This window comes from Pseudomonas sp. MWU16-30323 (assembly GCF_020515595.1).
GTDB classification, from domain to species: domain Bacteria; phylum Pseudomonadota; class Gammaproteobacteria; order Pseudomonadales; family Pseudomonadaceae; genus Aquipseudomonas; species Aquipseudomonas yamanorum.
This window is the reverse complement of record NZ_JAIWYM010000006.1, coordinates 1-53,582: the sequence shown is the minus strand read 5'-3', so window position 1 is coordinate 53,582 and position 53,582 is coordinate 1. Positions and strand designations below refer to the sequence as shown.

At 59.9% G+C, this 53,582-nt stretch carries 60 protein-coding genes and 4 pseudogenes (1 of these 64 running past the window's edge); 31 read left to right on the top strand and 33 right to left on the bottom strand.

Annotated features, from left to right (window positions below; all coding sequences use genetic code 11):
• Window positions 1-1,085: the 3' portion of a L,D-transpeptidase family protein gene (locus LIY45_RS09605; protein WP_226476142.1), read on the top strand. It extends 478 nt beyond the left edge of the window; the window shows 1,085 of its 1,563 coding nt (coding positions 479-1,563); its start codon lies beyond the left edge, outside the window; it ends in the stop codon at window positions 1,083-1,085.
• On the opposite strand, the gene chrA is transcribed toward LIY45_RS09605, so the two are convergent.
• From chrA to LIY45_RS09580, 5 genes are all read right to left on the bottom strand, one after another.
• Window positions 1,075-2,265, bottom strand: coding sequence for a chromate efflux transporter (gene chrA, locus LIY45_RS09600; protein WP_226476141.1), 1,191 nt, complete (start codon window positions 2,263-2,265; stop codon window positions 1,075-1,077). The genes LIY45_RS09605 and chrA overlap by 11 nt on opposite strands.
• Before the next feature lie 54 nt (window positions 2,266-2,319).
• Window positions 2,320-3,240, bottom strand: a complete 921-nt coding sequence (dmeF, locus tag LIY45_RS09595) for a CDF family Co(II)/Ni(II) efflux transporter DmeF (protein ID WP_226476140.1) — start codon at window positions 3,238-3,240, stop codon at window positions 2,320-2,322.
• A gap of 13 nt (window positions 3,241-3,253) precedes the next feature.
• Window positions 3,254-3,529 carry a metal/formaldehyde-sensitive transcriptional repressor gene (locus LIY45_RS09590; RefSeq protein ID WP_017475112.1) on the bottom strand — a complete coding sequence of 92 codons (276 nt, stop codon included), beginning with the start codon at window positions 3,527-3,529 and terminating at the stop codon, window positions 3,254-3,256.
• 75 nt (window positions 3,530-3,604) lie between these two features.
• On the bottom strand, window positions 3,605-4,111 hold the full coding sequence (locus LIY45_RS09585; protein WP_226476139.1) for an AAA family ATPase: 507 nt from the start codon (window positions 4,109-4,111) through the stop codon (window positions 3,605-3,607).
• Between the two features lie 45 nt (window positions 4,112-4,156).
• Complete coding sequence (locus tag LIY45_RS09580) at window positions 4,157-5,215, bottom strand: alginate lyase family protein (RefSeq protein WP_226476138.1); 1,059 nt, start codon at window positions 5,213-5,215, stop codon at window positions 4,157-4,159.
• 130 nt (window positions 5,216-5,345) lie between these two features.
• Between LIY45_RS09580 and dapF the strand changes: the two genes are divergently transcribed.
• Window positions 5,346-6,179: a diaminopimelate epimerase gene (dapF, locus tag LIY45_RS09575; RefSeq protein ID WP_226476137.1), complete on the top strand. Its 834-nt coding sequence runs from the start codon at window positions 5,346-5,348 to the stop codon at window positions 6,177-6,179.
• Here dapF and LIY45_RS09570 read toward each other — a convergent pair.
• Both LIY45_RS09570 and LIY45_RS09565 read right to left on the bottom strand, forming a co-directional pair.
• Window positions 6,148-7,323: a PAS domain-containing sensor histidine kinase gene (locus LIY45_RS09570; RefSeq protein WP_226476136.1), complete on the bottom strand. Its 1,176-nt coding sequence runs from the start codon at window positions 7,321-7,323 to the stop codon at window positions 6,148-6,150. The genes dapF and LIY45_RS09570 overlap by 32 nt on opposite strands.
• Complete coding sequence (locus tag LIY45_RS09565; protein WP_226476135.1) at window positions 7,310-8,128, bottom strand: alpha/beta hydrolase; 819 nt, start codon at window positions 8,126-8,128, stop codon at window positions 7,310-7,312. Before LIY45_RS09565 ends, LIY45_RS09570 begins: the two co-directional genes overlap by 14 nt.
• A gap of 127 nt (window positions 8,129-8,255) precedes the next feature.
• Here LIY45_RS09565 and LIY45_RS09560 point away from each other — a divergent pair, with 127 nt between their 5' ends.
• Entirely contained in the window at window positions 8,256-9,461 is a 1,206-nt protein-coding gene (locus LIY45_RS09560; protein ID WP_226476134.1) for a YgcG family protein, read from the top strand.
• A gap of 14 nt (window positions 9,462-9,475) precedes the next feature.
• On the opposite strand, the gene LIY45_RS09555 is transcribed toward LIY45_RS09560, so the two are convergent.
• Window positions 9,476-9,736, bottom strand: coding sequence for a hypothetical protein (locus LIY45_RS09555; protein ID WP_226476133.1), 261 nt, complete (start codon window positions 9,734-9,736; stop codon window positions 9,476-9,478).
• 163 nt (window positions 9,737-9,899) lie between these two features.
• On the opposite strand from LIY45_RS09555, the gene LIY45_RS09550 reads away from it, so the two are divergent.
• Window positions 9,900-10,427, top strand: a complete 528-nt coding sequence (locus LIY45_RS09550) for a GNAT family N-acetyltransferase (protein ID WP_226476132.1) — start codon at window positions 9,900-9,902, stop codon at window positions 10,425-10,427.
• A 261-nt stretch (window positions 10,428-10,688) separates the two neighbouring features.
• On the opposite strand, the gene LIY45_RS09545 is transcribed toward LIY45_RS09550, so the two are convergent.
• The 3 genes from LIY45_RS09545 to LIY45_RS09535 all read right to left on the bottom strand — a co-directional run bounded on the left by LIY45_RS09545 (window position 10,689) and on the right by LIY45_RS09535 (window position 12,200).
• Entirely contained in the window at window positions 10,689-10,958 is a 270-nt protein-coding gene (locus tag LIY45_RS09545; protein WP_226476131.1) for a hypothetical protein, read from the bottom strand.
• A gap of 240 nt (window positions 10,959-11,198) precedes the next feature.
• Window positions 11,199-11,690, bottom strand: a complete 492-nt coding sequence (locus LIY45_RS09540; protein WP_226476130.1) for a GNAT family N-acetyltransferase — start codon at window positions 11,688-11,690, stop codon at window positions 11,199-11,201.
• A gap of 216 nt (window positions 11,691-11,906) precedes the next feature.
• A complete protein-coding gene (locus tag LIY45_RS09535; RefSeq protein ID WP_226476129.1) occupies window positions 11,907-12,200 on the bottom strand; it encodes a fructose-bisphosphate aldolase in 294 nt (97 codons plus the stop codon).
• A 417-nt stretch (window positions 12,201-12,617) separates the two neighbouring features.
• Here LIY45_RS09535 and LIY45_RS30790 point away from each other — a divergent pair.
• The 8 genes and pseudogenes from LIY45_RS30790 to LIY45_RS09515 all read left to right on the top strand — a co-directional run.
• Window positions 12,618-13,598: pseudogene (locus LIY45_RS30790) on the top strand (PAAR domain-containing protein); the annotation flags it as partial.
• Between the two features lie 58 nt (window positions 13,599-13,656).
• Window positions 13,657-13,797, top strand: a pseudogene (locus tag LIY45_RS30715) (hypothetical protein); the annotation flags it as partial.
• A 5-nt stretch (window positions 13,798-13,802) separates the two neighbouring features.
• Window positions 13,803-13,919 carry a hypothetical protein gene (locus LIY45_RS30710; RefSeq protein ID WP_260525284.1) on the top strand — a complete coding sequence of 39 codons (117 nt, stop codon included), beginning with the start codon at window positions 13,803-13,805 and terminating at the stop codon, window positions 13,917-13,919.
• Window positions 13,870-14,034, top strand: a complete 165-nt coding sequence (locus LIY45_RS30785; RefSeq protein WP_346269014.1) for an RHS repeat domain-containing protein — start codon at window positions 13,870-13,872, stop codon at window positions 14,032-14,034. Before LIY45_RS30710 ends, LIY45_RS30785 begins: the two co-directional genes overlap by 50 nt.
• Window positions 14,035-14,121: 87 nt before the next feature.
• Window positions 14,122-16,170: an RHS repeat-associated core domain-containing protein gene (locus LIY45_RS30700; protein WP_346269011.1), complete on the top strand. Its 2,049-nt coding sequence runs from the start codon at window positions 14,122-14,124 to the stop codon at window positions 16,168-16,170.
• A 13-nt stretch (window positions 16,171-16,183) separates the two neighbouring features.
• On the top strand, window positions 16,184-16,846 hold the full coding sequence (locus LIY45_RS09525; RefSeq protein WP_226476128.1) for a hypothetical protein: 663 nt from the start codon (window positions 16,184-16,186) through the stop codon (window positions 16,844-16,846).
• Between the two features lie 124 nt (window positions 16,847-16,970).
• Window positions 16,971-17,576, top strand: a complete 606-nt coding sequence (locus LIY45_RS09520; RefSeq protein WP_226476127.1) for a hypothetical protein — start codon at window positions 16,971-16,973, stop codon at window positions 17,574-17,576.
• 202 nt (window positions 17,577-17,778) lie between these two features.
• Window positions 17,779-18,204, top strand: coding sequence for an SMI1/KNR4 family protein (locus LIY45_RS09515; RefSeq protein ID WP_226476126.1), 426 nt, complete (start codon window positions 17,779-17,781; stop codon window positions 18,202-18,204).
• Between the two features lie 461 nt (window positions 18,205-18,665).
• Here LIY45_RS09515 and LIY45_RS09510 read toward each other — a convergent pair whose 3' ends face one another.
• Window positions 18,666-20,081 (bottom strand): cytosine permease, encoded by a 1,416-nt coding sequence (locus tag LIY45_RS09510; RefSeq protein WP_226476125.1) that lies wholly within the window; start codon window positions 20,079-20,081, stop codon window positions 18,666-18,668.
• Between the two features lie 251 nt (window positions 20,082-20,332).
• Here LIY45_RS09510 and LIY45_RS09505 point away from each other — a divergent pair, with 251 nt between their 5' ends.
• Window positions 20,333-21,247: a LysR substrate-binding domain-containing protein gene (locus LIY45_RS09505; protein ID WP_226476124.1), complete on the top strand. Its 915-nt coding sequence runs from the start codon at window positions 20,333-20,335 to the stop codon at window positions 21,245-21,247.
• 5 nt (window positions 21,248-21,252) lie between these two features.
• Here LIY45_RS09505 and LIY45_RS09500 read toward each other — a convergent pair whose 3' ends face one another.
• The 5 genes from LIY45_RS09500 to LIY45_RS09480 form a co-directional block, all read right to left on the bottom strand.
• Window positions 21,253-21,669 carry a hypothetical protein gene (locus LIY45_RS09500; RefSeq protein WP_226476123.1) on the bottom strand — a complete coding sequence of 139 codons (417 nt, stop codon included), beginning with the start codon at window positions 21,667-21,669 and terminating at the stop codon, window positions 21,253-21,255.
• Between the two features lie 142 nt (window positions 21,670-21,811).
• On the bottom strand, window positions 21,812-22,957 hold the full coding sequence (gene argE, locus LIY45_RS09495) for an acetylornithine deacetylase (protein WP_226476122.1): 1,146 nt from the start codon (window positions 22,955-22,957) through the stop codon (window positions 21,812-21,814).
• Entirely contained in the window at window positions 22,954-23,631 is a 678-nt protein-coding gene (locus LIY45_RS09490; protein WP_093197759.1) for a DUF1028 domain-containing protein, read from the bottom strand. Before LIY45_RS09490 ends, argE begins: the two co-directional genes overlap by 4 nt.
• A gap of 10 nt (window positions 23,632-23,641) precedes the next feature.
• On the bottom strand, window positions 23,642-24,052 hold the full coding sequence (locus LIY45_RS09485) for a RidA family protein (RefSeq protein ID WP_026077677.1): 411 nt from the start codon (window positions 24,050-24,052) through the stop codon (window positions 23,642-23,644).
• Window positions 24,053-24,075: 23 nt separating this feature from the next.
• Window positions 24,076-25,365 (bottom strand): NAD(P)/FAD-dependent oxidoreductase, encoded by a 1,290-nt coding sequence (locus tag LIY45_RS09480; RefSeq protein ID WP_226476121.1) that lies wholly within the window; start codon window positions 25,363-25,365, stop codon window positions 24,076-24,078.
• Between the two features lie 237 nt (window positions 25,366-25,602).
• Here LIY45_RS09480 and LIY45_RS09475 point away from each other — a divergent pair, with 237 nt between their 5' ends.
• The 6 genes from LIY45_RS09475 to LIY45_RS09450 all read left to right on the top strand — a co-directional run bounded on the left by LIY45_RS09475 (window position 25,603) and on the right by LIY45_RS09450 (window position 31,877).
• On the top strand, window positions 25,603-26,400 hold the full coding sequence (locus LIY45_RS09475) for a helix-turn-helix transcriptional regulator (RefSeq protein ID WP_226476284.1): 798 nt from the start codon (window positions 25,603-25,605) through the stop codon (window positions 26,398-26,400).
• A 46-nt stretch (window positions 26,401-26,446) separates the two neighbouring features.
• Window positions 26,447-27,829 (top strand): aspartate aminotransferase family protein, encoded by a 1,383-nt coding sequence (locus LIY45_RS09470; RefSeq protein WP_226476120.1) that lies wholly within the window; start codon window positions 26,447-26,449, stop codon window positions 27,827-27,829.
• A 119-nt stretch (window positions 27,830-27,948) separates the two neighbouring features.
• Window positions 27,949-29,328, top strand: a complete 1,380-nt coding sequence (locus LIY45_RS09465) for an APC family permease (RefSeq protein ID WP_226476119.1) — start codon at window positions 27,949-27,951, stop codon at window positions 29,326-29,328.
• A gap of 39 nt (window positions 29,329-29,367) precedes the next feature.
• The gene (locus tag LIY45_RS09460; RefSeq protein ID WP_226476118.1) at window positions 29,368-30,858 is read left to right on the top strand and encodes an aldehyde dehydrogenase; all 1,491 of its coding nucleotides are present in this window, start codon (window positions 29,368-29,370) and stop codon (window positions 30,856-30,858) included.
• A gap of 27 nt (window positions 30,859-30,885) precedes the next feature.
• Window positions 30,886-31,383 (top strand): GNAT family N-acetyltransferase, encoded by a 498-nt coding sequence (locus LIY45_RS09455; RefSeq protein ID WP_226476117.1) that lies wholly within the window; start codon window positions 30,886-30,888, stop codon window positions 31,381-31,383.
• Between the two features lie 17 nt (window positions 31,384-31,400).
• Window positions 31,401-31,877, top strand: coding sequence for a GNAT family N-acetyltransferase (locus LIY45_RS09450; RefSeq protein WP_226476116.1), 477 nt, complete (start codon window positions 31,401-31,403; stop codon window positions 31,875-31,877).
• Between the two features lie 363 nt (window positions 31,878-32,240).
• On the opposite strand, the gene LIY45_RS09445 is transcribed toward LIY45_RS09450, so the two are convergent.
• A complete protein-coding gene (locus LIY45_RS09445) occupies window positions 32,241-33,155 on the bottom strand; it encodes a LysR family transcriptional regulator (protein WP_226476115.1) in 915 nt (304 codons plus the stop codon).
• 118 nt (window positions 33,156-33,273) lie between these two features.
• Between LIY45_RS09445 and LIY45_RS09440 the strand changes: the two genes are divergently transcribed.
• The gene (locus LIY45_RS09440) at window positions 33,274-34,506 is read left to right on the top strand and encodes a cation:dicarboxylase symporter family transporter (protein WP_226476114.1); all 1,233 of its coding nucleotides are present in this window, start codon (window positions 33,274-33,276) and stop codon (window positions 34,504-34,506) included.
• A gap of 137 nt (window positions 34,507-34,643) precedes the next feature.
• Here LIY45_RS09440 and LIY45_RS09435 read toward each other — a convergent pair whose 3' ends face one another.
• The 4 genes from LIY45_RS09435 to LIY45_RS09420 all read right to left on the bottom strand — a co-directional run bounded on the left by LIY45_RS09435 (window position 34,644) and on the right by LIY45_RS09420 (window position 38,819).
• On the bottom strand, window positions 34,644-36,254 hold the full coding sequence (locus tag LIY45_RS09435) for an argininosuccinate lyase (RefSeq protein WP_226476113.1): 1,611 nt from the start codon (window positions 36,252-36,254) through the stop codon (window positions 34,644-34,646).
• Between the two features lie 20 nt (window positions 36,255-36,274).
• On the bottom strand, window positions 36,275-37,522 hold the full coding sequence (locus tag LIY45_RS09430) for an OprD family porin (RefSeq protein ID WP_226476112.1): 1,248 nt from the start codon (window positions 37,520-37,522) through the stop codon (window positions 36,275-36,277).
• Between the two features lie 215 nt (window positions 37,523-37,737).
• Complete coding sequence (locus tag LIY45_RS09425) at window positions 37,738-38,214, bottom strand: copper chaperone PCu(A)C (RefSeq protein ID WP_226476111.1); 477 nt, start codon at window positions 38,212-38,214, stop codon at window positions 37,738-37,740.
• Window positions 38,214-38,819, bottom strand: coding sequence for an SCO family protein (locus tag LIY45_RS09420; protein WP_017475143.1), 606 nt, complete (start codon window positions 38,817-38,819; stop codon window positions 38,214-38,216). The genes LIY45_RS09425 and LIY45_RS09420 overlap by 1 nt, the downstream gene beginning before the upstream one ends.
• Window positions 38,820-38,971: 152 nt before the next feature.
• Between LIY45_RS09420 and LIY45_RS09415 the strand changes: the two genes are divergently transcribed.
• Window positions 38,972-39,355: a DUF2946 domain-containing protein gene (locus LIY45_RS09415; RefSeq protein ID WP_017475144.1), complete on the top strand. Its 384-nt coding sequence runs from the start codon at window positions 38,972-38,974 to the stop codon at window positions 39,353-39,355.
• A gap of 62 nt (window positions 39,356-39,417) precedes the next feature.
• Window positions 39,418-39,972 (top strand): putative natural product biosynthesis protein, encoded by a 555-nt coding sequence (locus LIY45_RS09410; RefSeq protein WP_226476110.1) that lies wholly within the window; start codon window positions 39,418-39,420, stop codon window positions 39,970-39,972.
• Window positions 39,973-40,293: 321 nt separating this feature from the next.
• On the opposite strand, the gene LIY45_RS09405 is transcribed toward LIY45_RS09410, so the two are convergent.
• Window positions 40,294-40,950 carry a metalloregulator ArsR/SmtB family transcription factor gene (locus LIY45_RS09405; protein ID WP_226476109.1) on the bottom strand — a complete coding sequence of 219 codons (657 nt, stop codon included), beginning with the start codon at window positions 40,948-40,950 and terminating at the stop codon, window positions 40,294-40,296.
• 180 nt (window positions 40,951-41,130) lie between these two features.
• On the opposite strand from LIY45_RS09405, the gene LIY45_RS09400 reads away from it, so the two are divergent.
• Window positions 41,131-42,189: a PDDEXK nuclease domain-containing protein gene (locus LIY45_RS09400; protein WP_226476108.1), complete on the top strand. Its 1,059-nt coding sequence runs from the start codon at window positions 41,131-41,133 to the stop codon at window positions 42,187-42,189.
• A 78-nt stretch (window positions 42,190-42,267) separates the two neighbouring features.
• Complete coding sequence (locus tag LIY45_RS09395; RefSeq protein ID WP_226476107.1) at window positions 42,268-43,467, top strand: lysozyme inhibitor LprI family protein; 1,200 nt, start codon at window positions 42,268-42,270, stop codon at window positions 43,465-43,467.
• A 4-nt stretch (window positions 43,468-43,471) separates the two neighbouring features.
• Here LIY45_RS09395 and LIY45_RS09390 read toward each other — a convergent pair whose 3' ends face one another.
• The 3 genes from LIY45_RS09390 to LIY45_RS09380 form a co-directional block, all read right to left on the bottom strand.
• Entirely contained in the window at window positions 43,472-43,792 is a 321-nt protein-coding gene (locus LIY45_RS09390; RefSeq protein ID WP_226476106.1) for a hypothetical protein, read from the bottom strand.
• Window positions 43,793-43,858: 66 nt separating this feature from the next.
• Window positions 43,859-44,035, bottom strand: a complete 177-nt coding sequence (locus LIY45_RS09385; RefSeq protein WP_226476105.1) for a general stress protein — start codon at window positions 44,033-44,035, stop codon at window positions 43,859-43,861.
• A gap of 107 nt (window positions 44,036-44,142) precedes the next feature.
• Entirely contained in the window at window positions 44,143-44,700 is a 558-nt protein-coding gene (locus LIY45_RS09380; protein ID WP_017475152.1) for an ATP-dependent Clp protease proteolytic subunit, read from the bottom strand.
• A gap of 155 nt (window positions 44,701-44,855) precedes the next feature.
• Between LIY45_RS09380 and LIY45_RS09375 the strand changes: the two genes are divergently transcribed.
• On the top strand, window positions 44,856-45,077 hold the full coding sequence (locus tag LIY45_RS09375) for a PLD nuclease N-terminal domain-containing protein (protein WP_017475153.1): 222 nt from the start codon (window positions 44,856-44,858) through the stop codon (window positions 45,075-45,077).
• Window positions 45,078-45,131: 54 nt separating this feature from the next.
• Here LIY45_RS09375 and LIY45_RS09370 read toward each other — a convergent pair whose 3' ends face one another.
• Window positions 45,132-45,692, bottom strand: a complete 561-nt coding sequence (locus tag LIY45_RS09370; protein WP_226476104.1) for a type 1 glutamine amidotransferase domain-containing protein — start codon at window positions 45,690-45,692, stop codon at window positions 45,132-45,134.
• 29 nt (window positions 45,693-45,721) lie between these two features.
• Window positions 45,722-45,868 carry a DUF4142 domain-containing protein gene (locus tag LIY45_RS09365; RefSeq protein ID WP_346269013.1) on the bottom strand — a complete coding sequence of 49 codons (147 nt, stop codon included), beginning with the start codon at window positions 45,866-45,868 and terminating at the stop codon, window positions 45,722-45,724.
• 179 nt (window positions 45,869-46,047) lie between these two features.
• On the opposite strand from LIY45_RS09365, the gene LIY45_RS09360 reads away from it, so the two are divergent.
• Together LIY45_RS09360 and LIY45_RS09355 are read left to right on the top strand one after the other, a co-directional pair.
• Entirely contained in the window at window positions 46,048-46,479 is a 432-nt protein-coding gene (locus tag LIY45_RS09360) for a DNA methylase (protein WP_226476103.1), read from the top strand.
• The gene (locus tag LIY45_RS09355; protein WP_226476102.1) at window positions 46,479-47,216 is read left to right on the top strand and encodes a DUF72 domain-containing protein; all 738 of its coding nucleotides are present in this window, start codon (window positions 46,479-46,481) and stop codon (window positions 47,214-47,216) included. The genes LIY45_RS09360 and LIY45_RS09355 overlap by 1 nt, the downstream gene beginning before the upstream one ends.
• Here the strand turns inward: LIY45_RS09355 and LIY45_RS09350 are convergent.
• Entirely contained in the window at window positions 47,170-48,225 is a 1,056-nt protein-coding gene (locus LIY45_RS09350; RefSeq protein ID WP_226476101.1) for an NAD(P)-dependent oxidoreductase, read from the bottom strand. The genes LIY45_RS09355 and LIY45_RS09350 overlap by 47 nt on opposite strands.
• A 53-nt stretch (window positions 48,226-48,278) precedes the next feature.
• Window positions 48,279-49,067: a DeoR/GlpR family DNA-binding transcription regulator gene (locus LIY45_RS09345; protein WP_093197648.1), complete on the bottom strand. Its 789-nt coding sequence runs from the start codon at window positions 49,065-49,067 to the stop codon at window positions 48,279-48,281.
• A gap of 104 nt (window positions 49,068-49,171) precedes the next feature.
• On the opposite strand from LIY45_RS09345, the gene LIY45_RS09340 reads away from it, so the two are divergent.
• Window positions 49,172-49,309: a hypothetical protein gene (locus tag LIY45_RS09340; protein WP_226476100.1), complete on the top strand. Its 138-nt coding sequence runs from the start codon at window positions 49,172-49,174 to the stop codon at window positions 49,307-49,309.
• Window positions 49,310-49,479: 170 nt separating this feature from the next.
• Here the strand turns inward: LIY45_RS09340 and LIY45_RS09335 are convergent, their stop codons facing one another.
• The gene (locus tag LIY45_RS09335) at window positions 49,480-50,421 is read right to left on the bottom strand and encodes an alpha/beta fold hydrolase (RefSeq protein WP_226476099.1); all 942 of its coding nucleotides are present in this window, start codon (window positions 50,419-50,421) and stop codon (window positions 49,480-49,482) included.
• Between the two features lie 98 nt (window positions 50,422-50,519).
• Window positions 50,520-50,765, bottom strand: a pseudogene (locus LIY45_RS09330) (LysR substrate-binding domain-containing protein); the annotation flags it as partial.
• On the opposite strand from LIY45_RS09330, the pseudogene LIY45_RS09325 reads away from it, so the two are divergent.
• Window positions 50,762-50,902 (top strand): annotated as a pseudogene (locus LIY45_RS09325) (short-chain dehydrogenase); the annotation flags it as partial. The pseudogenes LIY45_RS09330 and LIY45_RS09325 overlap by 4 nt on opposite strands.
• A gap of 3 nt (window positions 50,903-50,905) precedes the next feature.
• On the opposite strand, the gene LIY45_RS09320 reads toward LIY45_RS09325, so the two are convergent.
• Window positions 50,906-51,661 (bottom strand): DeoR/GlpR family DNA-binding transcription regulator, encoded by a 756-nt coding sequence (locus LIY45_RS09320; protein WP_226476098.1) that lies wholly within the window; start codon window positions 51,659-51,661, stop codon window positions 50,906-50,908.
• Window positions 51,662-51,742: 81 nt separating this feature from the next.
• Between LIY45_RS09320 and nudK the strand changes: the two genes are divergently transcribed.
• Both nudK and LIY45_RS09310 read left to right on the top strand, forming a co-directional pair.
• Window positions 51,743-52,330 (top strand): GDP-mannose pyrophosphatase NudK, encoded by a 588-nt coding sequence (gene nudK / locus LIY45_RS09315; RefSeq protein WP_226476097.1) that lies wholly within the window; start codon window positions 51,743-51,745, stop codon window positions 52,328-52,330.
• Window positions 52,330-53,532, top strand: coding sequence for an alpha/beta fold hydrolase (locus LIY45_RS09310; protein WP_226476096.1), 1,203 nt, complete (start codon window positions 52,330-52,332; stop codon window positions 53,530-53,532). The genes nudK and LIY45_RS09310 overlap by 1 nt, the downstream gene beginning before the upstream one ends.
• Window positions 53,533-53,582 lie beyond the last annotated feature (50 nt).

Below are 53,582 nucleotides of genomic sequence, written 5' to 3'. Positions count from 1 at the left end.
GTATGCAGGACGTCGCCCAGGCTTTCGACCAGGCCCGCCCGAGCGCGCCGCTATACCTTGGCCTGCGCAGCGCCTATGCCGCCTTGCGCCAGCAACCGTTGCAGCATTGGGAAGCCGTGGCCAGCGGCCCGTTGTTGCGCCCCGGGATGGACGATTCGCGGGTGCCGCAACTGGCACGGCGCATGGTCAATGGCGGCTACCTGAGCGGCACCTCCGCCGGGACACAGTACCGTGGCGAACTGGTCAACGCGGTGAAGACCTTCCAGCAAAGCCATTCCCTGCAAGCCGACGGTGTGATCGGCCCGGGCACCGTCACCGAGCTGAACATCAGCCCGGCGATTCGCCGCGAACAACTGCGCATCAACCTGGAGCGGTTTCGCTGGTTGTCCCGAGACCTGGAGCCTGACGGCGTGTTGGTGAACGTGGCAGCGGCGCAACTGAGTTTCTACCAAGGCGGTGTGGCGGTGTGGCAAACCCGCCTGCAAGTCGGCCGCCCCGACCGCCAGACACCGCTGCTGAAATCGCGCATCACCCGGCTGACCCTGAACCCCACCTGGACCATCCCGCCCACCATCATGCGCGAGGACAAGCTGCCGGCGATCCGCCTGAACCCCGAATACCTGCGCCAACAGAACCTGCAAGTGCTCGACAGCCAGGGCAACCCGCTGGCGCCGGAACAGGTCGACTGGTCGCACCCGGGCAACATCCTGCTGCGCCAGGGGGCAGGCCCGCGCAACCCGCTGGGCCGGATCGTGCTGCGCTTTCCCAACCCGTACTCGGTGTACCTGCACGACACGCCGAGCCAGCCGCTGTTTTCCAAGGGACCGCGGGCTTTCAGTTCGGGGTGTGTGAGGGTTGAGCAGCCGTTGCAATTGCGGGACTTGCTGGTTAGCCCGGCGGAGAAGATCCGCACCGAAGAGCTGCTGGCGACGGAAACCACCCACGAGTTCCGGCTCGCCACGCCGGTACCGGTGCTGCTGGGGTACTGGACGGTGCAGGTCGATGGCAAGGGCGCGTTGCTGTACGCGCCGGATATTTACGGGCGGGATCCGGTGTTGATGAAGGCGATGGGCGTCACGCTATAAACCAGCCAGCAAGGGCGCCCACAGCGACCACCAGCCACGGCGGCAGCTTCCAGAACATCAGCGCCACAAGAGCAACAAGCGCCAGGGCGAAATCCGCCGGCCGAAAAATCGCGTTGGTCCACACCGGCTGGTAGAGCGCCGCCAACAACAGGCCGACCACGGCGGCGTTCACCCCGGCCAGGGCGCCTTGGGCACGCACGCTGCGGCGCATGCTGTCCCAGAACGGCAAGGCCCCCATGATCAACAGAAACGAGGGCGCGAAGATCGCCAGCAAGGCAATCACGCCGGTGGTCCAGCCCTGGCCCATCGACGCGCCGAGGAACGCCGCGAAGGTAAACAACGGGCCCGGAACGGCCTGGGTGGCGCCGTAGCCGGCCAGAAAAACCTCATGGCTGACCCAGCCGCTGGGCACCACCTGCGCTTGCAGCAGCGGCAGCACCACATGCCCGCCGCCGAAGACCAGTGAGCCCACCCGATAGAACGCATCCACCAGCGCCAGGGTCGGGTTCGGCAGCCAGTGGGCGGCCAGCGGCAGGCCAAGCAGGAGCAACACAAACAGCGAGAGCCAGAGCATACCGGCGCGGCGGCTGACGGTTATTGGGAGTGCTTCATGCTCGACGCCGGCCTTGGGCTTGAACAACCGCAATCCGGTAAGCGCTGCGATGGCAATCACCCCAACCTGTCCCCAGGCGAACGGTACGAGCAGGGCGACGCAGGCGGCAATCATCATGATTGTCGCGCGTGGCATATCGTTGCACAGGTGCCGCGCCATGCCCCAAACGGCTTGGGCAACCACCGCCACCGCGACGACCTTAAGCCCATGCAAGGCCCCCGAGGAAAGCACGGCGGCATATTCCGAGAGGCCCACTGCAAACAGGATCAGGGCGGTGGCCGAAGGCAGGGTAAACCCCGCCCAGGCGGCCAGCGCTCCGGCATATCCCGCCCGGGACAGGCCCAGCGCAATGCCGACCTGGCTGCTGGCCGGCCCAGGCAGGAACTGACAGAGCGCGACCAACTCGGCGTAGCTGCGCTCGCTCAGCCAGCGGCGTCGCGCCACAAACTCATCGCGAAAGTAGCCCAGATGCGCGACGGGCCCGCCGAAAGAAATCAGCCCAAGGCGCAGGAAAATCAGGAACACCGAGCCTGCGCTATCGGCGTGACGGGCATCCGTGTTGGCCATGCAGTTGCCTTGTTCGTTGGAAAGGACGGGGCATCCTAATCAATCACCGTGACTTCAAGAAGACAGCGTGCGGTATTCCACGGTCAGGTGGGACACTTCATGCACCGGCGCCAGGCGCTCGCGGATGATGTCGGCGTTTACCTCGGCATTGCCCAGCACACTCACAATCGCGGCGCGTGCTTCTGGCCCGACCTGCCATACGTGCAGGTCGGTAATGCTGACGTCGCCGGTGGCACCGAGGATCTCGCGGATTTCCTCGGCCACGTGCTCATCGGTGCGGTCCAGCAGCACGCCTGAAGTGTCGCGCATCAAGGTCCAGGCCCAGCGTGCGATCACCAGTGCACCGACAATCCCCATCAGCGGGTCAAGCCACACCCAACCCAGGTAACGCCCGGCCAGCAGCGCGGCGATGGCCAGGATGGAGGTCAGCGCGTCGGCCAGCACATGAACGTAAGCCGAGCGCAGGTTGTTGTCGTGACCATGGCTGTGGCCGTGATCATGCCCGTGGTCATGATGATGACTATGACCGTGGCTGCCGGAGAGGAGCAGGGCGCTGACGACATTGACCGCCAGGCCTGCGATGGCGATCAGCGTCGCGCTGCCGAAGTCAACCTGGGTCGGCTCCAGCAGGCGGATCAGCGACTCGACGCCAATGCCGATCGCCACCAGGCCCAACACCAGTGCCGAAGCAAACCCGCCCAGGTCGCCGACTTTGCCGGTGCCAAAGCTGTAGCGAGTGCTGGCGGCATGGCGCCGAGCATAGGCGTAGGCCGCTGCCGCGATGCCGAGCGCGCCGGCATGGGTAGCCATGTGGAAACCGTCGGCAAGCAGGGCCATGGAGCCGGTGATGTAGCCGGCGGTAATTTCCCCGACCATCATGACAACGGTCAGTGCGACGACCCATAAGGTGCGCTTGGCGTTCTCATCGTGTGAGGCGCCGAGAAACACATGCGGGTGGGTGTGGGTGGCGCTCATGTCAACGAACTCTTCATTTGCTGTAGCGGCGGATGGCTTCGAGTAATTCGTCGACGCCCTTGGCGCGTTCTTCTGCGCTCAAATCGGGATGAGCCACATGTTCACGGGCGTGGTCTTCGATGATTTCATCCATCAACCCATTGATTGCGCCTCGTGTGGCGGCCACCAGGTGCAGGGTTTTGGCGCAGTCGTCGTCAGACTCCAGCGCCCGTTCCACGGCCTGGATCTGCCCGGCGATGCGTTTGACACGCTTGAGCAGGTCATCCTTGCCTGATTTGATGTGAGCCATACCATACCCCCCCTCCCTATATTTGAAATGGATAGTTACAGGTTCGGAGGGCGCGCGCAAGGGCGGGAGAAAGGGTCAGCGCAGCTCGGCAAGTCGGCGAGTAATCAGCGCCAGGGCTCTATTGGGAGGCAGTTGTGCGGTGTCGACTGTAAAGGGCGCGTCGTGCCACGGCTCATATTCATGGGCCAGGACAGACGGCCAGGTGGGCGGTGTGAGCCCCGGAATGTCGCTGGTGCGTGATTCCACCCGGCGTTGGTGTTCCTGCGAGTCGGAGCAAATCACCTGGATATTCACCAGCGGCGTATCGGCGCTTAGCGCGGTGTCGCTCCACGCCTGACGACTTTCAGCCACCGGGTTAACGCAATCTACGACAACCGTATGGCCCAGCAGAAGGTTGCTCAACGCCAGCGCATTGGCCACCTGGTAACCGCTGCTGCCCACGCCCTGTGCCAGAACCCCCGCACCCCGGATGGCCTGCTCGATGGCATCGATGCGCAGGTAAACGGCGCTGGCCTGCACAGCAAGGGCCTTGGCAATCGTGGTCTTCCCGCTGCCGGGCAGGCCGCTGAACACAATAAGCATCGTCGATCCTTCGAGTGGGTGAGTCGGCTCTGTCTACCGGGCGACTCACTTCAAATAACAGGCGCTGATCCAGTCCGAAGGCTTGGGCGCGAGCTGTTCGGCCACCGGCAGATACCGCGCGTCCAACTGCGCGGCCAGCCAGTACAGGGTATTGCTGCTCTTGGGGTTCCACTCGCCGCTGTAGCCCGGTTCGCCGATGCGGGCGCGGTCCCTGTCGAACTGCACATGGGTGTTCACGAATTCTTCATGGCTGCGCTGGCCTTTGGCATACGGCGCGAGCCAGTCCAGTGCTTCGCTCAGCGAGCCGCCGTGGGGCGCGGTGAAGTCCAGCCAGTTGCCGCCAATGCCATAGGGCTTGGCCGCCAGCGCCGCCTGGACCAGCGGCTCCAGGTCGTAGACCACGTAGTGCAGGGCGTCACGGTCCTGGAAGTCGGTCACCGAGCCGTCAGGCAGCACGTTGTCGGTGATCTGTTGCTGGAACAGTTTGAAGGCCTCTTGCAGCATCTCGCGGTCGCCCAATGCTGCCGCGGCTACCGTGACCAGCTTAACGCGGTGGCTCTGCCAGTTATTGGTGTTGGTGGCCTTCTTGGCGCCATGGAACTGCTTGATGCGTTCGATATAGCCGTTGCCCAGGTTGATCAGCAGCGCGCGAGTGGCGTCGCGGGTCTGGGGGCGAAGGTCGCTGGCGGTGAGGGCGTAGGCGCTCATCAGCATGTCGAGGTTGGTTTCGTCGATCGGGTTGAAATCCGGCTGATAGGTGCTGGCCCACGCGCTCAGGTAGTCATCCACCTGCTTGAGATAGCGCGTGTCGCGGCTCAGGCGCCAGGCCAGGGCAGCCTGGCGCATCACAGGCCAATCCTTCTCGGCGGCGATGCTTTGCTCGCGGATGCCCTGGTTCGGCAGCGTGCCCTCGGTGTGCAGATGGGGCAGGGCGTCGGGCTGGTCACCGAGGTGGCGCTGGGCGGCGGCCAGGAGCGATTTGGAGGTCGGGTTCGAGGTGGCGGGCTGGCAGGCACTCAGGACCTGGGGCGCGGCAAGGGCGGCTTGGGCGAACGAGGCGAGCAGCGCGGCCAGGGCCACGGTTTTCAGAGGGCGTTGGAGCATGCAGTTTCTCGGTGTTGGATTGACCAGATCGGGGCACAGCCACGCTACCATGCCCGTGATGGGGATTTGATGAAATACCCGCCAGCCCTCTATCCTAGCCTGCCAAGCCCGGTCGAGAACAGGACGCCCCATGACCTTGCACTTCGTGAAGATGCACGCCCACGGTGATGACTTCATCGTGATCGACCGGCGCGGCCAGGATGACCCGATCACCGCGCACATCGCCCGCCGCCTGGGGGACCGTCATCGCGGCATCGGCTTCAATCAATTGGCCGTGGTGCTCGATTGCGCTGACGCCGCCGCCCGCATCACATTCTGGAACCCCAACGGCACCCTGCTCGATACCTGCGGCAGCGCTACCCGTGGGGTTGCGGACATCCTGATGCGCGAAGCCGGCACCGCCACCCTCGTGCTGCGAACCCACCGGGGGCTGCTGACCTGCGCGCGCGAATCGGGGCAGCGGGTGTCGGTGGACATGGGGCGGCCGTCATTGGGCTGGGAAGACATCCCGCTGGCGCAAGCGATGGGCACCGAACGCTTGCCGCTGGAGGGCGACCCGGCGGCGTGCAGCATGGGCAACCCGCATTGCACGTTCTTTGTCGACGACCTTGCGGCGGTCGATATCGCGACGCTTGGGCCGTCGCTGGAAAACCACCCGTTGTTTCCCAACAAGACCAACGTGCATTTCGTGCAAGTGCTGGACCGCAGCCATATCCGCCTGCGGATCTGGGAGCGGGGCGGCGGCATTCCGCAGGGCTCGGGCTCGTGCTGTTGTGGTGCGGTGGTCAACGGGATTCGTCGTGGGCTATTGGATGACACCGTCGACGTGCAATGCGATGGCGGTACGGTGACGGTGCATTGGGATGGGCACGGCGGCGTGGTGTTGACGGGGGCTGTCCAAACCGTTGTTCACGGCACGGTGGCTGCCGCGCTCATGGGTGGCGCAATGGAAAGTGCACACTGAAGGTGGTGCCCCGGTCCGGGCTTGAGCTCACCGAAACACCTCCATCATGGGCCTTGGCGATTTCCCGCACGATAAACAGCCCCAGGCCAACGCTACGCACCTCACTGTCCTGCTCCGTGCCTCGGGTCATGGGTTCAAACAATCCGGCCATCAACGCTTCGGGAATGGCCGCGCCCTGGTTATGTACCGAGAGCCGGCTCTCTTGCGCGTCCTGGTGCGAGGTGATGGTAATCGGCTGTTGCAGGTCGCCGTATGCCACGCTGTTGGCCACCAGGTTGCCGATGATTTGTTGGATGCGGTCGGCATCCAGGAACGTGCGGGCGCTGCCCGTGGCGTGATGTTCGAGGGTCGCCTTGGGGAACGCCACCCGCAACTCGTCGAGACTGTCACGGGTGACGGTGTGCAGGTCGAGTGCTGTGGGGTTGATGCCGATGCCCTGGCCGACTCGGGCTTGGGTGAAGTCCAGCAAGTCGGCGATCATCCGCTGCGCCCGCTCGGTGGACTGGCCGATATGCCCCAGCAGTTGGCGCTCCTTGGGGCTGCGCTCGCCACGGGCGAGGAACTCCGAGGCCATCTTGATCGCGGTAAGCGGGTTCTTCAGGTCATGGCTGACAATCGCGACCATCTGTTCGGCAAACAGCGCCCGGCGCTGGGCGATTTCATAGGCGCTGCTCAGTTCGGCCTGGGCCTGCTGCAGCGCGACTTCAGTGGCGGTCTTTTCCTGCAGCAAGGCTTCAGCCAGTTTGCGGGCATTGAGCAATTCACGCTCGTACTTGTCGCGGTCGGTGGTGCCGAAGAGGGCCAGTTCGTTATAGGCAATGCCGGCATGTTCGTACCTGACGCCGTTGAGCAATACCGTGACGGTGCGCCGGTCACGGTGCAGCAGGTCGAGTTTTACTTCAGCGATGGAGCCCTGCATTTTCATCAGGGGCCCCAGGTGCGTCTGATGGAAGATCCGCCCGCCCATCGTCAGCAAGTCCTGAAATCGCCGTTCTTTCAACTCATCGACGCTGAAGCCGGTCCAGTCGCTGAAGCACTGGTTGGCCTGCACGATGGTGCCGTCTTCCCGGGTCACCACCAAGGCGCAGGGCGCGCCGTCGAACAAACGTTGAGCATCCGGCAACGACAGGTTATCGGCTGGCATCGGCACCTACCCATGGCAACAGGAAACTGTCCATGGCCACTGAGCAGGCCCCGGGTGCACTCATGTGCGGGCAATGCCCCACGTTATCGACCAGGCAATAGATGCTGGCGGGCAACGCCGCATGCAGGTATTCACCCACGCAGACCGGTGCGATCAAGTCGTCGGTGGATTGCAGAATCAGGGTCGGGGTCATCAGGCCCGCGATGTCCTGGCGGTTGTCCGACAGGAAGGTCACCCGTGCGAAGCGCTTGGCGATGTCGGGCTCGGTGCGGCAGAAGCTGTTGGTCAGTTCTTCGCCGAGGGCCGGTTGCCCGGGCGCGCCCATGATCACCGGGGCCATGGTGCTGGACCAGCCGAGGTAATTGCTGTCGAGGGTATCGAGCAACGAATGGATATCCTCAAGGGTGAACCCGCCCGTATAGGCACCGGAATCGATGTAGCAGGGCGACGGACCGATCATCACATGGGCGGCTACTCGCCCTGGGGACTGCCGATCGGCCAGTGCACCGATCATGGCACTGACGGAGTGCCCCACCAGCACCACCGGGCCCACGGCGTATTCATCAATGACCTCGCCCAGATCGTGGGCGTAGCCGGTCAGCGAGCTGTATTTTTCGCTGTCGTACGCGCTCAGGTCAGACTGGCCAGCCCCCACCAGGTCATACAGCACCACACGGAAGCGCCCGGTGAAGTGAGGAAACAGATAATTCCACATGGTTTGATCACACCCGAAACCATGGGAGAAAACCAGGGTCGAGGGACCGCTGCCAAACACCCTGACGTTGTTGCGCTGCTGAAGGTCCATGGCGTTCTCGTGTAGGGCGTGTGTGGGGGTGGCGTAAGTCTAGATAGTCGGTGGCGTCGGGTCACCTGTTTATAGCGTCGATAGGGTAAAGTCGGCCGATTCAGGATGAAACTTCAGGTAACAAAACATGATGGTGTTCCTACGGCAATGTGTCTTGGGCTTGCTGCTGTTCGTTTCCGGTACGCAGGTGTGGGCCGATACCGTTCCCCCGGCGCCGGTCACGGTTGCGCTGGATCAGCGCGTGATCGACCTGACCCACACCCTCGACGTCGCTACTCAGTCCCGCATGACCGCGCAACTCGCCGGCCTGGAACAACGCAAGGGCGCCCAGGTGGCGGTGATGCTGCTGCCGAGCACCCAGGGCGTTGGCATCGAGGACTTCGCCAACCAACTGTTCCGTGCCTGGAAACTGGGGCGCAAGGACGTCAACGACGGCATCCTGCTGCTGGTGGCGAAAGACGATCGCAAGGTGCGGATCGAGGTCGGTTACGGCCTGGAAGGCGTGGTCACCGACCTGCTGGCCCACCGCATCATCGAAGAACACATCACCCCGGCCTTTCGCCAGGGCGATTACGCCGGCGGCGTGCAACAGGCGGTGGACGACCTGACGCTATTGGTGGACGGCGGCAACTTGCCCGAGGTGGCCAAGGCCGGGTTTCCGCCTGAAGCGTATGCGGTGCTCCTGGCGTTCATGTTTGGCGGGGTGGTCGGGGTATTGATGGGCGCCGAAAAACTCCCTTGGCGCCGAGCCCTGATGGCGGTAGTCGTTGTCACTGTGGCGCTGGTGGCGGTTGCAGGCGGCAAGGACTGGCCGGTCTATTTGCTGTTGCTGCCCCTGTGCATGTTGATTGGCGGCGCCACGTTTGGCGCGTTGTGGCAGGCGAGGGCGGTGTTTTATGCCGTGCTGGGGTTGTTGATCTATATCGCCGGGGTGCTGCTGACCGATCACTTTGTTGGCGACCTGTCGCTGATCCACTGGCTGGCTTATCCCATGGCCGGGCTGCTGATCCTGGGCCTGTACTTCGGCCTGTTCCTGGTGATGAAAAGCCTGTGGAAAGAGAGCCAGGGCGGCTTTATCGCGCGGCTGGTGGCGGTGCTGGTGGTGTATGGGGTCGCTGGGGCATTGATTGATAAGGGCGCCACGGGATGGCTGCTGGCGTTTCCATTCGCTTCGTTCGCGGCGCTGTTCATCTTTGCCCACGGTATCAGTGGCGGGTCGGGGTCGGGTTCGAGCGGGGGATCGAGTTCCTCCAGCTCGAGTTCCAGTTCCAGCAGCAGCTCTTCGGGGGGTGGCGGTTCAAGCGGTGGGGGTGGGGCGTCGGGGAGTTGGTAAGACTCCCCGGGAAGCTAGGCGGGCTTGTAGGCAATCCAGCCCTTGAAGCTGAAGCCCGCGTAGAACAGTTCCACACCTTCAAAGCCTGCCTCCCGTAGCAGCGCTTCATCGTCCTGGGGCGACAGCACCGGCAAGTGGCTGCTGATCGCGGCAATCGCCCGCTGGGCATCTTCAGCCGGCACGCCGGAATCCACCGCATAGGCCGCATAACGCTTCAGCCAGCGCGCTTTTTCCTCTGGCGACGACTGCGGGAAGCTGTGATGCGCCGCAATCAAAGGCGCGCCTGGCAACAGCGTCGGGGTTTGAAAACCAGGTCATGGTGGCTCCTGTCGGCGGGGGAAGCGATCACCCTACTGGGGCGAATTCGGGCTGGCAATTGCAGAGATGTGCAGTTGTGTTAAAACGTTGCCTTTGCTGATTTTTGAGAGTGCCCCTCGAATGCTCCCCGACATACTTATCCGTGATGCACTCCCTGAAGACGCGTTATGCATTGGCGTGCTGGGCATGCAGGTTTTTCTCGATACGTACGCCACTGAAGGCATTCGCGATTCAATCGCCACCGAGGCGCTGCAAGCGTTTTCGCCCCAGACGATCACCGCGCTGATCGCCCAGCCGGGCACGGCGATTATCGTCGCCGAATCCAATGGGCATCTGGTGGGGTTTGCCCAGGTGGCGATGGGCACGGGCCATGCGCTGATCTCGACACCGAACGCCGCCGAGCTGCAGCGGCTTTACATCCAGGAGCGGTTTACCGGGCTGGGCCTGGGTTATCGCTTGCTGCAAGCGGCAGAGCAGCGCGTGGGGCAGGGTGGTGCTTCGTTGTTGTGGGCGACCGTGTGGGTCGGCAATGAGCGGGCGCTAGGGTTTTATCCGCGCCGTGGCTATGAGTTGCTGGGGGCGCCGACTTATACGTTCCAGAATGAGTGCCATGAAAATCGGCTGTTTGGTAAAAGGCTTGGGGTTTAGCCGTCAGAGCGTTTTGCTCAGGCCTGAGCCACGCAATGCGTCGGGCAGGTGAAACAGCTCGAGGAAGCAGGGCGAACTGTATGTTTTTTCCGCGAAGGAGGAGGTTTTTTCCTGTGGAAAGTTGAGCGCAGCCAATGATGTTGGCTGTGCTCAACATAGACGAGATAAGTGCTCAGAGGTTTGAACCGTAAGTTAGTGTTGTAAAGTACGGTACAGGAAGGAGGTGTACTTTATTGAGGCAAGAGCGGGTTGTTGTCTGATTTACCATTTTAACCATCCGTCGTTAGCTTCCAACCGGGTTTTGAAATCCTTAAGATCATGATAAATTGTGTCTCCATAAATATAAACATGAGTATCATTTTCTGCCCCTATCGACTGCCAACGTTGAGTTCTGGCATCGAAGACCTCAGCGTCATCCCCGGCTTCAGGGTCAAGCGGGTTGGGGCGGGGAGGTTTGTCTGTATTGGGTTTAGGTATTTCAAGCGTCTGGTAATACTGAGCAGAATGGCCAGGACCGATTATAGAAGACATAACTTAAACCTCGAATATGAATAAGGCGACAGTCCGTATTTAATGGCTGTCGTGGAATAAGCTACTAGAGTGTTTAGTTGGTTTCAAATGATCGAGGGTTTTTTGAAGTGATTGATTAAAACAGAATGTTAATTGCCTCGGTTGAGTGGCCAAGAGACCTCTAGTCGCTATAAGACTATTCTGAATGGTCGTGTTGTTTTCATATTCAGTTTTGGCTGGCGCTGGGCGCTGTTGGTGAAATCAGAGATCCATCACCATCTCATGCCACGCCATCCCGCCATGGTCCGACGCCGACGGCTGTACATAGCGATAGCCCATACGTTTATACAGCTCCACATGGCGGTCTTTGCACATCAGGTGAAGGGTCTTCTTGCCCATTGCCTGCATGCGCTGCACGAACTCCGTCATCAAGCGCGTGGAGTAGCGCTTGCCTTGCTGAGCGGGATCCACCACCACCGACATGATCACCACATTCGGCGCGTCGGCTGAATGCCCGACCAACTCCTTGAACGCCTCATCCGACATCACCACTTCATCAGCGCAACCGCAGTTGATGAAACCGACCACAACGCCATCCGCCTCCAGAATCAGAAAGCCTTGGGGGTACAGCGCGATGCGCGTGGCGATCTTTTCCAGGGTGGCGGCTTCGTCGCCTTCGTAGGCCGAGATTTCGATCTCGTAGCAACGGTTGGCGTCGGCGGGGTTGGCGTTACGGAAGGTGAGGGCGGGCATTGGGTTACCGGAGAAATTGAACGACGGCCCCCATGATAAAGAAAGAACACCCCGACAGCACCGCCGAACACAAAACCCACCCACACCCCGATCCCCTGTGGGAGCCGTCGAGCCTTAGCGAGGCCGCGATGGCGGCCTCCCTGACACCACCAATATTCGCCACGCCGGATAACTGGAAAACCCGCCAAAGCGGGTTTTCTCAAGGGTGGAAATAAATCAGCTGGCGACAGGCGTATGCATCCCACGCCGCTCAATCACCCCAAACACATCCGACACATCCTGGACCAGGATTCGCGCGGTTTCGGCGACGGTGTTGATGTCTTGTTCACCGTAATCAGACACGTTGGAGCAGGCCATCAGGTGCAGGTAGTTGAGGGCTGCGTTGAGGCGTTCACTGATGCAGGCGTGGAGATCACAGAGAGGTGCGTCGCTGTCGATGAGCAGGACAGGGGATTCGGTGGCGGTTTGGGACATGGGGGTGAAGCGGTGGGGCGTGTGTTGAGTAGTCATGGTGTAAATCCTCAAAAAGAAGAAATACCACCTTCCTGCTGCGAAACAGATTGGGTGGCAGCTGTGCGCGGGTTCGCAGACCGGACGATTTACACCAAAACCCGGCAGACCCGAAGGTCTCCCACGCACAACCGCCATAAAACAATCAGCAGCCGCGGGGCGGCTGGGTCATGTCTGACGGTGTCGGTGTGAATCGTTTTAGGGCTGCGAAACCCTGTCGCTGACCAATGTCGGCGACGGGGCGAACTATAAGCGGCAGTTTTGTTAACTGCAACCAAGCAGCTGTCGAGACAGTTTTGAGTATCCCCGATCATTTCACCTTGGGAACGCTCCTACGAACGCCTCGGAAAGTCTCACCTGAGCAAGGTCATAACAGCGTGATTTGATCCCCGTCTTTTCAGACAGGGATCGTTGCGCATGACGGACGCGCTTTGGGCTGCCCGCGAGGGTGATGCACTGCTGCACAGCTCAATGCTGGCGGATGTGTTGGGCGGCGTGCTGGAGATTGCGGCTAACGTGGCCGTGACTGCGCTGGCAACCGCTGCGGTCGTTGCGGCCACGGGCATTACCGTGGCGACCGGCGGCCTCGGCTGTGTTGTCCTAGGCGCTGTTGTTGGTCTCGTGGTCGGCCTCGGGATGAACAAGACCGGCGCCGATAAAAGTCTCTCACGGTTGTGTGAGTCTTTCGCCAATGCGCTGTTCCCGCCTGTCATCGACGCCTTCATCAGCAGTGGTTCGCCGAACGTATTTATCAATGGTAAACCCGCTGCTCGGGCTGCCGGGAAAATAGGTTCCGTCGTGGCGCAGCCCAGTGACTTCCCGACCTATCTGGATATCGCCGAAGGCTTCTTCTCTCAGCTATGGCGCCCTACGGTGGCCACCTCGGAGGCGGGTGCCGTGCCTTGTCCGGCAGACAAAATCGACTGCCATAAACACCCTTCGATGCCGGAACAGTACTTGGCCGAGGGTTCCAGCAGCGTCTTCATCAATGGGCAGCCCGCCGTTCGCAGCGGCGACCGTAGTACCTGCGAGGCCAAGGTGGGGGCGGTGACAGGGCTGATTTCGCCGAATGTTTTTATCGGTGGTGCGCCGGTGGTGGTGCGTGAAATTCGCAGCGGTCAGACACCCGGTGCAGGGCTCGCGGTTACAACGCTGATGACATTGCGCGGCGGTGGCTCCAGGTTCTTCAGCCATTTGCCATGCATGGCCGTGGGCGGGTGGGTGTCGTGGGGCACCAGCCAAGTGACCAATGCGCTGTCCTCGGCGATTGTCGCTTCGCCCAACCCCGTGCACAGCGCGACGGGCGCGAAGATTCTCGACGGTGAAGATGACCTGGATTTCTCGTTGCCGGGCTTGTTACCCATCGAATGGCAACGCTATTACAGCAGCCGTGATGAGCGTCGCGACGGACTGTTTGGCGCCAGTTGGAGTGTGACCTACGAGGTTTTCGTCGAGATTGGCAACCACCCGGACGGCGGCGACCTCAGAGGATCCACTGGGCCGCATCGACTCCACGCTGTGGCTGGAGCACTGGTCGCTGCCTCTCGTAGAAACCGATGCCGCCGGGCAAGCCTGGCAGTACCAGTACGACCAACGCGGCAATTGCCTAAGAGCAATCGATCCGCTCGGCCAGGCCACCGCTTATCGCTACGACGCCTTCGGCCAGGCCGTGGAAATCACCGATGCCAGCGGCAAGCGCAAAGTCCTGCGCTGGAATGAATTCGGCCAGTTGACCCATCACGCCGATTGCTCGGGCTATCCCACGTATTTTGAGTATGACCCGCGTGGCCATTTGCGCACTGTCATCGACGCCGAGGGTGAGCGCGTCCGCTAATCGTACGACCCCCAAGGGCGGCTGCTGAAAGTCGAGTTTCCCGAGGACCGAACGGAGTGCTATCAGCGAGATTCCAGCGGACAGTTGGTGGCTTACACCGATGCAGCGGGTAGTACCACCCGCTATCAGTACGGGCGCCGTGGCCAGGTACTCCAGCGCACAGATGCCCACGGTCGGAAAATTGAATTTCGTTACGACGCCTATGGCCGCCTGCGCACCCTGACCAATGAAAACGGCGAGCACTACCGTTTTGCCTGGGATGACGGCGACCGCCTGAGTGAACAGCACGACCTGGACGGCAGCGCCCGGCGATACGCCTATGACGCACTGGACAATGTGACAGTGGTCGAACACGTCCCGTCGCCTGGCAGCGATGAGTCGACAGCCATCATCCATCGATTGGAGCGCGATGCTGTTGGCCGTCTGAAGGTAAAAACTACGGATGATGGCGTTACCGAATACACCTGCAACCTGCTCGACCGACTGACCGCTATCACCCTCACCGACAACGAAGGTCAAAGTCAGACATTGAGCTTTGCCTACGACCCACTCGGCCAGCTACTCACTGAACAAAGTACGGCCGGCCGCCTGAATCATCACTACGACGAACTCGGTCACCTGACTCAGTCCGAACTGCCCGATGGTCGCTGGCTCAACCGCCTGTATTACGGCAGCGGGCATGTGCACCAGATCAATCTTGATGGCGTGGTGATCAGTGATTTTGAACGCGACCGCCTGCACCGCGAAGTGTTGCGTACCCAAGGCCAAATCAGCACCCGAACCGGTTACGACCGTGGCGGGCGCGTGCGCTCACGGTTGCGCCGCCCCAAAAGCCAGCCCGTGCAACTGCCGGCCGCACAGCAAAAGCATTTTGATTATGACCTCGTCGACAACCTGGTCGAACGGGCCGAAACCGATACGCCTGCCCGGCGCGAACAACGCCAACGGCTGCACTACGACGCTACTGGTCGGATCATCGCCAGCCAGGACAGCGTTCAGGGGCTACAAGAGACCTTCGCCTACGACGCCGCCGCCAACCTGCTTGACGGCCCACACGCCGCAGGTGGTTGGGTGCGGCACAACAGGTTATTGACCTATCAGGACAAACGTTATCGCTACGATGGCTTTGGACGACTGATCGAAAAGCGCAGTGCCTTGCGTGGGTTGCAACGCTTTGCCTACGACGCAGAGCACCGGTTGATTGAAGTGCACAGCCAACAGGGCGAGCGGGAAACGGTCGTAAAAATGACCTATGACCCGTTGGGGCGACGAATTGCGAAAACCGAACATGATGGCAAAGGATATTTGCTGGGAGAAACCCGCTTCGTCTGGGATGGCCTGCGCTTGCTGCAGGAGCATAAGCATAGCCAGACCAGCCTTTATATCTATGACGGTGACGGCTATGAGCCGCTGGCCCGCGTGGATGGCACGGGGGAATACCAGCAAGTTCGCTACTATCACAACGACCTTAACGGGTTGCCTGAGCAACTGACCGAAGCGGATGGCCAGACGGTATGGCAGGCGCGCTATCAGGTATGGGGGAACACGGTTGAGGAGGTGCGTGAGCCTTACTACCTTGAAGAGCAGAACCTGCGGTTTCAGGGGCAGTACCTGGACCGGGAGACCGGGCTGCACTACAACACGTTTCGGTTTTATGATCCGGATGTGGGGCGGTTTACGACGCCGGATCCGATTGGGTTGGTGGGGGGCTGCAACCTGTACCAATATGCTCCGAATACTGCCGGGTGGATTGATCCGCTTGGCTTGCTAAAAGAAGGCGAGATAGCAGGGTACGGCGCCAAGACCCACAAGACTGATGGTCTAGAGGCGCACGAGATCATTCGTAATAAGTTTCTGGAAGAAAAAGGAATTGCAAAGGGTAGACGCTATAAGGGCAATCCATCGATTGCCTTATCATCTGAACATCATGACATGGTGCATGCCGAGGAAAATCGTTTGCGTCGTGCTCGTGGGCTGGGACCCAATCAGATGCTCAAGCGCGGAAAGCTGGAAATCCGTCTTATGTCGCAAGCTATACACAATTCACTTGTCAGGGCCGGCATTATCACCCAACAACAAGCGCGAATGGCGAGGCGTTTTTCGACGTCATTCGCTAAAAGAAAAGGTTGTTTCTAAAGGGTAAAGGGCTATGGGCATCAATCAGATTGTTTTGTCAGAACAAGATCATGGTCTAGGACAGATAGGTGGGGGCGCTAGACTCACTGGCCTTGATCTTTGGCCGATAGACTCAGGAACCGGTCACCTTATGCTGCCTGTGATCATGATGACCTCGGAGTTTCTTAACGTTCCATTCATACCGTCGGGAATGGCTATCACGGTGTTTATCTCCGCAGAGCGTAATGATGAGACCTATAAACGCTCATCCATACGGAAATTGGCCGTTCATCAGCAAAGCGATATGGAAAAGTTACGATTTGGGCATAGCAAGGTTCTGCTCCACACTTTGGCCCCGATGGAACTCACTCCACCCGATTTGTTTGATCCGATTCCGAGAACATATTTCACCCTGCAACCACTCACCGACGACCAAATGAAAGAAGAGCTGGATGACCCAGAGAGCGGCGTCAGCATTAGCAAGGTATTAGGTCGTCCCTGTTGGTTGCAAGATCCACTGTATGAAAGTCCGCGCTATTATTTTTTGGCTCAGTTAACGGACGCCGCCATCGCACAGATAAGCGCTCATCATGAAGGGTTGTTCGGCGGGGGTATCGGATATGTTTTTGCCGATAATCGAGCAAAAAAAATGACGGAAGGTGATGAAGTTGGATATTTCGTGCTCCAATTTACCTGACAGTGAAAATCTTTCGGTCTCATACTTATAGTTTAAGGACAACCAAGTGTTCCTCTACGCGGCAAAGGAGCCCGTCACACTGCCGTTTTAAATTTATTGATTTATAAAGTTTATGGGGGCGGATGTGAGAAAAGAACTGGAAAAAGAATTGTTGACTGGGCTCAAGGCGATAACGTCTTCTTTCGTTGGACTAAAGGCAAGTAAAAATAAGATAGTGTTACTTGATGGTTTTAAAAAATTGGGTGAGATCTATATTCACTACCTGACAAGGGCTGATGGGTATTATGCAGGGGTTGAAATTTCAGAATGTGATGCAATGGAGTTCTGCTTGCTTCAATCGCCACCCTATAATAGCCGTCTCCTGAATTCTTCGTTTTTATCCAAAACATCACTGTCGGAACGCGGTAAAGAGTTTGGGGATGAGTTCGGCGGAATCATCAGAATGCCAGCGCCTTCAGAGATGAATCTGACCGCTCGAAAGATAGAGCATCGTTTGACGAGGTTTTATCTTTCACGTGCGGAGAATTGCCTAACAGGTTCATTGTTGCTTATCAATGATGTTTTGCTCTCGCCAGATGACTACGCATTCCCATTTTTAACAGTCCTTTTCGCCGCGAAGAAAAATGGGTTGACTCTTAAAGATGAGCGATTCCAAAGAGTGCTCAATGCTAAAAAAATATTCGGGAATAAATATTTCGATTTGGCTTTGACTGAAAAAATACTAAGTTAAACAAAAGGCGCCGTTTATAGTCTGAACGGATTTGTATGGTACCACTCAACTTTCAAATAAGGTAAATGAGACCAGTTCTAAATTTCCAGGATGGTGCGCACCTAGGAAGGAAAATTGTGAGTTCCTAAACTTAAAATTGGACGCTGCTCATGAGCGGAGGTTGGTGATGAGGGAAAACAGATTCTCAAATAGCGAACCAACCATGACGCTCGCAGACTTGGAAGCATTGGAATCTGCTATCGGAGCGAGGCTTCCGCGCTCTTTCCGAGAACATTACACCAAGTACAACGGGGGCGTCCCTGAGCGGGCATATTGGGTGAGTGACGATCGGGATGAACCGTTGGAGGTAGCAGCCTTCAAATCAATCTCGGATGCTCCATCTAACCTGTTGCTCACCTATCAAACCATGGTGAAGAAGCAAGTTATTCCTTGTCATCTGCTTCCATTTGCGAACGATTGGGGAGGGAGTTTTTTTTGCCTTAACGTTGATTCTGGCTCCGTTAGCTACTTTACGACGGATAGCTTTCGCAGTGAGTTAAGCATGCAAGAAAATCAAGCTGAAGCGGAAAAAATCATCTGCACAAATTTCGTTCGATTTGTTCAGGGCCTTGTGGGCGAAGCGGATTGAATGTTGGGAAAAGATCGTGGATCGGTTCATCAGGTGCTCAAACGTGAGTCAGATCTAGAATATGAAACCTCGTTAGTTATGCGTGTTGTAAGGAGGTCGGCTAATTTTTGTGTGAATCCTGAGTGCCGAGCAATAACTAGTGGTCCGGCTGCTGAACCATAAGCAGGAATGGGTCACTCCGAAAGCAAATGGCAAGTTTAGAACGACGGCAATGGCTGGCTCCACCACCATCCAGTCGTAGGTGGAAACCTACAGCTGGTGGGTTACGAGGATCACAGAAATCGTCATGGCGATTACCACCCTAAAGGCCACAACGGAAAGCGAATTGGCGGTAGAAAAACGTGGGGCGGCGGTTCGCCTTGTAGATAGCTCACAATTCGAAGGGCAGGCTCGCAATCCAGAAAACCCGCTATCGCGGGTTTTCTAAAAAATCAAAAATTAATCAGCAAACCCTGGGTCCCTCAAACCCCACCCACCAACTTCCCCCCCTCCAACCGGCGCTTATACGCACTGTCCCGACTCGCCAACCAGAAATACAGCGGCGATGTCACCACCAACCCCACCAACCAGGACAAATCCGCCCCGTTGATGTGTGCCGAAATCGGCCCGACATACAGCGGCGTATTCATAAACGGAATCTGCACCACAATCCCCACCGCATAGGCCACCAGCGCCTGAGGGTTGTACCGCTCGTAAATCCCGCCATCTACGCGAAAGATCGAACCGATGTCGTACTTGCCCTTATGGATGGCATAGAAGTCGATCAGGTTGATCGCCGTCCACGGCACCAGTACCACCAGCAGCACCAGCACCATGTCCACGAAGTGCCCGATAAAGTCCTTCGACGCAAACACCGCCGCAATCGAACACGCCGCCAGCACCAGCACCGAGATCACGGCGCGCGCCTTGGCGGTGGGGATCCAGCGGTAGGCAAAGGTCTGTACCAGGGTGATCAACGACAGCACCGCGCCGTAGAGGTTAAGCGCGTTGTGGCTGATCACGCTGAGCAGGAACAGCAACAGCATCAGCGGGCCAATGGAGCCGGTCGCCAGTTTGACCGCGTCCATGGTGTCCATGCCCACCGGCGTGGCCAGTACCGCAACCGCACCGAAGATGAACGACAGGCTGGAACCGAGCACGGTGCCCAAATAGGTGGTCCAGAAGGTCGACGCCACCGGCACATCCGCCGGCAGGTAGCGGGAGTAGTCAGACACATACGGTGCAAACGCGATCTGCCACAGCGCAGCCAGCGAGACGGTGGCCAGCCAGCCGGAGATGTTGAAGTTGCCGCGCGTCAGGAAGTCGGCCGTCTGCACATGGGTGAAGATGTAGCCGAAACCCAGCACGATGCCCGCGCCCAGCACCCAGGTGCCGATGCGGTTGAGCACGTGGATGAAGCGGTAGCCGATGATGCCGATGATCCCCGAGCCGATGGCGCCGATGACGATGCCCACTGGCACCGGGATCCCATCGACCACGCCGTGCAGGGATTTGCCCGCCAGTACGATGTTGGAAGCGAAGAAGCCGATGTACATCACGCCGGCGATCACCACCACCAGCAGCGCCCCGAGGGAGCCGAACTGGGCGCGGCTCTGGATCATTTGCGGGATGCCCATCTGCGGGCCCTGGGCCGAGTGCAATGCCATCAGCACGCCGCCGACGAGGTGGCCGACGAGGATGGCGATGATGCCCCACACCAGGTTAAGGCCGAACAGTTGCACGGCCAGCGCGCCGGTGACGATGGGCAGCGGCGCGATGTTGCCGCCGAACCACAGGGTGAACAGGTCTCTTACCTTTCCGTGGCGATCTTCCGGGGGCACGTATCCAATCGTGTGTTTTTCGATAAGCGGGGCGGAGGATGTTGCAGTGGTAACCATGACGAGCTCCAAGGCAAGGTGAGTACGTTGACGTACTTCGCTGGGCGGCACGTGTGCGTCGCTTTTGTTGTTGGAGTGATCATGTGCAATGGTCACGGGTAGGTAAATTAGTAAGTTTGTTGCTATAGACCTTAAAAATAATATCTCGCGGCGATTTTCGCTCCGGTATGTTGCATGGACTTGAATCGTCAAAAAAAGCGGCTTTTTCTTGCACTTGTTTGGGGCGAATTCCCACGTTTCTGGAGGTCCCGATGGCTGCCTATAACCTGCGCCAGCTCAAATATTTTGTAACCACCGCCGAGTGTGGCAGCGTGGCAGAGGCCTCGCGCAAGCTCTATATCGCGCAACCCTCGGTGTCGACCGCCATCAAGCAGTTGGAAGACAGCTTTGGCGTGCAGCTGTTTATCCGCCATCACGCCCAAGGGGTGTCGCTGACGCCGAGCGGTGCAAGGTTTTACCGCAAGGCCCTGGAGCTGCTGCGGGTCGCCCATGAATTCGAGCAGAACGCCCTGGCAGACAACGACGTGGTGGCCGGGCAGATCGATATCGGGTGCTTCGAGACGGTGGCGCCGCTGTATTTGCCGCGTTTGATTGCGGGCTTCAAGCAACGCTGGCCGGGGGTTGAAATCCGCCTGCGGGACGGTGAGCAGCAGGAGCTGGTGCAGGCGCTGACGGCCGGCAGTATCGACGTGGCGATGCTGTTTGAGCATGACCTGGGCAGCGCCATCGAGACCACGCCGCTGATGCCGCCGCAGCAGCCCTATGCGTTGTTGCCGGCGGATCACCGGTTTGCGCAGCAGGCCAAGGTGTCGCTGGCGGATTTGGTGCTGGAGCCGATGATTTTGCTGGATGTGCTGCCGAGCCGGACGTACTTCGTGAGCATCTTTGAAGAGCGTGGGCTGACGCCGAATATTGTCTTCAGTTCGCCGTCGATCGAGATGGTGCGCGGGATGGTGGGGCGTGGGTTTGGCTTTTCGATTCTGGTGACCAAGCCGTTTTCGCCGTACACCTATGACGGGCAGAAGCTGGTGTGTGTGCCGTTGGCGGAGACGGTGACGGGGTCGGGGTTGTCGGCGGTCTGGTTAAGGCGAGCGCCGTTAACCAAACCGGTCCAACTGTTCGTGGAGTATTGCAGGGAAGAGTTGGCGCAATTGTTGGCGAGGTAGCCGCGTTACTCTTCTGGGCCGTATTGTTTGATGCGTTCAACATTCAGCCAATCACCAAATGTCGTATTGGCCGTGTTCACTTTTTTCAGGTATTCCGGACTAAAAGTGCCATCGGCACGGTCTGGTTTGAAACTGAAACTAAGGGTGGCTAACCACATTTTTCCATGACCAAAGTCTTCATTGATTACTTGAACAGACGGGTCATTGAGCGTCACACCGTTTTGTTGAGCAGCCCCCTCGAGAAGCTTAATCGAGCGTCCGATATCATTGAGGTCCACCCCGATACGCGTCACTGCTCTGTCTGGTTGATTGGAATGGGCAGCAAGGGTGAGGCTTTCCGGTGCCGTTTGCGTCGCGGGCTGAGTGTAGGACGGCGGCAAGGGTTGAGTATTATGCATAGAAATAGAGGGGGAACTCTGCATGGTAACGCTCCATAAGGTGTTTAAGCATAAAGGGTCAAATAGGCCGCCTAAATGTGTGGTGCGTACAAAACGCTCGGTTCCTCAGGATTAATCAGCGAGTGTATCGACATATATTCATGTGGGGTGGTCGAACCCGTCCGGCTCAGGTACGGATCGAAAGCAACATTCGCTGCAGCATTTCATCGCAACCCTTCAGTTGCGCAACGCTCACAAACTCATCCGGCTTATGCCCCTGGTCCATGCTCCCAGGCCCGCACACCACGGTAGGAATGCCCGCTGCGTCGAACAACCCACCCTCAGTTCCGAACGCCACGGTGCCAAATTCCCGCGAGCCGCAAAACGCTGCAATCAGCTCCGCCGCCTGGCTACGCTGGTCGGTGGCCAGACCCGGGTACGCCGACAACTCACTGAAGCGAATCGCACTCTGCCGGCTCACCGCCTGCATGCGCGGCAACACCTGCTGCATCGCATAGGTTTGCAGCTCCTCGGCCACTTCCCCCGGGTCCATTGAGGGCAGGGCACGCACTTCAAAGTCGAAGCGGCAATCCGCCGGGACGATATTCAACGCCTTGCCCCCGGAAATCACCCCGGTTTGCACGGTGCTGAACGGCGGGTCAAAGCGCTCGTCCTGATGCACCTTGAGGCGCTGGCCAATCCGCCCCAGCTCACCAACCAACTCCGCCGCATACTCGATTGCATTCACGCCCTGAGGCGCATACGCCGAATGGCACGCCTCGCCATGCACTTCGCAGCGCATGGCGAGCTTGCCTTTATGACCCAGCACCGGCTTCAACTCGGTGGGCTCGCCGATAATGCACAGCAGCGGTTTCACCGGCCATTGCTCCAGCACCTTGAGCAGTGAACGTACCCCAAGGCAGCCGACTTCCTCGTCGTAGGACAGCGCAATATGCACCGGCATCCGCAGGTCTGCGTTCACCAGCGACGGCACCAGCGCCAGCACGCAGGCGATGTAGCCCTTCATGTCCGCCGTGCCCCGGCCAAACAGGTTGCCGTCGCGCTCGGTCAACTCAAACGGCGGCAATGTCCACGGCTGGCCATCCACCGGCACCACGTCGGTGTGCCCCGACAGCACAATCCCGGGCAACTGCGCCGGGCCAATGGTTGCGAACAGATTGGCCTTACTGCGCGCATCGTTGTAGATCAATTCGCAGGACACGCCGAACCCTGCCAGATAATCGCGCACGAACTCGGTCAGCTTCAGGTTGGATTCGCGGCTGGTGGTATCAAACCCCACCAGTGTCTGCAGCAATTCGCGGCTGGTGCTCATCGGTCGTCTCCAGCCACGCCGTAGCCCGGTGAGCGGTCCGGGGCCAGCGCGCGGTCGATGTAGTCCTGCACCTGCGGGCGGTAGGCGTCCCACAATTTTTGCAGTTCGCCAATCGGGTTCTCATCGGCCCAATCCACCCGCAGGTTGATGATCGGCCAGGTCAGTTCACCCACCACTACCACGGCTGCCGAATGCACCGGCCCGGCCTCGCCACCAGCGGCGATGGCTGCATGCATCGCGGCCAGCAGGCGATCGGTGAGTTGGCCTTCGCCCTGTTCAAATGCAGTGACCATGGCCTGGATCACCGAGCGGTCGGCGAGCATATTGCCGGCCGCGACGCACTGTTCACCCGACACTGCGTTATGGGTGCCGAGGGTTTCGCTGCCGCTGAAATGCACGGTGCGCCCCAAGTGATCAATCGCCGTCAGTTGGCGGTACTGGCTGTAGCCGTTGCGGGTGAGCGCCTTGTCCACCGCGTCGGCAGGGGCCAGGCCTTGCTCCAGCAGGTCGAGTACATCCGGGCCGAGGGCCGGCAGGGTGATGTTCTGGGTCGAGACCGCACCCACGCCGGGCCGCAGCCACGGGCAACGGGCGCCCACGGCGATGCTCGATGAGCTGATGGCAATGCCCATCTGGCCGGTTTCCGCGCAGCGGGCGACGATTGAAAAGGTCATGGTCGACTCCTTATTCGGGGATGACGGCGATCACATCAATTTCCATCAACCACTGCGGCTGACCCAGGGCCGAAACCACCAGCCCGGTGGAGATCGGGAACACGCCCTTGAGCCACTTGCCGACTTCCTGGTACACCGGCTCGCGGTAGCGCGGGTCGATCAGGTAGGTGGTGGTCTTGACGATGTGGCTCAGGTCGCTGCCGGCTTCTTCCAGCAGTTGCTTGACGTTGCGCATGGCCTGCTCGGCCTGGGCGCGCGGGTCGCCGAGGCCCACCAGCTTGCCGTCGAAATCGGTGCCCACCTGGCCCCGTACATACACCGTGTTGCCGGCGCGTACGGCCTGGCACAGGTCGTTGTCCAGGCTCTGGTTGGGGTAGGTTTCCTTGGTGTTGAACATGCGGATGCGAGTGTGAGTAGGCATCAAAAAACTCCAGAAAAAAGTGATCAGGCGCTGACAGGTGAGGTGTGAACAACCGGTGCGGGGTCGCGGTATTCAAGGTATTGACGCTGGATGGCGATATGGTCGGCCACGTACTTGGCGTCATGCCACACGCCCCAGATAAACGACGAGCCCCGGCGCGACTGCCATGGCAAACCGAGGAAGTAGATGCCCGACTCGCTGGCCACGCCGCGCTGGTGCTGCGGCTTGCCGGCGGCGTCAAATGCATCGACCTTCAGCCAGCTGTAATCCACGGCAAAGCCGGTGGCCCAGATGATTGACGTGATGCCGGCCTTGGCCAGGTCCAGTTCCAGGATCGGCTGCTTGATGCACTCGGCATCGGGAAACACGCGGCGTGCTTCGGGCTCTGGCGGCAGGTCCAGGCCGTTGCGTTCGATGTAGGCATCCGCCGCATCCAGCAGGGCCAGGTAGTTCTCGTCACCGCGGGCGAGGTTTTCCACCAGGTTGGGTTGGAAGCGGGCGACGCTGCCGTCGAAGGATTGGGTCAGGCCGACCAGGGTCATGCCTTGCTGGGCCAGCTCGCGGAAGTCGATGGTCTTGCCGCCGTGGGCGCCGCTCACCGCAATGGTCACGTGTTCGCGGCCGGGTTTCATCGCGGCCTGGTCCCACTCGCCCAGCACCCCCAGCCACCAGCAGAAATCGCGGTTGCGATAGGCGCGCGGTGGGCGGTCGTGGGCACCCACCGACAGGTACACCCGGCGCCCGGAGCGTTGCAGTTCATCGGCGATCTGCACCCCGGAGGACCCGGCACCCACTACCAGCACGGCGCCGGCGGGCAGTTGCGCGGGGTTGCGGTAGTCGGCGGAGTGGATCTGGTGCAGCGCGGTGCCTTGCGGCGCGATCGCCGGAATCACCGGCTTCTGGAACGGCCCGGTCGCCGCCACCACGCGGTTGGCTTCGATCACGCCTTCGCTGGTGTGGATGGTAAAGCCGGGGCGACCGACATTGCGCACCACGGAGGTCACGTCCACGCCAGTGCGAATCGGTGCATTGAACTTGCGTGCGTAGGCTTCGAAGTAGTCCGCCACGCGCTCTTTCGGCGCAAAGCCATCGGGGGCGACGTTATCGAAGGCCAGGCCCGGAAAACGGTCATGCCAGGCCGGGCCATTGGCGACCAGCGAATCCCAGCGGCCGGTGCGCCAGCGCTCGGCGATACGGCTGCGCTCCAGCACCAGGTGCGGCACGCCTTGTTTGCTCAGGTGCTCGCTCATGGCGACGCCAGCCTGACCGGCTCCCACCACCAGCGTGTCTATTTTTGTTATGGCTTGAGTCATGTGTCTGTCCTTGCGTAATGCAGTTGGATTCAGCTTGGGCGTGGCTTCAAGGCTAGGGGGAAGGCGGTTTTTAATAAAATATTATTAAGCTGGGAAGTGAGCATAAATATCGGATGCAGGCTCACCCTATCGGGTGATTTCGGGGACGGGGCAGGTGTGTGACCATCCTGGCAGTTCTTTCAGCGAGTGTTTGAAGTGGAAAACGACCGGCTTTCTTCTGCGCAATGGTTCGAACAGATGGCCCGGGTGACCGACAGCATCGGGCAATCGGGGTTCGCCGCGATCCTGTTCGAGGCCCTCGGCTATATCCATCCGATTCAGGCCACCACGCTGTATTTCTACCCGCGAGGCGGCATGCCCAGCGCGTTGTTCGAGCTGGAAGGGCCGTGGTTGCCACAAGGCAATGTGCGCCAATACCTGTCGGGGTTTTATTTGCTCGACCCGTTTTATGGGGCCTGTGTGGAAGGCGTCAGCTCCGGGTGTTACGACCTGGCCGACGTCGCCCCCGATCACTTCGAACTCAGCGAGTACTTCCAATCGTTTTACCGCCACTCCCATCTGGAGGATGAGCTGAACTACATCCTGCAGTCGAGCAACGGCTCGAGCCTGGCGGTGTCACTGGCCTTTACGCAAAAGCTCGACGCCGCCACCACCCAGCAGTTCAAGCGCATCACCCCGTGGGTGCTGGCCGTGCTGGGCAAGCAATTTGTTGGCCTGGATGCCCAGGGTGCGCGTTTCGAAAACCTGCTGGAGCAGCGCATTCACTCGGCGTTGAACAACTTCGGCTCGTCGATATTGACCGAGCGCGAATGCCGGATTGCCCAACTGATCCTGCGGGGGCATTCCACCCGCTCGTTGGCCGAGCGCCTCGAGGTCTCGGAAGACACCATCAAGTCCCACCGCAAACACATCTACACCAAGCTCGATATCGGCGCGCAATCGGAACTGTTTGCCTTGTTTATCGACTCGTTGGCCGAAGCCCAGGGCGTCCTGAGCAAAGACCCCCTCGAAAGCTACATGAGCAAGCACCGCTGAGCGGCGTTGCTCGCCCTTGCGTCACTACTAATAAGAGAGAAATACCATGAACGTACCCGCCCAACTGAACCGCCTGACCGAGGACTACCAGAAGTCGGATGCGGCCCACCACATCCATGCCTTTGTCGATCAAAAAGCGCTGAACGCCGAAGGCCCGCGGGTGATGATGCGAGGTGAGGGCCTCTACCTGTGGGACAGCGAAGGCAAGCGTTACCTGGACGGCATGTCGGGCCTGTGGTGCACCCAGTTGGGCTATGGCCGCCGGGATTTGACCGCCGCCGCTGCCTCGCAGATGGACCAGTTGGCGTACTACAACATGTTCTTTCACACCACTCACCCGGCGGTGATTGAGCTGTCGGAGTTGCTCTTCAGCCTGTTGCCAGACCACTACAGCCACGTGATCTACACCAACTCCGGCTCCGAGGCCAACGAAGTGCTGATCCGTACCGTGCGCCGCTACTGGCAGGTGGTCGGCCAGCCGCAGAAAAAAATCATGATCGGTCGCTGGAACGGCTATCACGGTTCCACCCTGGCCGCGTCTGCCCTGGGCGGCATGAAGTTCATGCACGAGATGGGCGGCCTGATTCCCGACGTTGCGCACATTGACGAACCTTATTGGTACGCCCATGGCGGCGAGCTGACGCCGGCCGAGTTCGGTCGCCGTTGCGCCTTGCAGTTGGAAGAGAAAATCCTCGAGCTGGGGGCCGAAAACGTCGCCGGGTTTATCGCCGAGCCGTTCCAGGGCGCGGGTGGCATGATCTTCCCGCCGGAAAGCTACTGGCCCGAGATCCAGCGCATTTGCCGTCAATACGATGTGCTGCTGTGTGCCGATGAGGTGATTGGTGGCTTTGGCCGTACCGGCGAGTGGTTCGCCCATCAGCACTTCGGTTTTGAGCCGGACACCCTGTCCATCGCCAAAGGCCTGACCTCCGGTTACCTGCCCATGGGCGGCCTGGTGCTGAGCAAGCGCATGGCCGACGCGCTGGTGGAGCACGGCGGCGTGTTCGCCCACGGGCTGACCTATTCCGGGCACCCGGTGGCGGCGGCGGTGGCGCTGGCCAACCTCAAGGCGCTGCGGGATGAAGGCATCGTGCGCCAGGTAAAGGACGACACCGGGCCGTACCTGCAAAAAATCCTGCAGGAAGTGTTCGGCCATCACCCGATGATCGGCGAGATCCAGGGCACGGGCCTGCTTGCGGCCTTGCAGTTCGCCGAAGACAAGACCACGCGCAAACGCTTCGAGAATGAAAACGACCTGGCCTGGCAATGCCGCACCTTTGGTTTCGAAGAGGGCGTGATCATTCGCTCGACCCTGGGCCGCATGATCATGGCACCGGCACTGGTGGCCACGCGCGCTGAACTGGACGAGCTGGTTGAAAAGACCCGCATCGCCGTCGATCGCACCGCACGGATCGCGGGAAAACGGTGAAGTGACCTGCGCGCCGCCCCAAGTCGGGGTGGCGCGCAACCTCCATCAGGCAACGCTTGAACGGCATCGATACCCTTGAATGCCGCGACGCCCTGCATCCCCATTTCCAGGAGTCACCCATGAATACAATAACGAACGTGACCGCGACGCCCCCTCATCAACCCCCACCCAAAACCGCTTCGTCCCGCCGCTTTCGGCAGCCGCTGGGTCTTATCGGGCTGGTGCTGTTCGGCCTGGCGTACATGGTGCCGCTGGCGGTGTTTACCACCTATGGCCTGGTGACCCAAATGACCAAGGGCCACTTGCCGACCGCCTATATGCTGACCCTCGCCGCGATGCTGCTGACGGCCTATAGCTATGGGCGCATGGTCCAGGCGCATCCCTATTCGGGCTCGGTCTACTCCTACACCCGTAAGGCGTTTGGCGCCTACTTCGGCTTCATCGCCGGGTGGACCCTGTTGCTGGACTACATCTTCCTGCCATTGCTCAGCTATTTACTGATCGGCATCTACATGTCCGAGTACTTCCCCGGGGTGCCCACCGCCGTGTGGGTGCTTGGCTCGATTGCCCTGGTGACGGCGCTTAACCTGGTGGGCATCGAGTCCATCACCCGGGTCAACTGGATACTCATCGTGGCCCAACTGGTGTTCATCGTGGTGTTCGTGGCGTTATCGGTGCACACCCTCAGCGGGCAGTCCGCACCGGTGTCGCTGTTGGCACCATTCCACCATGAAGGCTTCAGCGCGCCGTTGATCATGGCGGGCGCCGCGGTGTTGTGCCTGTCCTTTCTCGGCTTCGATGCGGTGTCGACCATGGCCGAGGAAACCCCCGACCCGCGTCGCACCATTCCGCTGGCGATCATGGTGGTGTCGCTGTTCGGCGGCCTGCTGTTCCTGCTGGTTTCGTATTTCGCGCAAATGGTGTTCCCGGAATGGAACAGCTTCGTCGACCCGGATTCCGCCTCGGTGGATGTGATGCGCCGGGTGGGCGGCGAACTGCTGGTGACGGCGTTTACCGCAACCTATGTCGCCGGTTGCTTCGCTTCGGCGATGGTCTCCCAGGCCAGTGTGTCGCGGGTGTTGTTCGCCATGGGACGTGACGGCGCGCTGCCCCGCGTGCTCGGCAAGCTGGTGACGAAAAAACGCGTGCCCGCCACGGCCATCGTGCTGGTCAGCCTGTTCTCGCTGATTGCCTTGTTCATCACGCTGGATACCGTCGCCAACATGATCAGCTTCGGTGCGCTGTTCGCGTTCTCGGCGGTGAACCTGGCGGTGATCAAGCACTACCTGGTCGACCAGAAGTTACGCGGCACGAAGAACTACCTGCTGTACGCCGTTGTGCCGGCGCTGGGGTTCCTCAGCACGATCTGGCTGTGGAGCAGCCTTTCCAGCCTGTCGTTCACCATCGGCCTGTGCTGGATGGGGCTGGGGCTCCTGTGTCTGCTGGGCATCACGCGGGGGCTGCGGGTGAAGATGCCGGAACTGCAGATCGCCGAGTGACCCCCTCGTTTATCCATCGCCATTTATTGGGAGTACAACGTGTTCGACCTTAACTATTGGCAACAGCGTGTTGCCCGCCAGACCTTCATCAACACCGCCCTGATCGGTGGCCGCTCAGTGAGTGCGGCATCCGGGGCGACCTTCGATGCCATCAACCCGGCCACCCAGCAGTTGCTGTCGCGGGTTGCAGCCTGCGGTGACGCAGAAGTCGACCTGGCCGTGCGCAGCGCACGCCAGGCCTTCGACACTGGCCCTTGGCGGCGGATGCCGCCGGTGGAGCGCAAGAAGATCCTGATTAGGCTCTCCGAGTTACTGATGACCCACCGCGAAGAACTGGCGCTGCTCGATTCGCTGAACATGGGCAAGCCGGTGATGGACGCCTACAACGTTGACGTGCCCGGCGCCGCCAATGTGTTTGCCTGGTACGGCGAAGCCCTCGACAAACTCTACGATCAAGTCGCGCCCACCGCTCACAACGCGTTGGCAACCATCACGCGTGAAGCACTGGGGGTGATCGCGGCGGTAGTGCCGTGGAACTTCCCGCTGGATATGGCCGCCTGGAAACTCGCACCGGCATTGGCGGCCGGTAACAGCGTGGTCTTGAAGCCCGCTGAGCAGTCGCCGTTTTCTGCCTTGCGCCTGGCCCAGCTTGCCCTGGAAGCGGGTATCCCGGAGGGTGTGTTGAATGTGGTGCCCGGCCTCGGCGAAAGTGCCGGCAAGGCCCTCGGGCTGCACCCCGACGTGGATTGCCTGGTGTTCACCGGCTCCACTCAGGTCGGCAAGTATTTTATGCAGTATTCCGCCCAGTCCAACCTGAAGCAGGTGTGGCTGGAGTGCGGTGGCAAGAGCCCGAACCTGGTGTTCGACGACTGTCAGGACCTGGACCTCGCTGCGGAGAAGGCGGCCTTCGGCATTTTTTTCAACCAGGGTGAAGTGTGCTCGGCCAACTCCCGCCTCTACGTGCAACGCTCCATCCATGACGAATTCGTTGAGCGCCTGATCGCCAAGTCGCGGGCCTGGATGCCGGGTGATCCGCTGGACCCTGGCAGTGCCGCCGGTGCAATCGTCGACAGTCAGCAAACCGCGCGCATCATGCAGTCCATCAGCCAGGCCCAAGGGGAGGGCGCCAGGCTGTTGTGTGGTGGAGAGCAGTTGAGCATCAATGGCTCCTCCAACTTTATCCAGCCAACCATATTTGCCGGTGTGACCCGCGATATGGCCCTGTCCCGTGATGAAGTGTTCGGCCCGGTGCTTGCGGTGAGCGCCTTCGACACGGAAGAGCAGGCGATACAGCAGGCCAATGACAGTGTCTACGGCCTGGCGGCCTCGGTATGGAGCGATGACCTCAACCGTGCGCACCGCGTGGCCAGAGCCTTGAATGCCGGGACGGTTTCGGTCAACACCATCGACGCCCTGGATGTGGCGGTGCCGTTCGGTGGGGGCAAGCAATCCGGGTTTGGGCGTGATCTGTCGCTGCATGCTTTTGACAAGTACACACAACTGAAAACCACCTGGTTTCAGCTGCGTTAACTCGAGCGGTCATCCGGTCGTGTATTTATGCGTGCGCGACCGGCACAAGTGCAGGCAAACTCAACGCGAACTCAGAGGGTTTTGAACACCATGGTCACTCTTCGCGTAATGAGCGCCGCCGACTACGACGCCGTGCTTGAACTGATGCAAAACACCCCCGGCATCTCCCTACGCGACGCCGACTCCCGCGAGGCCACCGAACGTTACCTGGCGCGCAATCCCGGCATGAGTTTCGTGGCCGAGATCGACGGGGTGCTGGGTGGGTGCGTGATGTGTGGGCACGATGGCCGGCGCGGTTATTTGCAGCATCTGCTGGTGCTGCCCGAGTATCGGCGCCAGGGCATTGCGAACGCGCTGGTAGAGCGCTGCCTCACCAGCCTTGCGCAATGGGGCATCCGTAAATGCCACCTGGATGTGTTCAAGACCAATGACAGCGCTGCCCGTTATTGGCAGGGCCAGGGCTGGCAGTTGAGGACCGATATTGACCGCTATTCGTTTACCCGACCGGGTGACGAGAACGCCTGACGTCCATGGAGGGACAAATGCTCGAGATACGACGCGCCACGCTGGAAGATGCACAGACCGCCTTCGACATTCGCCGGTTGGCCATACGCAGCCAATGCATCGGCGCCTATACGTCCGAGCAGATGATGGTGTGGACCCGGGGCGCCGCCGAGGACGGCTATGACGCGTTGATGGACAAGCCTTTTTACCTGGGCTGCGTGGACGGTGAACCTGTGGCCACAGGGATGTTGGATTTGGCGAACAACGAAATCGGTGCACTGTTTGTGCTGCCAGGGTTTACCGGACGTGGGATTGGCAAGCAGGTGCTGGTGTATCTGGAGGCGTTGGCGCAGGAATTGGGGATTGAAGAAGTGATCCTGGACGCGACGTTGAACGCGGCGGATTTTTATCGGCGGTGTGGGTATGTGGGGGCAGAGCAGGCCATCTATCATTCGCCATCAGGGTTGCAGCTGGCCTGCATTCCTATGCGCAAACACCTGCGCCGTTCGCGCTGACACGGAAAAAAACGGTGGTGAGGGCGCTTGCTGTGGTGAGGGCGCTTGCTGTGGCGAGGGAGCTTGCTCCCGCTGGGCCGCGAAGCGGCCCCAATAAAGCTATCGCAATCTGACTGAAAGACCTCGCTGACCTTTTTGGGGCTGCTGCGCAGCCCAGCGGGAGCAAGCTCCCTCGCCACAGGTCATGTGTTGTCGTGGGTATTGAACTCCGTACGCAACCACCGGATCACCTCGCTCACCGAAGCGCCTTGAACCGCTGACTGCCGGGATGAGTTATCAGGTGGGCAATGACATGGAAGGGCATCGCTCCTCCACGGCCATTGGGGCGAAGTTATTTGTGGTGGATTGACGTTTCATCAGCCTTCAACCCTTGCGATAAACCCCCGCCAACTCCCGCGCCAACCCAATGAAATTCTGCAACGGCGCCGACGGATTGAACGTGCGCCGCACCAGGGTGATCGGCGCCAATAACCGTGGCCGCGCATCGCTGATCCGGCAATACACCACGCTTTCGCGGTGCACATCGCGCATCGATGCCGGCACCACCGAGATGCCTTCACCGGCGGCCACCAGGCTGACGTTGGTCAGCATGCGCTCCACTTCAAAGGCAATCTTCGGCTCGAAGCCGGCGTTCTGGCAGGCCTTGATCAGGTTGGCGTACATCCCCGGCGCGCCGGGGCGGCGGACGAGGATGAAGCGTTCGTCCTTGAGGTCGGACATGGTGATTTTTGGCTCGGGGCCCTTGAACAGCGGGTGGCCCACGGGCAGGGTCAGCAGCATTTCTTCGTTGAGCAGGCGGTGGAAGGTCAGGCTCTGGTGGTCGCCCACCGGGGCGCGGAGGATGCCGATGTCGATGCGTTTTTCGATGGTGTCTTCGGTGACTTCCCGGGCGCTGCCTTCGTTGATCGAGAGTTCCACGCCCGGGTAGTGCTCGCGGTAGGCGCGGATGATGCGCGGGATCAGCGGGTGGGCGGCCGCGGAGCTGGTGAAGGCGATGACCAGTGTGCCTTCGATACCCTGGGCGGCGCGGGCGGCCTTGAGGGAGCCTTGCTCGACGCGGGCGAGGATGGCTCGCGCTTCATCAAGAAACACCAGCCCGCCGGCCGTCAGGTCGACGCCCTTGGGGTGGCGCTTGAACAGGTCGAACCCCAGCTCTTGTTCCAGGGCGCGAATCTGTTGGCTGAGGGGCGGTTGTTGCATGTTCAGGCGGGCGGCGGCGCGGGTGAAATGTCGCTCTTCGGCCACCATGATGAAATAACGTAAATGGCGAAGTTCCATGGTGGTATATCTCGTGACAAGACTTTATTATTTGTGGCCAGCATGCGCCTTGGCAACCAATATGCCGAAAGTGGCTTGATCCGACAATAACAATAAATAAAAAGACCCTGGAGCATTGATGCCGTCCCGACTTTCCAATAACGCCACATTGCCTATTTTGCTTGCCATTGCACTTGGCATGGTGTTGGGGCTGTTTTACCCGGGGGTGGCGGTCGAGATGAAACTGCTCAGTGACGCTTTTATAAAAGTGGTCGGGTTATTGATGCCGTTTCTGTTGTTTGTGTTGGTGTCGACGGGTGTGGCGGGTATCAAGCGCGAGCCTCACCATCGGCATGCAGTGGGGCGCATCGTGGTGTATTTCCAGCTGATGTCCCTGGCCGCATTGGTGTTGGGAATGTCGACGGGGTGGTTGTTCAGCCTGGACCCTACGCCAGTGGCCAACCTGGATTTTGACCACCTGACGCCGGCTGTTGCGCCGGAAACGCTCTTGCATGAGCTGTCCATACCCTCGATTTCATCCAGCCTTTACAGGGTGTTTACCCAGAGTCTGGTGCTTCAGGTGATGCTGGTGGCGGTGCTGTGCGGGCTGCTGCTGGGGCGTGGTGGCAAGGTTGGCAACCGCTGCCTCGGCTGGCTGGAAGCAGCCGTCACCGGGCTGTTCTTGCTATTGCGCTTTATCTTGAAATTCGCACCACTGGCGGCCTTTGGTGCGATGGCATTTGTGGTGGGGAAGTACGGTGTAAGTTCTGTCTTGCCATTGTTTAAGTTTATTGTGGTTATTTACCTGGCGTGCGCGGCTTTCGTGATCTTAGTGTTTGCGACGATTGCGCGCCTGGTCGGCGTTAAATTGACTCGGTTAATTATTTATTTAAAAGAAGAGTTGTTGTTGGTGACGTTTACCGGCTCATCAGTGGCAGCACTTCCCGGTTGTGTCAGCAAACTTGAAGCGCTGGGCTGTGATCGCCAGTTAGTACGGTTGGTGCTGACCACCGGCTATACGTTCAACTTGGCCGGCACCAATATTTACCTGACCACCGCCATCATGTTTCTGGCGCATTTGGCTGGGGTCGAGATTGCGGTTCCCGAGTTGCTGGCGGTACTGGTCATCTGCCTGTTCACCTCGCTGGGGTCTACCAGTGTGGCGGGCTCGGCGCTGTTTACCCTGATTGCCACCTTGAACATCCTGCAACTGGTGCCGCTGGAAGGGGTGGGGTTGCTGTTGGGGGTGGAGCGGCTGATGAAGTGCCGGTCGTTGACCAATGTGCTGGGCAATTGCGTGGCGTGCCTGGCGATATGCGGGTGGCAGAAGTCGATTGATCGCGAGGTGTTGAAGCGCGGATTGAGTCACTGAGCCGAGCACATTCCTCAGGTAACAGCAGATCAAATGTGGGAGCTGGCTTGCCTGCGATAGTGGTATGTCAGTCGATAAATCTGTTGTCTGACACGCCGCTATCGCGGGCAAGCCCGCTCCCACAGTTAGATTGCATTTCAGCCCTTGGCGTTGAGCAACTTGTCGAAGGCCTTGTCCAGATTGCCTTCAGCACCTTTCAGCCTCTCACGACGTTCCTTCAACCAGCTCTGGTCCGCATCGAGGTTCTTGCGCGCTTCCACCAACATCCGCTTGACCTCTTCCGGCTGCGGCCCACCCGTGCCTTTGCGGGTCTTGACCATCGTGGTCGGCGACAGCGCCGCGCGAAAGCCAGCCTCATCCAGCGGCAAGGTATTCGGCGTCCATTTGTAGTTGTCCGCCGCCTGGGTGTACAGCTTCTGCGCGTCGGCATACGGGAAGGTCTTTGGTGTGGTGCCGTTGCTGCGCGCCTCGGTGACGATCAGCGACGCGAAGCTGTGACCAATGCGGAACGGCACCTTGAACTGGCGCTCCAGGGTGTCGGCCAACTCCATCGAAGTGGTCCACTCCGACTCCAGCTCATCCAGCGCACGCTGCGGGTTGATTTGCAGCGCATCCAGCACCGCGTCCATGCTCTTGAACATCTCATCGGTGGACTGGAACAACCCCAGTGAATCAAACGCGAACTTGTAGTCGGTCATGCCGGTGGTGACGTTGTGCGCGCGCAAGGTCACGGTCTGCGCCAGTCCGACCACGTCCGAGGCCGATTCCCGGGTGCGCATCAACAACCCCGGGTTGCGCTTTTGCGGCATCGCGCTGCTGGTGTAGGTGGACTCTTCGTCCAGCAGCAGCCAGGGGCGGATCTGATGGTATTGGGTATGGATATCGCCAATCATCGCACCGATACGGATCGCCGAAGACGCCGCCAGGTTGGCCGCCTCGATCGGGATGTCGTAGGTCGACACCTGGCTCGAATCCAGGGAGTTTTCCCGCACGCCGTCAAAGCCCAGCAGTTCAGCCAGGCGTTCACGGTTCAGCGGGTAAGCAGAGTTCGCCAGCACCGCGGTGCCCATCGGGCTCAGGTTGAGGCGGGTGTAGAGTTCACGAATGCGCTGGCCGTCGCGATCAAACGCGGCTTCGTACGCCAGCAGGTAGTGCGCGTAGCTGATGGGCATGGCCTGCACGCCATTGGTGTAGGCGGGCACCAGGGTGTCGACGTTCTTCTCGGCGATGTTCAACAGGCGCTGGCGGGTGGCGTTCAGCGCATTGCTGTAAGCCAGCACCTGTGAGCGCAACTTGGCCAGGCGGTAGGTGGCGAGCATGTCCTGGCGGCTGCGGCCGGAGTGGATCAGGGAGGCTTCAGGACCGATCTTGTCGGTCATGATTTTTTCCAGTTGCAGCACATCGTCCGGACGTTTGCCGCCGGGCTGGTCGGCCTGGTCGATGGCGAAGCGCACACCGCCGGCGATCTTGTGGCCCATGTCCAGCTTGACGATGCCTTCTTCGGTGAGCATCACGATCGACGCTTTGTTGATGCGGTTCAGCCAGGCGAACTGGGTTTGGGTCGAATCGCCCTTGGCCTTGTGGGCGCTTTGCGAGGAGCCCGGCGTGGCCCCGACTTTGGCCGCCTGGGCCGCGCACTCTTCGGTGGTGTTGCAAGGCAACGCACCGGTGTCGGCGGCGTAGGCGCCGTAACTGCTGAACAGGGCAAAGGCGACGGCCAGGTGGATCAGGCTTTTTTTGCTATTCATGTGCAACGCTCCGGAAAAAATCACAGCAGGGGCAGGGTGTAGCTGACGATAAAGCGGTTCTGGTCGATATCGCTGCCGCTGCCATTGCTGCGATACGTGCCATTGCGCCATTTCACCTCAAGGTTCTTCAGGGCGCCGCTCTGGAACACGTAGCCGATATCGGTGTTGCGCTCCCACTCAGTGCCTTCCAGGGTGCGAGTGCGTACGAAGTTGTCGCCTTTGAGGTAGCGGGTCATGAAGGTCAGGCCGGGGATGCCGAGGGCGGCGAAGTCATAGTCGTAGCGGGCCTGCCAGGATTTTTCCTCGGGGTTGGCGAAGTCCGGCGAGATCATCACGTAGTTGACGAGGTAGGAGTCGGTGCCGTCCAGGTGGGGGAAGCCGGTGGTGCCTTTCATGCGTTGGTAGGCGGCACCGAACGAGTGGCCGTGGAGGCTGTAGGTGATCTTGGCGCCGAAGGCCTGGTTGTCGATGTTGCTGTTGCCTTCCTTGCTGGAGTCGGCGTAACGCAGGTCGGTCTTGAACGACTGGGCGTCACCCAATGGCAGGGTGTGGACCAGGTTGAAGATGTGTTGCTTGTAGTTGTTTTCGAGGTTGGCGTAGTGGTAGCCCGTGACGAAGGTTTTGGTCCAGGCGTAGCTGGCACTGGCGAAGTCGAATTTATCGCTGGGCACGGCGCCCTTGATGCCTTTACCGTCGACTTCAATGTCTGCATGGCCGCTGTCGTTACGCAGGGTGTTGCGGGTCAGGCGCCCGGCGTCGAAGGTCAGGCCGGCGATGTCCTGGCTGGTCAGTTGGGTGCCGCGAAAAGTCTGGGGCAGCAGCCGGCCGTCGTTGGGCAGCACGGTCGGCAGCTTGGGGATCAGCGTGCCGAATTTCAGTACGCTTTTGGAGATCCGCGCCTTGGCGGTGGCGCCCATTCGGCTGTAGCTGTCCGGTGCGCCATCCTCGCCGACGGGGAGCAGGCCGCTGTTTTGGCGGTCTGGGCTTGAGTCGAGTTTCAGGCCTTGCAGGCCGATGGCATCGATGCCAAATCCCACCAAACCTTCGGTATAGCCCGACTGGTAATTGAGGATCAGCCCTTGGGCCCACTCATCGCGCTTGGACTGGCTCGCGTTGGGCTGGCGGTAATCGCTGTTGAAGTAGAAGTTGCGAAATTCGAGGTCGGCCTTGCTGTCTTCAAAAAAGTCAGCTTCGGCAAAGGTTGGGAAGGCGAGGGTCAAACCGAGGGTGGCCGAAGTCAGGCCCAGGGTAATGGGGGATTTGTTCATTGTTATTCCCGTTGTCTGCTGCTTATTTTTAGAATTATCTGGCCGGACGGCGACAGGGAGACGCGTCCGGCTTGCGCAGGCTAACGAGTTGTTTTGCAGATTGAAAATATATAGAAAGTGTTGAGGCGAGACGAAAAAAGTATGAAGTGGACGCCCGATTTTTCAGACACTGAAGGACCAATGTGGGAGCGGGCTCCCACATGTTGATCTGCGCCTTAGTGCATCTTGCTGTGATCCATGGTTTCCATCGAGTTCAACGCACGGGCTTGGGCCTTGACTTCAATCGACTGCTTTTCGCCCTTGGCATTTTCCACGGTGACGGTCAGCGGCACCTGGTCGCCTTCCTTGATCTGGGCGGTGAGGTCGATCAGCATCACGTGATAGCCATCCGGGTCGAGCTTGACGGCCTTGCCGGCAGGCAACGGCACCGAATCCACGGGGCCCATGCGCATCACGTCGTCCTTCATGGTCATCTCATGGATCTGCACGGTCTTGGCGACCGGCGACGCCACGCTGAGCAGTTTGCTGTCGCTGTCGGCGGTGACGGTCATGAATGCGCCGCTGGACGGCTGGCCCGGTACCGAGGCGCGTACCCAGGCGTCGGTGACCACGGCCTGTGCGCTGGCGTGTGCGGCAAGGCCCAGCAGGGAAAGACCGAGGGCGAAGCGTTTGAGGTGTTGAACGGCAGTCATTAGCAGACCTCCATGACGGTGAGCAGGTCTTCTGCGCACTCTTTGGCGTTAAGCGAGGCCGACAGGCCCAGGCGCAGGGTGCCTCGGGTGTCGAACACAAAGCTGGTGGCGGTGTGGGAGAGGGTGTAGCTGTCGCCGGCGGGGATCTTTTCATAAAAGATCCCGAATTCCTTGGCGGCCACGGCGATTTCTTCCGGGGTGCCGTACAGCGCTTCGAAGCTCGGGTCGAAGGCCTTGACGTAGGCGTCGAGAATCTTGGGTGTGTCGCGTTCCGGATCAAGGGTGATAAACACCACCTGCATGATCTTGCCGTCGCGGCCCATCAGTTTTTTCGCCTGGGCCATGCGCGCCAGGGTGGTCGGGCACACGGCCGGGCACTGGGTGAAGCCGAAGAACACCACCGGCATCAAGCCGCGGAAGGAACTCAAGGTGACGGTTTCGCCGTCTGTGTTCTTGAGCTTGAAGGTACGGCCCATGATCTTGTCGCTCAGATCCTTGCCGTACTTGAAGTTCAGTTTCGGGCTGTTGTCACAGCCGGCCAGCAGGCCCAGTCCCAGCAATCCCATGCCGGAGAGGACTTTGCGGCGGGTGAATAACGTACTCATCAACTGTGCATCCTGTGAAGCGCCTGGGTACCACGAAGCGTTAAATCAGGCGAGGAGAGCGTGGCATTCTAACAACCTGGGCCTGCGGGCGTAATCTGCGACGTTCTGTCACAGGCAGGGCCGGATACAGGAGCTGTGGTAAAGTCGCCGCCATGAAACTGACCCGCCCGGACCGCTCACTTGTTGCCTGGACCCTGTATTTTTGCGTCCTGTTCAATGTGTTCGTCTGCGGTTTGGGCCATGGGCAGATGATGGGCCTGGAGCTCAATGGCCTGGGCGGGCAGTTCTGTTCAAGCCTGGGCACCAAGGCGCCGTCCTCGGATGCCGGCCTGGGTAATCCGACGGCCAGCAGCTGGTCGAACTTCTTCGCCTGCCCGGTGTGCTCCGCCGTGACCCTGGGCATCGTCTTCCTGTTTTGCCTGGCCTGGCTGTTGGGCCTTGGGCAAAAGCCGCGCCCGGCCCATGAGCAGCGTAACAAGGCGCCTCCGCGGTATTCCTGGCCCTCGGCCAACCCTCGCGCTTCCCCTGCATTCTGACGTGTGCCTTGGGCTTCCTGTTACCAGGAGGCGTTCTATCGTCACGAGTGTGAGTGCGTTCCATGAGCTCTATCCTGCCTTCCGGCGCTGCCCGCCTGGTCAGCAAGGCGTCGCGCCGTCCGTCGCGAGGCGACGTGTTGTTGCCGTCTGTCGAATACCCGAGTAACGCCCGCTGTTTCGTCCACCTGGATGCACGGTTGCTGCCGTATTGGCACACCTTGTTCGACATCTGCCCCGGTTTGCTCAAGCTCGACCCGCCGGAGGGCTTGAACCTGTTTCGCAGTTTCATGACCTGGGCCTACCGCAACCGTCCCTCCCTGAACTGGACTTACCATGTGAGCGTATGTCGTTGGTTGCTCGGCTCGGTGTATCGCACGCAGATCGATGATGAACCCATCGAAGCGTTCATGACAGCGGCGGCGGCCCGTTGGGTCAGCGATGACATCAGCCAGGCCCGGGGCTTGGTCCTGGCCTGGCAAGGTTCACCCCTGCCAGTGGTGGATTGGAAGCAGGGCAGCGGCGTACCGCTGCAGAAACTGCCGCCGCTGCCCGGGGATTTCGCCTGGTGCGCGCTGGATAGCCAGGGACGGTTCAGTGGGTGGTTGCCGGTGCCTTGAGGTTCTGCTCGACCCACTGGGCAACAACGTTTACCGGATCTAAAAGTTTGCCTTGTGTAAGTTAAAGCGCTCACCGTATTATCCAAGCATGTTCTTGGTTATATGCCGAGAGCCTGATTTGCCCTTCAGCAGACAAGGAGGTTTGGATGAGCGTCGAGGCATGGCTGCCGGGTGGTTCTCAACCTGCAATGGGCCTGACTTCGGCCTGAGGCTTAGGCTGCGATGGACTGCGCAGCAATGGTGAGTCCTGAACCGTTGGTGTATCCGGGACACTGCGGCGCTGGAATTGCGGTTGCTGCGCAGCCCATCGCAGCCTCTTTCTTACGGGCGGCGAGGCTGGATGCTGTAGGCGCAGCGTCGATCCCCGGCAATCAAATGCTCGCGCCGTTCCACCACATTCTCATCGCCCAGCGCGGCCTGGAAAATCTGCAGCTCCGAGCGGCAGAACCCTTGGCATTTGCGGGCGGCCACGCAGATCGGGCAGTGGTTTTCCACCAGTAGCCAGCCATCGTCCAGCGGCTCCATCTGTGCCATGTACCCGGCGCGCTCGCGAATCTGCACCAGGATCTCGACTTTCTCCTGCAAGCTGGATGCGGCGGAGCAGGCCTGGATGTATTCGTGCTTGGCGGTTGCCTCCATGCTGGCGATGACTTTTTCCACGCCTTCACTGCCAAAAATCCCTTCGATGGACTCGATCAGGTGCAACGTCAGCACGCTGTGGGAATCGGGGAATTTGCTTTGGGCGGTTTCGGTCAGGGTCCACTTCAACGATGGCCGGCCGGCACCCGAGATGGGCGCCGATACACCGACGATCAACTCCGCGACCTGCAACTTCTGGATTTGCTGGCGGGCGGCTTCGGAGGTGATGTCCAGCAGTGCCGCCAGGTCCGTAGTTTTCAATGGGCCACGGGTCTTGAGCAGGAACAGGATGCGGTCCCCGGTGGATGCCTGGCTGTCGTCGGTGGGTGCGGCGTTCATAGATCGGGAATAACCATGGAAGTGACCGGCTCATTTGACCACAGCACGCATGCTGAGGCACCCCTTGATCCGCCTGAAGGTACGGTTCCAGTTGATTTGTATCGAAAGCATTCTGCTGGCCCATCACGCATTTTTCCCCCGCTACTATCGGCCGCCTGCCAAACCCACGAAGGAAACGGAATGCGCGAGCCCCCCGATAGCCTGACCACACCACCCGAGGGATACAGCGACTGGCTGACTGATCTCAAGGGGCGAATCCACGCTGCCCAGCAGCGCGCCACCCTGGCGGTAAATCGCGAGCTGGTGTTGCTGTATTGGCAAATCGGCCAGGATATTTTGACCCGGCAAGCACGGCAGGGCTGGGGGACCAAGGTGATTGAGCGGCTGGCGCAGGATTTGCGTTCAGCGTTTCCGGAGATGAAGGGTTTTTCGCCGCGCAACCTGAAGTACATGCGTGCATTTGCGGAGGCGTGGCCGGACGGGGAATTTGTGCAAGGGGTGCTTGCACAATTGCCGTGGTATCACCAACTGGCGCTGCTGGACAAGTTGCCCGGCCCTGAAACCCGTCGCTGGTACGCCGCTCAGGCCATCGAACACAACTGGTCGCGCAACATCCTGGTGATGCAAATCGAAGGTCGCCTGCTGGAACGCAGCGGCAATGCGGTCAGCAACTTCGAGGGACTGCTGCCCAAAGCCCAATCCGACCTGGCTCGCGAATCACTTAAAGATCCTTACCGTTTCGACTTCCTCGGCCTGTCCCTTGACGCGCAGGAACGTGAAATCGAAAACGCCCTGGTCAAACATGTCACCGATTTTTTGCTGGAGCTGGGCGCCGGTTTTGCCTTCGTGGGGCGGCAAGTATTGCTGGACGTAGGGGGCGAGGAGTTTTTCGTCGACCTGCTGTTTTATCACCTCAAGCTGAGGTGCTATGTGGTGATCGAACTCAAGGCCGGCAAATTCAAACCCGACCATCTGGGGCAGTTGGGCTTTTACCTCGCGGCGGTAGACGCCCAGCTCAAGCACCCGCAGGACAGCCCCACCATCGGCCTGCTGCTGTGCAAGAGCAAGAACGAAGTAGTGGCCGAATACGCCCTGCGTGACAGCTCGCGTCCTATCGGTGTTGCCGAGTATCAACTGGTGGAGTCACTGCCTGCAGAGCTGCAAACCAGCCTGCCGAGCATCGAACAGATTGAGCGTGAGCTGGCATGCGACCGGCCCCCGATGGCAAGCACTTCGTAACGCTGTGCCGGCAGACTGGACATTGGCAATCGCGTCGGCACAATAAGCGCCTTGAAAGGAACTCACCCAAGGAAAGTCATGGCCCGACGTATTCATTCTGCCTATCCAATGTTGTTGCTCGCTGGCGTGCTGATGGGCGCAGGGATGCCTGCCAGTGGCGCGTCCTTCGATTGTAAAAAGGCCTCCACGGTGGTGGAAAAGGCCATTTGCGCCAGCCCTGAATTAAGCGAACTCGACACTACGCTGGGCGTGTACTACAGCCAGGCAATGGCCAAACTGGCACCCGACCAGCGCGACGAACTACGCCGTGGCCAGCGCACCTGGCTGCAGACTCGCAACGCGTGTGCCGGTACCCCGGAACAACTGCCCGGCTGCCTTCAATCCCAACTGAGCCAGCGAGTGGTCGAGGTGGGAACCATCACCCACAAAGACACCGCTGCCCTTGACGCAATCATTGCCAGTATTCCATACCATCCGGCCCAGGCAGCAGAAGGGCTCAGGCGCTACCCGATGAACGAACTGGCCGCCGCCTGGCTGGTTTACCTGCAGCGTTTTGAGCCCGGCAGTGGCGTCACGGAGAATGAGGCCGAGGAGAATCGCAGGCAGGTCATCGTTGCACTCAAGGAAGACAGTTTTCCCTGGTCGATCTGGCAGGACCTGCAAAACGATCCCGCCGTCAGCCGTGACCGGGTGACATTGACCTTGCTGCGCATGATGATTGAGCGCCAACAGTATCAGCTGTTCGCCGACCAGCGCCCCTATGTGCACTGCTTTGTCTTCAGCCGGCAGGGCGAGGTCGCGTATGAGTCGTTCGGGTCGTTGTACGGTTCCACCCGCGACAGTTTTGCGCCGATCTGTGCCCCCCAAGGTGATCTGTTTGCACAGCCGGCATGGAAGCGGTTGGACGACAGTTTGACCGAGCCTTTGTCCACGGCCTCGCAGAACGAGGGCACGATCCGCTTCGCCAGCTATGCCGACTGGAGCGCTCTTTCGCTCAAGGCCACTGCGTCGCCTCGGCTGTTTCTCCAGCCAAGCGCCGCAGGGAAGGGCCAGGATCCTGAATTAACCCTGCGCAACTGGGGCGCTGACAAACAATGGCCCGCCAAGCAACGCCAGCAGGCGCTGGCGGCCATTGAGCCGGCGCGCCAAGCGACGAGCGACTGGTTGCAGCGCGAGCGGGGCTTCTCTGTTGTTGATGCCCGGCAAGCGTCCCGGGAAATCGTTCGGCAGTGGTTGAACGTGCGCCTGGACTTTATCGGTGGCCCAAGCGAGCTCTAGTTGCTCAACTTCCCGCTGCAGGAGCGGTTTTCTTGCCGCTCCTGCGGGCGGGATGCTGGGTCGAGGTGCCTTTGTGGCGGGTGCTTTTCACGCTCTTTGACGGCGCGGGTGCTTTGGTTTCAGCGCCCTTGTTGCCGCTGCTGTCGGCCCCTGAAGGACTGCTGGGATAGGTGCCGGGCGGCAGCGCCGAGCCGGGTGGGCTGTTGCCGCTCAAGGCGGGTGCCTCGGGGGCGGTGTTGTCGCCGAAGGCTGCGTAGGCGGGGGCATACAGTACGAGCGTCAGGCTGGCGGCGAGTACGATCCTTTGGGAAATGCTGGTCTTCATGACTCAATCCCTCTTGGCGATTGGGACCGAAACCCGGACCACATCCGGGCTTCGGCGACGCCTCAATCAAGACTTCTTGGCGCCTGGGGCGTGGCCATGAGCCCCGCCTTTTTTGCCGGCTTCAGAAGCCTTTGCGCGGTCATGGGCGACATTGCCGCCTGAACCCTGGCCGCCGCTTTTACGCGTGGTTTCTTGCTGATCCTTGTGACCAGCGCCTGGGGTGGTTTTTCCACTGTTAGCCATTTTCAAAACCCTCAATGATGAGCGAATCAATGGTGTTGCCTAATTGGGAATCCGCCAGCCAAATCAAAGTTTGAAAAAGTTTCCGGCCATGCGACGAATGGCCTTGTTCAGCCGCCGCTGACTTTCCAGTGCTTGATGTCGTCGGCAAACACGATCTGTTCCACCTCATGGGCAATCCCGTAGGCCAGTGACTCGTGGGCGGCGATGACTTTTTCCTCGGCCGACAGGCACTTGAAAATATCCAGGTGCGTGTCGGCGTTGGCGGTTTCCAGTTCGTAGATTTTCACGTAGCGCGCCAGGTCGTTGTCCAGGCTTGAGAGGTATTCCCGCAGACGCTGGTGATCGACGGAGCTCTGGTTGAAGTACCAGTTCATCGGGTGGATTAAAAAGCGGGAATGAGGCGTGGTGATCCGGCGACCGGCCGCCAGGAACATGATGATGCCCATGGACTCGATATTGCCCGCATTGATCGCACACAGCGGCACCGGCAGGGACTTGAGGAAGGTGTAGAGGGTAAAGCCGAAATTGGTGCTGCCACCGGTGGTCGACAGGTTCAACAGCAACGAGCTGGCGCCTTGCTCGATCGCGTCCAGGCAGCAATCCCGAAAGCGCTCGGTAGTGCCCTGATCGATCTGGCAGTGAAAGTGGATGATGTGCTCGGTCATCCTGGGCCTCCGTGGGTAAGAGGTGACGTGCCGTTGAGTCTAGAAGGTTACGGCGCATGTGCCGCAACCGTTGGGCGAGAGCCATCCGCTGCAATTTTAATGAACCCTCGGGCGCGTTGCTTGACCTAACCCATACGACCTCAGGAGGATGAATCATGCAAATCGAATATGTCTGGATTGGCTTGGCGGTGATTCTGGTGCTGCTGGAACTGTGGGCGATCAACAGTGTGCTGCGCAGTGGCAGTGGCTGGGAAACCAAGGGCTTATGGTTGGTGGTGCTGATCTTCATGCCGCTGCTGGGGCTGATCCTATGGGCGCTGTTTGGACCCAAGGGGGTGAACCGCGCGACACACACCGTTGAGCACGGCAAAAGCTAAGACAGAATCGAAAAAGAACAGGCGCCCAAGGGCGCCTGTTTGCGTTGGGTGGCGTCAAGCCGCCAGGGTTTTGGCAATCGCCTCGTTGAACGCAGGCAAATCATCAGGCGTGCGCGAGGTGATCAACGTCCAGCCATTGGCCGGGCATTCTTTCACCTGCGCATCCACCCAGTTGGCTGCGCCGGCATTGACCAGGTCGGTACGCACGCTTTTGTAGGAGGTGAGGGTCTTGCCTTCGATCACGCCGGCATCGATCAGGGCCCAAGGGCCGTGGCAGATGGCGGCGACAGTTTTTCCGGCCTTGACGAAATCATTGATCAGACGCAAGGCATCGGCGTCTTGGCGCAGGGTGTCGGCATTGACGGTGCCGCCGGGGATGACCAGTGCGTCAAAATCACTGCCGTGCAAGTCCGAAAGCTTGGCATCGGACTCCACTGTCCTGTCTTTTTCGGTGTCCTGGAGAAAGGTCTGGGTGCTGCCACCTTTGCTCGAGCCGTGGGTTACCGTAGCGCCAAAACCGCGCAGGGCTTCGAGCGGCTTGAGCAATTCGTCGCGTTCGATGCCTGTGTTGGAGGTGATGATCAGAATCTTTTTGCCGTTCAGTTGCGAACTCATGGTCGAGTGTCTCCTGAGTGGGTAGATGATTAGTTGGCGTGCTGGGACTGCAGTTCCTTGGCCATCTTCAAATGGGTTTCGAGCGTCGGCAGCGTCTTCTCGGCGAAAGCCTTCAGTTCGACGTTGTCCGAAGACGCGGCTTCAGCGCGTGCTTCATGACGCTTCTTCTGAAGAATGGCGCGATGCCGTTACCTGACTGTTGAGCGGGTGCCTGAGCAAAAGGTTTAAATTAATTTGCGCTTATTTCTCCCGACCGCAGCCCACGCAATTTCCTTGAACTATCAAAAAATCATGGGCTCTGCTGCATAACGGCTCCGAGGCTGGAGCCTGACCGTTGAATAGCAGGAGAACCTCCATGGGCCGATCCATCAGCGCCGGTGAGCTGGGTATCGAACTCAGGCCTGGTGATGACACCGCACTGTTCAAGTGGTTTATCGCCAGCTTCTTGATGGGCAAGCGCATTCAGGCGCAGATCGCGGCCCAGGCCTATCAGGTGATAGTGGTGAAGCATGGCCGGGACACGCCGCGCAAACTGCAACACTGCACCTCCCGTGAGTTGGTGGCCATGCTCGGCGAGGCGCATTACGTGCGTTACGACGAAAGCACGGCGCAACGCTTGCTGGACCTCAGTAGCAAATTGAATGCGGAGTACGGCGGTAAGATCAGCCATATCCTCGATGGCAGTGCCGACCGAAGGGAGTTTGAAAAGCGCTTGAACGGGTTCGAAGGCGTCGGGCCGAAGACGGTGGAGATCTTCATGCGGGATGCAGCGTCGGTGCTGTTCTGATGCCGATTTTTCTGGGGTGTGCCGGTTGGAGCCTGCCTCGTGAGCAATGGCCTCGCTTTCCCCGGCAGGGCACCCATCTGCAACGTTATGCCGCATGCTTGAATGCGGTTGAAATCAACAGCTCCTTTTATCGTCCCCATCGGCCGCAAACCTATGAGCGATGGGCCCAATCGGTGCCGCCGGGCTTTGGTTTTTCGGTCAAGGTGCCTCGACTGATAACCCATGAGTTGCGTCTGCATGACTGTGGTACGGCGCTGGATGAATTCCTTTCACAATGCGTGCGATTGGGTGATCGCCTGGGCTGCCTGTTGGTGCAATTGCCGCCTTCATTGAGCTACGACCCGATCATCGCGGGGGGCTTCCTCACCGCCTTGCGCCAACGCTTTGGCGGCCATGTGGTGCTTGAGCCGCGGCATGCCAGTTGGGTGCAGGCCGAAGATTTATTGCAGGATTTCCAGATAGGACGGGTGGCCGCCGACCCTCCGGTGATCGCTGAAGGTGACGTACCGAGAGGCTGGCAAGGCATGAGTTATTGGCGCCTGCACGGTTCGCCGCGTATCTATCACAGCGCCTACGAAATGGATCGATTACACGCCTTGTGCGGGGCGATGCAAAGATCGTCAACCGAGGGCGTTCCCACCTGGTGCATTTTTGACAACACCGCCAGTGGCCATGCGGTCGCGGATGCCCTCAGCCTTCAAGCCTTGCTGGGTGGAAGGCATGAATGTGGTCAATGATTTGCGCTGACGCCTCGGTGATTGCGGTACGGGTATTGCCCGCGATGTGTGGCGTCAGTATTGCGTTGGTGATACCCGTCAAAGGCGATTCGAACTGATTTTTTTCCCTGGCAAAGGTATCGATGGCGACCCCCTTGATATGGCCGGGAAAGCGCGTCATGAACGTCGCCAACTGGCCCTCGTCGACAATGCCGCCACGGGCTGTATTGATCAGGATCGACCCCGGCTTCATCCGCGTGAATGCAGTGCTGTCGAACAAGCCCTTGGTCTGCGGGGTGAGCGGCGTGTGAATGGACACGACATCGGCCTCATCCAGCAATTCGCCGAGTGTGGCGCGCCATTGCAGGCCCAGGTTCGCGGCGGCCTGCCGGGTGAATCGCTCCGAGCCGGTGGCGATCACGTGCATGCCCAAGGCCCGGGCCTTATGGGCGAGCACCTGGGCGATCCTGCCGGTGCCCACCAGCCCCAGCGTCAACTCGGCGATTTGCAAAGCGGGGGCGAGCAGGCCTTTCGACCACTGGCCTTGATGGGTTTGGGTGTTGTAGAGGTTAAGGTCCCGAGACAGGAACAGGGTTTGTGCCAGCACATATTCCGCCACGGCCGTTGCGTTGGAGCCCGGGGTATTGAGCACGGCCACGCCATGCTCGGCGGCGGCCTGCAAGTCGATATGGTTAAGCCCGACGCCGGCCTGGGCGATCGCCTGCAACGGGCTGCTTAGACCAGGTGAGGCCGCGGCGTTGATCAGTGCAGCGCCCAGGGGAATGTTCAAGCGGGTCTTGAGGACGCTGTAGCCACCGGCGTTGACCACGGCGCTGATCAGCGAAGGTGTGTCGTGGCAGTTGATATCCACGAACTGAATGCGCCCGGCGTACTGTTTTTTGATGCTTTGCTGGTCGGCGAAGTAGTGCAGGTTGAGGGTGATTTCCAACCCGTATGCCAGGCACCGTTCGATCTCATCATGGAGCAGGGGAGGGTTGGGGGCATCCAGGATCAGCACGGGAAACGCCATGGGAATATTCCTCTGCACAGGCGACCGGGCCTGGCCTGTTATGGGGCGGGTTGTCAGGCATCCACTTGCATCACCTCCAGCCCCAGGCATTCATAAGCCTCGACGCTGCCCGGCGGCACATGCCACTCGGTAATCAAGGTATGGATGCGACTGCACGGTGCCACCACAAATGGCTCCACGGCGCCCAGTTTGTCGGCCAGGGTGACGGCCACCACGTGGGAGGCGCTGTCGAGCATAGCTTGTTTTACCGCCACCTCCTCAAAGTGCAGCGAGCTGATGCCGACCTGTGGATGCAGGGCGCACACACCCGTGAACAACAGGTCGGCCTTGATGCCCTGGATCAGCCGCAACGCCTCGTGTCCGCTGGCCGCCATGGTCACCGGGTTGAGTTGGCCTCCAGCGAGGATCACCGTCACATTGGGGTGCTCGGACAACGCGATGGCAATCATCGGTGAGTGGGTGACGGCGGTCAGCTTGATGGAGTGCGGCAAAGACTGAGCGATTTGCAGGGTGGTGGTACCGGAGTCGAACAGCACGATCTGGCCGTCTTCCACGCGATCAGCGGCGAGTTGCGCCAGGTGGCGTTTGGTCGCGGTGGTTTCGCCGAACCGGGTGAAGAAGTCCTTGCCCGTGTCCTTTGGTCGCGGCAGGGCGCCGCCATGCACGCGTTGCAGCAAACCGGCGGAGGCGAGTTCGCCGAGGTCGCGGCGAATGGTGTCTTGGGAAACGGCGAAATGTTCCACCAGTTCCGAGGCGGTGACCTTGCCGTCGCGCTCCAGCAGCAACAGGATTTTTTGTTTGCGCAGGGAGGGCAGGTCGACGGCGGCATGGGTGTTATGCATGTTTATGCTCGTTAATGCGTGTTTGTGCGAGATTAATCAGCATTCGACGGAAACGCAATGGGTGGCTGTGCACCTCAGACGTCCTGTCGAATGTGCTGAAAATCATGACCAAACCACGCAGGTTCATGAGCGTGTTCGGTCGCCAGGGCCGTGGTTTCGGCCAGCGAGGTGATGCAGGCGTTTTAGCTGCCGTGAAGCGTTCCAACGGAGCATTACTGAGCAAAAAAATCGTAAAAAAATAAAAAGAGTTGTCCACGAAAACCGTGGGTATCTCTGTGGATAACTTCCCTTGAGCCCGGCGGGTATGGCGATTTAACCGGCGGTTAATATTTGATCAGTCGCTGTTTATGACCAGTATGGGCAGGCTTTGCGCCTTGACAGGCACCGGCGAAACCGGTGCCGAAATGCAGATTTACGAGTCGTTCGGGCGCCCTGTAGAGGGACCGGCCACTTGGGTTGGGCGCTTCGATTGCATCAGGTTATCCAGGGCCTGGCGATAGGTGCGCCCAGCCAGCCGCATGCTGTCGTTATGGGTAGCGCCGGGCACCAGCAACAGATGCTTGGGCTCTTGCGCGGCATCAAACAATTGCTGGCTGAAGCGCGGTGGCACGAAGGCATCGGCGAGTCCGTGAACCACCAGCAGCGGCATGTGGATATCGGCGATCTTGTCGATGGAATCGAACTTCTGCGACAGCAGCCAGCGCACCGGCAATGAAGTATTGGCCACCGCCGTGGCTACATCTGCCAGGGAGGTGAAGGTGGATTCGATGACCAACCCGCGTACCGGGGGCGGCACATGGTCATCCGCGGCCTGTTTGCCCAGCTCTGCCGCCAGGTCGATGGCCACAGCGCCACCCAGGGAGTGCCCGTATATAAGGCGTTTGGCGGGGTCGGGTTGCAGCACTTGGAAGCGTTCCCAGGCAATACGCGCATCTTCGTACACGCTGGTTTCCGAAGGCAGGTCACCCCGGCTCTGGCCGAAGCCGCGGTAGTCTATGGCCAATACCGAGAAACCCAGGGCCCGCAGTTGTTCGATGCGAAACAGCTGGCCGGTGAGGTTCCAGCGTACGCCGTGCAAATAGAGAATTGCCGGGGCGCCCTTCTGCGTCGCCGGCCACCACCAGCCGTGAATATTTTGCCCGGACTTGAAACTTGCCGGTTTCAGGTCGAACTCCTGCACATCACGCGGCAACCCGCTGTACCAACTGGCTGTGCCCGGCTCGACGCGAAACAGCAGTTCGCGCTCCTTGTGTTGCAGCACCGCGCACCCCACGGGCAGGCCGATGATCAAGGCCGCCATGCACAGCAGGGGAAACCAGCGCAGGCCGAGGCGGGACAGGAAACGTGAAGACATGAAGGTTCCAGGACAGAGGTAAAGCACGGGTTTTAACAGATGCCTTGGCTGTGCAGGAAGTATTTAGACAGCCGTCATCGGGCATTGCTTGCAAAGTATTACAGGGCTCCTTCCCGTACCGAGAAGAAGTGTCCGGGTAATGGCGAGGGATTGTCGGTGCTTCAATTGAGGTAGAGCCCGAGGGTGGAAGGCGAGACGGAGAGGGGAACAAACACTACTTTGTCACCAATGATCGAACGGGCAATCGACTCTGGTACCAGTGCCACCCCAAACCCACACGCCACCAGACCAATCAGGGTATGCAATTGATCGGCTTCCTGGACCACGCGCGGATAGAAGCCTGCGGGCCAGTAACGGCCAGTTCACCGCCACGCGTTTCGCTGAGAATCCGCATGTCGAGTATCCGGTTGACCTGGCGCGGGTCCAAGCCTCGGACGCTACGCAAGTCGCCGCATCATGGAAGGCCATCAAGGAGTGTTGACGGTCACGCAAGATAAAGCGTCAGCCCCTGGGCCTCATAGGGTTGTAGCAGTGCCTGCGGCGTACTGGCCAATGCGACGATCGCGCTGACCTGTGCCAGCTCCACCACTTGGTAAGGCGATGCGGTATTGAGCTTTTCCGAGGTGACCAGCACGATGGTTTCAGCGGCGGCGTGGCACAGCGCGCGCTTGACCACCGCCTCTTCATAATCGCCGGTAGACAGCCCGGCACTCGGGTGCACGCTGCACACCCCCATGAAATACAGGTCGGCGTTTACTCGGCCGATGGCCTCCAGCGTGGCCGCGCCAACCCCCACCAAAGAGTGGCGAAACAGCCGGCCGCCGAGCATGATCACTTCAATCTGCGGATGATCCACCAGGGCCATGGCAATCGACGGGCTGTGGGTGACCACGGTGGCGCTCAGGTCCGCGGGCAAGTGATGGGCCAGTTGCAGGCACGTGGTACCGCCATCGATAAACACCACCTGGCCGGGCTGCACAAGTTGTGCTGCCGCGCGGCCAATGGCGATTTTTTCCTCGGGCACCAGGTGTTCCCGTACCGAAAAATCCGCCATTGCGGGCGAAGCCGGCAAGGCGCCGCCATGCACCCGCAGCAGCAAACCTTCCTTGGCCATTTCCCGCAGGTCGCGGCGAATCGTGTCCTCGGAAACCTCCAATGCCTGGCTCAACTCCTTGGCAATCAGCCGGCCGTCGCGGTGCAGCGTGTCCAGCAGGTGTTGTTTGCGTTGTTGGGTCAGCATCGATAGCTTCCTGCACGTTTTTTCTTGACTGTGCACGATTTTGCACGACATGCTGAATAACACAAGACAAAAGGCCTCGCCATGGAAAACAGCCCCGTTCGTATCCACGCTGAAGAACTGCTCTCGGATAACTGGTACGTGCTGAAAAAATACAGCTTCGACCTGCGCCGCCGCGACGGCAGCTGGCAGTCCCAGACCCGCGAGGTCTATGACAGGGGCAATGGCGCGACCATCTTGCTGTACAACCGCGAGCGGCGCACGGTGTTGCTGATTCGCCAGTTCCGCATGCCCACCTTCGTCAACGGTTACCACGGCTACCTGATCGAATCCGCCGCCGGCTTGCTGGACAACGCCAGCCCCGAGGAACGCATTCGCCTGGAAGCGGAAGAAGAGACGGGCTACCGTGTGGGGCATGTAGAAAAGATCTATTCGGCCTTCATGAGCCCGGGTTCGGTGACGGAGCGCATTCACTTTTTCATCGGCGAATATCAGCCCGGTGATCGGGTCAGTGATGGCGGCGGGCTGGAAGATGAGGGCGAGGATATCGAAGTACTGGAGTTGGGATTTGAGGCGGCGCTGGCCATGGTAGAGAGTGCCGAGATTGTCGACGGCAAGACCATCATGCTGTTGCAGTACCTGGAGTTGCGGATGTTGAAAGAGGGCTGGTGATGTCGCGACGGTTATCGCTTGCGCTGGCGATTTTGCTTGCGGGATGCAGTGGTGTGAGTGCTGAGCAAACCCCCGTTGGCGACGGTGGCGTTCCCGGGTTCTACACCTGGACCGACAAGCTGCCTGCCTCACCCGGGCAGATGCTGCGCCGTGAGCCGTTGACCGAGCAGCAAAGCCTGGCCGATGCAGGGCAGAACATCCGTATTTTGTACACCTCCACCGACGGTCTCGATACCCACAAGCGGATTGTCGTTTCCGGTGCGCTGTTCCTGCCCAAGGGCACACCGCCGCCGGGTGGCTGGCCGTTGATGGCGTGGGCTCACGGCACGGTGGGCAGCGCCGATATCTGCGCGCCATCGTTCGCCGGGCGCAGCCCGCGGGATACGCGGTATCTCAATTATTGGCTGGCCCAGGGCTACGCCATTGTCGCCACCGATTATCAAGGGCTTGGGACGCCTGGCCTGCATCCGTATGGGCTGACCAGTCCGCTCGCTTATGGTGTGCTCGACAGCATTCGTGCGGTGATGGCGGGTGATTTCGAACTCTCCAAGCGGGTGGTGGTGTTCGGCCAGTCACAGGGCGGCCGTGCTGCGTTTGCCACGGCGGTCTATGCGAAAGACTACGCGCCCGAGTTGAATATCGTGGGGGTGGTGGCGACGGGGACGCCTTACGCAGCTGCCCATAAAACGGGTGACAGTGCCGAGGTGGAAAAGGCACGCAGTTCGGTGGTGCCGACCTTTGCCTACAACCTGCTGCGGCTGAGTACGGCCACTTTTTTTGATCCTGCATTCGTGCCTGCCGACTACTTGAGTGAGCGTGCGATGCCGGCGTTTGAGAGCAGTCAGCGTGATTGCTTGCATGCTATTGAGCAGCGGGTGATGGCGGATGGGCTCAGCTTCAATGACAGCTTCAAGCGTTCGCCGAAAGTGGCACTCGACAAGGTTTATCGTGAGTCGGCGTATCCGACGTTGAAGACGGATATTCCGGTGTTCATCGGTACGGGGGGACAGGATCGGGATGTGTTTGTGCCGGGGCAAAAGGCGCTCGTCAGGGATGCGTGCAAGGTGGGGGATCGGATCGAATGGCATTTCTATCCTGAGCTTGATCACTCCGCTACGGTCAATGGTTCGCTCGTGGACTCGACGCCGTTTGTGCGTAAGGCGTTTGCGGGGGAGGTGATTGGTGGGAATTGTGGGGGGTAGTTTTTGGCGGGGAGGTGGTGTGTATATCCGTTATTTAGGTAACGGCTGCC

Excerpts from the sequence above, each read along its gene's own strand:
- chrA (WP_226476141.1), bottom strand. The coding sequence starts at position 2,265 with ATGGCCAACACGGATGCCCGTCACGCCGATAGCGCAGGCTCGGTGTTC.
- dmeF (WP_226476140.1), bottom strand. The coding sequence starts at position 3,240 with ATGAGCGCCACCCACACCCACCCGCATGTGTTTCTCGGCGCCTCACAC.
- LIY45_RS09590 (WP_017475112.1), bottom strand. The coding sequence starts at position 3,529 with ATGGCTCACATCAAATCAGGCAAGGATGACCTGCTCAAGCGTGTCAAA.
- LIY45_RS09585 (WP_226476139.1), bottom strand. The coding sequence starts at position 4,111 with ATGCTTATTGTGTTCAGCGGCCTGCCCGGCAGCGGGAAGACCACGATT.
- LIY45_RS09580 (WP_226476138.1), bottom strand. The coding sequence starts at position 5,215 with ATGCTCCAACGCCCTCTGAAAACCGTGGCCCTGGCCGCGCTGCTCGCC.
- dapF (WP_226476137.1), top strand. The coding sequence starts at position 5,346 with ATGACCTTGCACTTCGTGAAGATGCACGCCCACGGTGATGACTTCATC.
- LIY45_RS09570 (WP_226476136.1), bottom strand. The coding sequence starts at position 7,323 with ATGCCAGCCGATAACCTGTCGTTGCCGGATGCTCAACGTTTGTTCGAC.
- LIY45_RS09565 (WP_226476135.1), bottom strand. The coding sequence starts at position 8,128 with ATGGACCTTCAGCAGCGCAACAACGTCAGGGTGTTTGGCAGCGGTCCC.
- LIY45_RS09560 (WP_226476134.1), top strand. The coding sequence starts at position 8,256 with ATGATGGTGTTCCTACGGCAATGTGTCTTGGGCTTGCTGCTGTTCGTT.
- LIY45_RS09550 (WP_226476132.1), top strand. The coding sequence starts at position 9,900 with ATGCTCCCCGACATACTTATCCGTGATGCACTCCCTGAAGACGCGTTA.
- LIY45_RS09545 (WP_226476131.1), bottom strand. The coding sequence starts at position 10,958 with ATGTCTTCTATAATCGGTCCTGGCCATTCTGCTCAGTATTACCAGACG.
- LIY45_RS09540 (WP_226476130.1), bottom strand. The coding sequence starts at position 11,690 with ATGCCCGCCCTCACCTTCCGTAACGCCAACCCCGCCGACGCCAACCGT.
- LIY45_RS09535 (WP_226476129.1), bottom strand. The coding sequence starts at position 12,200 with ATGACTACTCAACACACGCCCCACCGCTTCACCCCCATGTCCCAAACC.
- LIY45_RS09525 (WP_226476128.1), top strand. The coding sequence starts at position 16,184 with ATGGGCATCAATCAGATTGTTTTGTCAGAACAAGATCATGGTCTAGGA.
- LIY45_RS09515 (WP_226476126.1), top strand. The coding sequence starts at position 17,779 with ATGACGCTCGCAGACTTGGAAGCATTGGAATCTGCTATCGGAGCGAGG.
- LIY45_RS09510 (WP_226476125.1), bottom strand. The coding sequence starts at position 20,081 with ATGGTTACCACTGCAACATCCTCCGCCCCGCTTATCGAAAAACACACG.
- LIY45_RS09505 (WP_226476124.1), top strand. The coding sequence starts at position 20,333 with ATGGCTGCCTATAACCTGCGCCAGCTCAAATATTTTGTAACCACCGCC.
- LIY45_RS09500 (WP_226476123.1), bottom strand. The coding sequence starts at position 21,669 with ATGCAGAGTTCCCCCTCTATTTCTATGCATAATACTCAACCCTTGCCG.
- argE (WP_226476122.1), bottom strand. The coding sequence starts at position 22,957 with ATGAGCACCAGCCGCGAATTGCTGCAGACACTGGTGGGGTTTGATACC.
- LIY45_RS09490 (WP_093197759.1), bottom strand. The coding sequence starts at position 23,631 with ATGACCTTTTCAATCGTCGCCCGCTGCGCGGAAACCGGCCAGATGGGC.
- LIY45_RS09485 (WP_026077677.1), bottom strand. The coding sequence starts at position 24,052 with ATGCCTACTCACACTCGCATCCGCATGTTCAACACCAAGGAAACCTAC.
- LIY45_RS09480 (WP_226476121.1), bottom strand. The coding sequence starts at position 25,365 with ATGACTCAAGCCATAACAAAAATAGACACGCTGGTGGTGGGAGCCGGT.
- LIY45_RS09475 (WP_226476284.1), top strand. The coding sequence starts at position 25,603 with ATGGCCCGGGTGACCGACAGCATCGGGCAATCGGGGTTCGCCGCGATC.
- LIY45_RS09470 (WP_226476120.1), top strand. The coding sequence starts at position 26,447 with ATGAACGTACCCGCCCAACTGAACCGCCTGACCGAGGACTACCAGAAG.
- LIY45_RS09465 (WP_226476119.1), top strand. The coding sequence starts at position 27,949 with ATGAATACAATAACGAACGTGACCGCGACGCCCCCTCATCAACCCCCA.
- LIY45_RS09455 (WP_226476117.1), top strand. The coding sequence starts at position 30,886 with ATGCGTGCGCGACCGGCACAAGTGCAGGCAAACTCAACGCGAACTCAG.
- LIY45_RS09450 (WP_226476116.1), top strand. The coding sequence starts at position 31,401 with ATGCTCGAGATACGACGCGCCACGCTGGAAGATGCACAGACCGCCTTC.
- LIY45_RS09445 (WP_226476115.1), bottom strand. The coding sequence starts at position 33,155 with ATGGAACTTCGCCATTTACGTTATTTCATCATGGTGGCCGAAGAGCGA.
- LIY45_RS09440 (WP_226476114.1), top strand. The coding sequence starts at position 33,274 with ATGCCGTCCCGACTTTCCAATAACGCCACATTGCCTATTTTGCTTGCC.
- LIY45_RS09435 (WP_226476113.1), bottom strand. The coding sequence starts at position 36,254 with ATGAATAGCAAAAAAAGCCTGATCCACCTGGCCGTCGCCTTTGCCCTG.
- LIY45_RS09430 (WP_226476112.1), bottom strand. The coding sequence starts at position 37,522 with ATGAACAAATCCCCCATTACCCTGGGCCTGACTTCGGCCACCCTCGGT.
- LIY45_RS09425 (WP_226476111.1), bottom strand. The coding sequence starts at position 38,214 with ATGACTGCCGTTCAACACCTCAAACGCTTCGCCCTCGGTCTTTCCCTG.
- LIY45_RS09420 (WP_017475143.1), bottom strand. The coding sequence starts at position 38,819 with ATGAGTACGTTATTCACCCGCCGCAAAGTCCTCTCCGGCATGGGATTG.
- LIY45_RS09415 (WP_017475144.1), top strand. The coding sequence starts at position 38,972 with ATGAAACTGACCCGCCCGGACCGCTCACTTGTTGCCTGGACCCTGTAT.
- LIY45_RS09410 (WP_226476110.1), top strand. The coding sequence starts at position 39,418 with ATGAGCTCTATCCTGCCTTCCGGCGCTGCCCGCCTGGTCAGCAAGGCG.
- LIY45_RS09405 (WP_226476109.1), bottom strand. The coding sequence starts at position 40,950 with ATGAACGCCGCACCCACCGACGACAGCCAGGCATCCACCGGGGACCGC.
- LIY45_RS09400 (WP_226476108.1), top strand. The coding sequence starts at position 41,131 with ATGCGCGAGCCCCCCGATAGCCTGACCACACCACCCGAGGGATACAGC.
- LIY45_RS09395 (WP_226476107.1), top strand. The coding sequence starts at position 42,268 with ATGGCCCGACGTATTCATTCTGCCTATCCAATGTTGTTGCTCGCTGGC.
- LIY45_RS09390 (WP_226476106.1), bottom strand. The coding sequence starts at position 43,792 with ATGAAGACCAGCATTTCCCAAAGGATCGTACTCGCCGCCAGCCTGACG.
- LIY45_RS09385 (WP_226476105.1), bottom strand. The coding sequence starts at position 44,035 with ATGGCTAACAGTGGAAAAACCACCCCAGGCGCTGGTCACAAGGATCAG.
- LIY45_RS09380 (WP_017475152.1), bottom strand. The coding sequence starts at position 44,700 with ATGACCGAGCACATCATCCACTTTCACTGCCAGATCGATCAGGGCACT.
- LIY45_RS09375 (WP_017475153.1), top strand. The coding sequence starts at position 44,856 with ATGCAAATCGAATATGTCTGGATTGGCTTGGCGGTGATTCTGGTGCTG.
- LIY45_RS09370 (WP_226476104.1), bottom strand. The coding sequence starts at position 45,692 with ATGAGTTCGCAACTGAACGGCAAAAAGATTCTGATCATCACCTCCAAC.
- LIY45_RS09360 (WP_226476103.1), top strand. The coding sequence starts at position 46,048 with ATGGGCCGATCCATCAGCGCCGGTGAGCTGGGTATCGAACTCAGGCCT.
- LIY45_RS09355 (WP_226476102.1), top strand. The coding sequence starts at position 46,479 with ATGCCGATTTTTCTGGGGTGTGCCGGTTGGAGCCTGCCTCGTGAGCAA.
- LIY45_RS09350 (WP_226476101.1), bottom strand. The coding sequence starts at position 48,225 with ATGGCGTTTCCCGTGCTGATCCTGGATGCCCCCAACCCTCCCCTGCTC.
- LIY45_RS09345 (WP_093197648.1), bottom strand. The coding sequence starts at position 49,067 with ATGCATAACACCCATGCCGCCGTCGACCTGCCCTCCCTGCGCAAACAA.
- LIY45_RS09340 (WP_226476100.1), top strand. The coding sequence starts at position 49,172 with ATGACCAAACCACGCAGGTTCATGAGCGTGTTCGGTCGCCAGGGCCGT.
- LIY45_RS09335 (WP_226476099.1), bottom strand. The coding sequence starts at position 50,421 with ATGTCTTCACGTTTCCTGTCCCGCCTCGGCCTGCGCTGGTTTCCCCTG.
- LIY45_RS09320 (WP_226476098.1), bottom strand. The coding sequence starts at position 51,661 with ATGCTGACCCAACAACGCAAACAACACCTGCTGGACACGCTGCACCGC.
- nudK (WP_226476097.1), top strand. The coding sequence starts at position 51,743 with ATGGAAAACAGCCCCGTTCGTATCCACGCTGAAGAACTGCTCTCGGAT.
- LIY45_RS09310 (WP_226476096.1), top strand. The coding sequence starts at position 52,330 with ATGTCGCGACGGTTATCGCTTGCGCTGGCGATTTTGCTTGCGGGATGC.